The sequence below is a fragment of the Gordonia sp. IITR100 genome (genome assembly GCF_002009645.1).
Taxonomy (GTDB): domain Bacteria; phylum Actinomycetota; class Actinomycetes; order Mycobacteriales; family Mycobacteriaceae; genus Gordonia; species Gordonia hongkongensis.
In genome coordinates this window covers 287,302-344,972 of sequence record NZ_MVKV01000002.1, presented here as the reverse complement: position 1 = coordinate 344,972, position 57,671 = coordinate 287,302, and the positions used below count along the sequence as shown (strand labels likewise).

Sequence of the window (57,671 nt, the reverse complement as noted above, 5' to 3'; positions counted from 1 at the left end):
ACGCGGTGTCGTGGGACGCGACCGCGGTGACGCGGGTCGACGTCGACAGTCCGAGGCGCTCGGCGACGTCGCCGAGCAACGGGCCCTGGTCGGTGCCGGTCTCCACGAGGTCGGGGAACAAGCCGACGGGCAATCCGAGACGCTCCATCATCGCGGTGTCCCACCGCCCGTTGATGCCGAGCAATCCGGTGGTCGAGGCGTTGGTGCGTTCGGTGCCGCGTCGGCCCGTGAGCCAGTACGTGATGAGATCGGGGATCAGCAGGGCGGTGTCGGCCTGATCGAGCAACCCGTCGGCCTTCTCGGCGGCCAACTGGTACACGGTGGTGAACGGCAGGAACTGTAAACCGTTGCGCACGTACAGGTCCGCGGGACCGAGTTCGGCGTGCACGGCGTCGACCCCGACGGCGCTCCGGGTGTCCCGGTAGTGGTGCGGCAACCCGAGCATGCGGCCCTCCCGCAGGAGCGCGTAGTCCACCGCCCAGGAGTCCACCCCGATCCCGACCAGATCGTCGGACTGCCTGCCCGCCTCGGCGAGGCCGGCCGACGCGGCGCGGAACAGTGCCGGGACATCCCAGTGCAGCGCGGACCTGCGCCCGTTCCAGATGTGGACCGGGTCGTTGGTGAACCTGGCGACCTGTTCGAGCTCGAGTCGTCCGCGCGAGACGTCGGCCAGCATGACCCGGCCGCTGGTCGCGCCCAGGTCGATCGCGGCGACCTGGGCGGACCGGGTGGATCGGCTCATCGCAGGAACGCGGCGGCGACGCCCGCGTCCACCGGCACGTGCAGGCCGGTGGTGAGCGAGAAGTCGGACGTGCAGAGTGCGAAGGCGGCGTTGGCGATGTTCTCCGGCAGCACCTCGCGCTTGAGCAGGGTGCGCTGCGCGTAGAACTTGCCGAGATCCTTCTCCTCGACGCCGTAGACGGCGGCGCGCTTGGCGCCCCAGCCGCCGGCGAAGATCCCCGAACCACGCACCACGCCATCGGGATTGATGCCGTTGACCTTGACCCCGTGCTCGCCGAGCTCGGCGGCCAGGAGACGGACCTGATGGGCCTGGTCGGCCTTCGTCGCCGAGTAGGCGATGTTGTTCGGCCCGGCGAAGACCGAGTTCTTCGACGAGATGTACAGGATGTCGCCGCCGAGCTTCTGATCGATGAGAGCGCGTGCGGCGGCCTTGCTCACCAGGAACGAACCACGGGCCATCACGTTGTGCTGGAGGTCCCAGTCGGCGGCGGTGGTGTCCAGCAACGACTTCGACAGCGAGAGGCCGGCGTTGTTCACGACGAGGTCGATGCCGCCGAAGGCGAGCACCGTCGCGTCGATCGCGGACTGGACGGCCGCTTCGTCGGTGACGTCGGCGGCCACCCCGATGGCGACATCGGTGGAACCGATCTCCTCGGCGGCCGCCCGTGCCTTCTCGGCGTCGAGGTCGGCGATCACCACGCACGCACCTTCGGCGGCCAGACGCGTCGCGATGGCCTTGCCGATGCCGGAGGCCGCCCCGGTGACCAGGGCGATGCGGGTGGCGAGCGGCTTGGGCTTCGGCGTGCGGGCGAGCTTCGCCTCCTCCAGCAACCAGTACTCGATCCGGAACTTCTCCGACTCGTCGATCGGTGCGTAGGTCGAGATCGCCTCGGCGCCGCGCATCACATTGATGGCGTTCAGGTAGAACTCGCCGGCGACACGTGCTGTCTGCTTGTCCTTGCCGAAGCTGAACATGCCGACGCCCGGGACCAGCACGATCGCCGGGTCGGCGCCGCGCATCGCGGGGCTGTCCGCGGTGGCGTGCCGGTCGTAGTACGCGCGGTAGTCCTCGCGGTAGGCCTCGTGCAGTGCCGTCAGGCGCTCCTTGCACTCCTCGACGCTCGCGTCGGCCGGGAGGTCGAGGACGAGCGGCTTGACCTTGGTGCGCAGGAAGTGGTCCGGGCAACTCGTGCCGAGTGCGGCCAGGCGCGGATGCTCTTCTGCAGCCAGGAATTCGAGGACCGGGTCGACGTCGGTGAAGTGACCGACCTGCGGCTTGTCCATCGAGGCGAGACCGCGGATGAACGGGGCGAGCGCCGCGGCCTTGGCCCGGCGTTCCTCGGCGGGCAGTGCGCCGAACCCGTCGAGCGGGGCGCCGAAGGGCTGCGGCGAGCCGTTGGCGGCGACGTACTCCTCGGCGGTGTGGATGATCTCCAGCGAATGTGCCTGCGCCTCATCGGAGGTGTCGCCCCAGGCGGTGATCCCGTGGCCGCCGAGGATGCAACCGATGGCCTGCGGGTTGTCCTTCTTGATCGCCGAGATGTCCAGCCCGAGCTGGAAACCCGGACGACGCCACGGCACCCACACGACGCGGTCGCCGAAGATCTTGTGCGTCAACGCCTCGCCGTCGGCCGCGGTGGCGATGGCGATGCCGGAGTCCGGGTGCAGGTGGTCGACGTGCGCGGCGTCGACGAGACCGTGCATCGCGGTGTCGATCGACGGTGCCGCACCGCCCTTTCCGTGCAGGCAGTAGTCGAACGCGGCCACCATCTCGTCCTCACGCTCGAGGCCGGGATAGACGTCGACGAGCGCACGCATGCGATCGAGCCGGAGCACGGCCAGGCCCTTCTCGGTGAGGGTGCCGAGATCGCCGCCGGAGCCCTTCACCCAGAGCAGTTCGACGTCCTCGCCGGTGACCGGGTCGGTGTCGGTGCCCTTGGCGGAGGTGTTGCCGCCGGCGTAGTTGGTGTTCTTCGGATCCGATCCGAGTCGGTTGGACCGCGCGATGAGGGCGGCGACTGCGGGATTGGTCATTGCGGGTGATCTCCTCGGGAGTTCAGGGGAACTGGGGCGGGGGGAGGGCTCAGGCGCCCCAGGACGATTGGGTACCGCCGACACGCTCGGCGACGATGCGCTCGTGGTATCCGGAGTCGGCATATGCGGCCATCGGGTCCGCGGGCAGGCCGCGACGGACACGACGCTCGGCGAGCATCGGACGGACGTCGGTGTAGAACGCGTCCATCACGATCGCGTTCGCGCCCAACACGTCTCCGGCGGCCTGTGCCTCGGTCAGCGCATCGGTGTCGACGAGCAGCGCGCGGGCCGTCATCTCCTCGACGTTCAGCACCGAACGGAGCTGGCCGGGGATCTTCTCCTCGACGTTGTGGCATTGATCGAGCATGAGAGCGACCGGCGACCCGGCGTCGAGCCCGCCGCCGCGGATCACCTCGAACAGGATCCGGAAGAGCTGGAACGGATCCGCGGCACCGACGATGAGGTCGTCGTCGGCGTAGAAGCGCGAGTTGAAGTCGAAGGAACCCAGCTTTCCGAGGCGCAGCAGCTGCGCGACGATGAACTCGATGTTGGTGCCCGGCGCGTGATGGCCGGTGTCGAGGCAGACCATCGCCCGCTCGCCGAGCGCGGTCACGTGGGCGTAGGAGGTGCCCCAGTCGGGGACGTCGGTGACGTAGGTGGCGGGCTCGAAGAACTTGTACTCCAATACGAGTCGCTGGTCGTCGCCGATGTGCTGGTAGATGGTCGCGAGCGACTCGGCGAGCCGGTCCTGGCGTCCGCGGATGTCGCCCTGTCCGGGGTAGTTGGTGCCGTCGGCCAGCCAGATCTTCAGATCGCGCGAACCGGTCGCGTTCATCACCTCGATGCAGGCGAGGTGGTGGTCGATGGCCATCTGCCGCACCGTCTTGTCGGTGTGGGTCAGGCTGCCGAACTTGTAGGCGTCGTCCTGGAAGGTGTTGGAGTTGACGGTGCCCAGGCTGACGCCGAGATCCTTCGCGTAAGCGGCCAGGGCGGTGTAGTCGTCGACGGTGTCCCACGGGATGTGCAGGGCGACGGTGGGTGCCAGCCCGGTCAGCTCGTTGACCTTCGCGGCGTCGGCGATCTTCTCGTGGATGGTGCGGGGGGTGCCCGGGGTGCCGAACACCTTGAACCGGGTGCCGGAGTTGCCGAACGCCCAGGAGGGGAGCTCGATCTCGAGGTTGTCGAGGATCGTCTCGTCAAAGGTGGCCATGAGATTTCTTTCGGTTGGGATTCCCCGCCGCCGGCGTCGGGGTCAGCCGGCGGCGGGGAGGTCTGGGTGGAACATGCGAGCTGGTGGAACGTTTCAATCGCGCACGGCGCGATCAGGCCGTGGTGTCAGGCCGGGGCCCTGTGTCCCGACTCCGCGGCCGGGTTGGTGCCCCGGGTCGGGTGCGCAGCGGATTCCGGTGACTCGATGAGCTCGGGTGACAGCGGGGCGCCGTAGCGCTCGACCTCGATCTGCTGCAGCGTCTTGCCCTGGGTGTCCGGAGCCGCGATGGCGCCGATGATCAGCGCGATGGTGAGCAGTGCGACCAGCAGGATGCCGACCGTGGTGAGTCCGGTGGCCGCGAGCATGGTGGGGAAGAAGTAGCTCAGGAGACCGGTTGCGGTGCGGACGGCGAAGAACATGACGCCCTGGGCGCTGGCCCGATAGGGCGTCGCGAACATCTCGCTGGCCCAGAGGCTGTAGAACGCCTGCGCGCCGATGCCCGAGGAGATACCCCACAGGACCGCGAAGACGAGCATCGTGGCGACACCGCTGTCGGTGAAGGCGACCAGCACGATCCAGGCGACGATGCCCAATGCGGCGCCGAAGACGTACAGGGCGCGCTGGGAGACCCGATCGGCATACCGCATGAAGCCGAAGTAGGTCGCGAGGACGGTGCATCCCCAGACCAGCACCTGCAGCAGGTTCTGCTGGACCGCGCTTTCGACGCCCGCGGTCTCGTAGACACGCGGCATGAAGATGCCGGCCTGTCCGGCCACGGTGTTCCAGAAGAGGTAGATGCCACCGAGCAGGAGCAGTGCGGTGATGTTGACCTTCTAGGAGAACAGGCCCTTGATTCCGCGGGCGCCGACGGAAGCGGTGAGCTCACGGGTCTCGTTGACTGCCTCGTCGGACCAGATCTTGGACTCCGCGAGCCCTTGGCGAATCCACCAGACGACCGCGGCGACGACGAAGAGGTGCAGGAAGATGATCCGCGAACCGAGCAGGCCCATCGGGGCGAGCGCGGCCGCCAGTGCGAAGCCGATCAGGGGTCCGACCGACCAGGCCAGCTGGGCGGTTCCGACGTGTTTGGCGCGTTCGACCGATGGCGCCTCTTCGGCGATGTAGGTCCAGGACGCGGGTACGCCCGCGCCGACCGCGAGGCCCGTGATGATGAACGCCGCCAGCAGTATGGTGAAGTTGAGCGCGAAGGCGGCGAGCAACACGCCGGCCATATAGACCAGCAGGTCGTAGGTGTAGATCGCCTTGCGGCCGTAGCGGTCGCACAGCGGTCCGCCGATGGCGGCGCCGACCGCCGTGCCGAACGCGTTGGCGCTCAGTGCCGCCAGCAGGCCGACGGCGAAGTTGCTGATGCCGAACTCGTCCTGCCAGAAGGTCAGGCTGGTGGCGATCGCGATGATCGAGCCGGCTTCGATGTAGTTCGACATGGCAACCGAGATGATCGCCCGCCAGCCGGTGGTGGAGCGCGCTCCTACTTTCATGGGATTCCTAGCGTCGGAGATCAGTAGAGAGGGTCGGGATCGGAGGGGGCAAGCCGGGTTCGCTGATGTCGGTGTGCCCGTCAGTACGCGTCGTGTGTTCGATGTCGGTCAGTCGAGGTGGAAGTACTCGAGGAGTTCCGTGCGGATGGTGTCGGGATTGGCGCCGCCGGCGCCTCCGCCGGCGGCCGGGAGGAAGTACTCGGACATGTGCGCCTGCCACCGGGCACTGACGTCCGTCGCCTCCATGGCGGCGGTGGTCGTCGCGAAGTCGTCGGTCTCGAGGTAACCCACGACCATGCCGTCGTCCTTGCGGAGGAACAACGAGTAGTTGCGCCACCCGGTCTCGCGCAGGGCGTCGAGCATCTCCGGCCACACCTCCGTGTGGGCCTCGAGGTAGTCCTCGACGCGCTCCGGGCGGAGTTGCAGCACGAAGCAGACGCGCTGGGGGTCGGACATGGCTGCTCCTGACAGACGACGTGATGGGAAACGCAGACCGTCGAGAGAGGATCAACCCGGCGAATTAAAACGTTTCAATTTGTGATGGCAGCAACATTAAGAGCGGCCTGTGAGGATGTCAAGACCCGGTTCGCACAAAGCGCACACCGCCGGGACGGGATCGGTCATGCTCGTCTCGTGCTCGGATTCGGGAAGACGCGCGGAACAGATGTCGAGGGCGGGATCGCGATCGTGACCGGGGGCGGGTCCGGTATCGGGGCCGCACTCACGCGCGCGCTGGTGGCCCGGGGAGCCCGCGTCACCTGCGCGGACATCGACCTACCCGCGGCGCAGCGGGTGACGGCCTCGTTGTCCGGTGGGCCGGGCACCGCACGGGCGGTGCAACTGGATGTGACGGATGCCGCCGCTGTGCGGCGGGTGGTCGACGAGGTCGTCGCCGAGTCGGGGCGCCTGGATCTGATGTTCAACAACGCCGGGATCACCTGGGGTGGTCCGACCGAGATGCTGACGCCGGAGCAATGGGACGCGATCATCGACGTCAACATCCGGGGCGTCGTGCACGGGGTCGCGGCCGCGTACCCGGTGATGATCGAGCAGCGTTCCGGACACATCGTCAACACGGCGTCGATGGCCGGGCTCGTCGCCGCCGGGCTGATCACGAGCTACGTGATGACCAAACATGCGGTCGTGGGGCTGTCGCTCGCGCTACGTACCGAGGCCGCGGGCCGCGGGGTGAACGTGCTGGCGGTGTGCCCCTCGGCGGTGGAGACCCCGATCCTGGACAAAGGGTCGGTCGGCGGATTCGTCGGTCGCTCTTATTATCTGGCGAGCCAGGGTTCGTCGACCGCGTACGACGCCGACCGCCTCGCCCGGGACACGCTCGCCGCCATCGATCGGGATCAGCCACTGCTGGTCGTCCCGCGTCGATCCCGGATCACCTGGCGCGTCCAGCGATTGGCGCCCGGTCTGACGAATCGGCTTGCCGCGCAGTTCATCGATCGGCAACGCGCGGAGTTGCGGCCGGAGGGTTAACCGCCGGCGGTGCTGCTCAGGATGGCGATGATGACACCTGCCACGGTCAGTACACCGACAACCCAGGCCATCGTGATCGCGACCCGTCTGCGTCCGAATCGGGCCGCGTTGATCGCGATACCGAGGCACACCAGGACCGCGATCGAGTACACCGAGATACCGAGGGTGAGCAGGGCGACGGAGGAGTCGGCGAGCAGGACAACCCGAGTGGACATGACACCGAGTACATCATCAGTGGGCTCGGGGGATGCACGCGGATCGAGACAGCCCAGTGGCGTTCCGGCTTTTCGTGACACTTCGTCTCGTGCTTTCGACGCAACGCGTTTGCAACGACACAGGTAGCGGGATCAGGCGCAGAGGTCTGGCGGTGTTCTTGACGTGCTCCCGCGCAATTGGGATGTCGCCGTTGCGCACTGCGGAGTGAGTCGGGATGGGCGATCTGGCTATCGGTTCGGAACAAGCTCCCAACGACCTTGCTCCCAGGTGTAAGAATCCCTGATCCCTGAGTAATCGAAGGGCAGGGTGACAAAATCCTCGCCATTGTCGCGCCTCAGGTCATAGCGCACAGTTTTGCCGTTGACGATGAAGCGCAGCCGCAGGAACCACATGGTGGGTCGACTGGTGGTGTACGCGTGTACTCGGAAGACTTCGGTCGAACCTTGTGGTATTTCGAAGCGAAATGGCACGCGTGGGGCACTTGGGTCGTCACCGCGATGGCATACAAGTGTTTCGTCATCGAGTGACACGAGGAGATAGTTGCCCTCTAATGGCCCGCCCGCGGGCGGAGGGAGGATCGCTATGCCATCGACACTGCCGAAGCCGGGCCGCAAGACGGGTTTACCGCCCGTCAGGGCAACGGTCGCATTTAGAGCTTGTACTTCGAACTCGAACACGGTGTGCCCCAGCCCGATTCCCCTGTTCTCTTTGACCCAATCAAAGGGCTTACTGTAGCTGGTCCGAGAACCTAGATCCCGCAACTCGGTCAACTCGTCCGGCGTCCCTACAGGGAAGAAGAAGCGTTTGACCCTCATGTCACCGAAGGTGTCATAGTCCTCGTCGACGCTAACCGTGACTCGGGATCGGCGCAGATAGGCCTGCGCCGCTTGTCCTGCCAATGCCGCTCCTGCTACCGGGTCCATTCACATATCCTCTCACTCCCGGCGTTTCTGCCGAGCCAAAATGTTGGCGTCCGAGTTCGGGTTGCGCCGACACTCGGCGACTGCGGGCCAGGCGTAGGTGTCGTCCGCCGCACGATTTTCCCTGCGGTAGCGGGCGGCCGCGAAAGGCGAACGGCATCGCTAAGCCTGCGCCACACGTTCGCGGAGATGCAACTTATGGCGGGGAGCACTTCATGTGGTCAGCCGGTGGATGGGTCGCAGCACCTTCACCCCACACACTCGACGCCTACGGCGACTGGATTCCTGAGGAAGGCGGCGGCGCACTGAACGATTTGCCCGATCCCTCCCAGCTGATTCCGTATGAGGCCCCCGAGTCGTCGGATAACGTTCCTCTATTCGGACGGTGAAGGTAAATGGGCGTAGTTGCTCGCGTACGTCAAGACACGTGGCGCGAGTAAAATGTAGGGCGGAACCGGAACCTTCCGCGTGAACCCTAGACCGGACTGCAACGCGCGAAGACCCTCTTTTCCTTCGAAACGGTCGATAAGGTCTTTCACAGTCGCGACATCGTCAGCGATATCGGGATACAGAATCGCATCCAGTTGGTCTTGTAGTTCAGCAATCTGAGGTTGGACGGCCTTGATCATGTCCAAGACGCTAGGATCGTAGTCGATGTCCTCGAGTTCGGTGATCTTGATCCATTTTTCTCGTGCAGCCTTGTTGAATTTGATCATGTAATCACGGTCCATAAACACGTTTGCGGTGCTCTCGCCTTCTAGGCGAGCATTGAGTTCAATCTTGAAAGCATTAATATCGCCATGAAGCAGGGCGTCACGCATTTTGATTAACCATCGGTAATCAAACGATGACACGAGCAGATCATCAAACAGATCGAGAGCTTGTTTCTCCTCTACGGTCTTGCGGCCGAACTGCTCGCGAACTGCGCGGATGGACTGATCTCTATGACTGTGGAGCGCGCTAGTGAAAGATATGAGCGCTGAACGGATTCGCCTTCGGCGCTCGTCGAAAGCATCTTGATCGGACAGTGAAATTCGCCGACTAGTGACATCGGAAATCACTGCAATAAGCAGATCGCAGAATCTCTCATTTTCATCAGAAATGTGCCGGAGGAGTTCGCTGTCAATCATGCGGCGGAGGCGCTCGTGTGCCGTGCGATACTCTGCGTCTTCATCTGCAGTGAATGAGCAGAGCTTTTTGAAGATGATAGCAGCATCGATACCCGGATCGGAATATCCCAACATTGCTCCGTACGGGTCGGAGGCGGCAGCTGCGTCGTCGTCGGCGTCCTGTTCTATCTGTTGCTCTCCCTGTTCCTGTATCTTATTGAACACCGACAGAGAATTGGTGATTATTTCGCGAATCTCATCTTCTGTCGGGAGCTTTGTAGATAGCCAATTGCGAGCGCGCTGAGCGACTTCTTGTAGTGCGGTGCGCATTGAGTTTTGGACGTCGTTTCTCGTCATTCGGTCGCGGGCGTCTGGTGTGTTCGCGTAGTCCATTGCCGCGGAGGCCAAGACCTCCGCTTGAGCCCGCATTGTCTCCAGCACAATGACCATGGCCGCGCTCTGAGGCGGTGGCGCGGTTTCCCTGGAGATTAGATCCCGCCACGCGTCCATGAAGTGTTCGCAGAAGTCAAATGGGCTGTCGCCGTCGAATTCGTCTAACTTGGCGATCGGTCCGTCTAACTTTCGTATCCAGTCTTCCAAACTGGTCCTGGCTTCATCGTCTTCCGGTGGCACACTTCGACTCCTGTCATGCTCGAATTTCGCGGCCTCGTCGTGGACAGCCAGTAAGCATCGCACGTACGCAACTCATTGCGTCTGACATCTGATCCCGCGTGTCGCGCTGATGCGGCAGCTTGGGTAGCGCGGGGGTGGCACTGTCATCGTTCGGATGACGCGAGGGAACGGCAATAGTCAATCTACCTGCGGCGATGCAGTGCCCCCAGTCGGACTCGAACCGACACTGTGCCGATTTTAAGTCGGCTGCCTCTGCCAATTGGGCTATGGGGGCGAAGGGTCCGCTCGACGACGGTGCCCCTGGTGAGCATAGTCAGCCGGCGCTGCGGTGGCCGTCTGGTGGTCCGGCGTCGCCACCGACAGACCTCGACTCGACCGCCAGACTTCGATCGAGCTCTGGCAGTCGAGTCGACGTCTGGGAGTCAGCCGTCCTTGACCGGCCCAGTCGCCGGGGCCATCATGGGGCATGGACGCGGCAGCGGTGACCGGGGCACGCAATTGGGAGGCCGTCCGAGAACGACATCCCGCCATCGTCGAGCGCCTCGAGGCGGGTCTGACGCAGGGCGATCCGCTCGCCGACGCGGTGGTCGTCGAGGCCAGAGAACGCGGAATCTCGTTCTCCACACTGGTCGCACTCTTGGAGGAGCACACCTCCGCCGAGGCGGAGACCGACATCGATCACCTCGAGATGCCCGCCTCGATGACGCATCTGTTGCAGGTCGCGAGCGCCCCACCTCCGTGGTTCGACCCCGCCTGGGCGGAGGCCGGCGCCCGCGCGTGGTGGCGGTTCGGGACGTTGCAGTCGTCGACGCTGTATTAGTCGCTGATCTACGGATTCAAGGCGCAGGGATTCGTCCGTCCGTTGGTGGCCACCGGCCGGCTGGGGTCGGGGACACGCGATCGGGTCGAGTCGACGGCCCGCTGGGTCGCCGAGGCGACCACGCCCGGATCCATGCTCCCGGGTCGTCCCGGTTGGGTTGCGACGCTTCGTATTCGGCTGTTACACGCCTACATCCGCGACGTCCTGCGGCACCCGCACGGCGGCGATCCGACGGACGACGCCGGGGCCTGGGACGAAGGGGAGTGGGGCGCACCCATCAACCAGACGTATGCGGTGATGACCATCTCGTGCGGCTTCCTGGCTCTGCCTCTCGTAGTCGCACGGGATTTCGGGATCCACTACAGCAGTGCGGAACGTGAGGCGATCACACATCTGTGGCGCTGGATCGGCTGGGTCATCGGGGTCGACGACGACCTGCTGCCGCCGAGCCACGAGTCGTCAAGCGAATTATTCCGGATCGCAGGCGAATTCGAGCTGCAGCCCGACGATTCGTCGAAGGTGCTGATCAAGGCGCTGCTTCGCGAAGGGTACGACCTTCCGCGCGTCGTGCACGGGGCCGCTCCGATTCCGGTGCCGGGGTTGCTGGTCTCCGCGGTGGATGCGATCACCAGACCCCTTCTGATGTCGTCGTTCTCGGCCATCAGCACCCGATGGGTCGAGCGCCCGGTCGCCCGGCGGATGGGTCTGCGCCGGACGCCGCTACACCATCTCGTCGACGTCGCGCGGCCCGCCGTCAGGCTGCGCGAGATCGCGCGGGCGACCGGACTGCTCGGGTCGGAGTCGACGGTGATCGAGCGCGAACTGCGAACGGTCCGACGCGGACTCGGCATGCCGCACGTCCCGGAATCGTCCTTGACCGCCTAAATTACTGCTGATAACTTAACGCCGTAAAGTCGACCGACGCGACAGGGGTCCGCATGCTGGTCAGATTGACACGGCTGGTCATTTCCATGCCCAAACGAGTGCTGCTGGGCGCGCTCATCCTGCTGGTGGTGTGCGGCGCGTACGGCGCCACCGCGGCCGAACACCTGCTGGCCGGAGGGTACAGCGATCCGAACTCGGGGTCGGCGCGGGCGGAGAGAACGCTCGACGAGACGTTCAACCGCGGCGGGGTCCAGGTCGTGCTCAAGCTGGACGGTCCCGACGGAGTCGACATCTCCCGCGACCCGACGGCCCGGGCGGTCGGTGAGGACATCGTCGCCGACCTGAATCGCAATCAGTACGTGCAGGACCAGATCCTGTCGGTGTGGGCCAATCCGGCGCTCGACTCCGCGCTCGTCAGTCGCGACCGGACGTCGACGCTGATCATCGCCTCGCTCGACGGTGGTGAGGATTCGGCGCCGGGGCACGCGGAGGAGATCGCCGAGGCGCTGGCCGGTGACCGCGACGGGATCACCGTGCAGGTCGGCGGTCAAGGAATGGTCTTCGCGCAGGTCAACGACCAGACCGCGTCCGATCTCCTCGTCGCCGAGGCCATCGCGATCCCGATCACGTTCATCGTGTTGATCTTCATCTTCGGCGGATTGCTCGCCGCGGCCGTCCCGGTCGGCATCGGCATCGTCTCGATCATCCTCACCTTCGCGCTGCTCCGCGCGATCGGATCGGTCACCGATGTCTCGGTCTTCGCGCTCAACCTCACCACCGCACTGGGTCTCGCGCTCGCGATCGACTACACGCTGCTGATCCTGACGCGCTACCGGGAAGAGGTCGGCCACGGTCTGAGCCGGCCCGACGCGATCGTCCGTACCCTGGCCACGGCCGGGCGGACGGTCGCCTTCTCCGTAGTGACCGTCGCTCTGTCGCTCAGCGCGCTCGTGCTGTTCCCGCAGTACTTCCTGCGCAGCTTCGCCTTCGCGGGTCTCGGCGTCGTGGTCGTGGCCGCGGTGTCGGCGCTCGTCCTGACGCCGGCCGTGCTCATGCTCCTCGGCGACCGCATCGACGCCTTCGACGCCCGGAAGCCACTCCGACGCCTGCTTCGGCTGCCGCCGGCGCGGCCCGTCGAACCGGAGGACACCTGGTGGTACAGGCTGGTCCAGTGGGTGCTGCGCCACGCCTTGCCGGTCGCCGCGGTCGTCACGGTCTTCCTACTGGTACTCGGTGCGCCGTTCCTGTCGATGAAGCTGGGGTTCCCCGACGACCGGGTGTTGCCGGAGTCGGCGAGCGCCCACGCGATCCAGCAGGAGATCCGGGACGACTACGAGGACGACCTGTCCGCAGCGGTCACCGTCGTGGTGCGGGGGCCGGTGGACGATGCGACCCTGGCGGACTACACCCGCGCCCTGTCGTCGGTCGGAGATGTCAACTCCGCGGGGTCGTCGGCCGGGACGTTCGTCCGGGGCGCGCCGGCCGCGCCCGGCAGCCCGGACGACACCCGGGGCGACGTACACGTCCTGCAGGTGTCGACCGACCGCGACCCGATGAGCGAGTCGGGGATCGCCCAGCTCGACGAGCTGCGGGCGGTCCCGCCGCCGGCGGGAACGGAGACCCTGTTCAGCGGGCTCGCCGCCGCCACCGACGACACCGTCGGGTCGATCTACGCGCATCTGCCTTGGGTGCTCGGCCTGATCGCGATCGCTACGTTCGTGCTGCTGTTCCTGTTCACCGGGAGCGTCGTGCTGCCGCTGAAGGCGCTCGTCCTCAACATCCTGTCGCTGTCGGCGACGTTCGGCGCGATGGTCTGGTTCTTCCAGGAGGGGCACCTCGGCGGTCTCGGCACCACCGCCACGGGCACGCTCAGCGCGACCATGCCGGTGCTGCTGTTCTGCGTGGCATTCGGCCTGTCGATGGACTACGAGGTGTTCCTGTTGGGACGGATTCGCGAGGAGTGGTTGCGATCAGACCGGACGCGCGCGGCCAGCGACCATGCCGTGGCCCTGGGCTTGGCCCGGACCGGCCGGGTCATCACGGCGGCAGCCCTGCTGATGAGCATCGTCTTCGCCGCCATCGCGGCGTCGGAGGTCTCGTTCATGCGGATGTTCGGGGTCGGTCTCACCCTGGCGGTCCTCATGGACGCGACGATCATCCGCATGTTCCTCGTTCCCGCCTTCATGCGTCTGGCCGGGCGGGCGAACTGGTGGGCGCCGGGTCCGCTGCGACGGCTACACGATCGGATCGGGTTGTCCGAGGAGGTCCCGGAGGTCGGGCGTCCCGAGAAAGCGGCGCCGGACACCGCGCCGACGAGGGTCTGACACCGAATACGTCATACGACGGACGGACGGCGGCGGGACAGGTGCAGGAGTGCAGTGACGACACGTAGACGAGCGAGATCACCGCGCGGGTCCGGAGAGAACCTCGCGGAGGAGATCATCGAGGCGGCCGGCGAGCTGCTGGTGGAGAACGGTGACGACACCGCGATGTCGATCCGCGCGGTCGCCAACCGGGTCGGTGTCACACCGCCGTCGATCTACCTGCACTTCGCCGACAAGGAAGCCCTGCTCGACGCGGTGTGCGCCCGCTACTTCGAGCGTCTCGACGACGAGATGGCCGCCGCATCGGAAGGCGTCGACGACGCCTTCGAACGAGCGCTGGGCCAGGGGATGGCCTATGTCCGCTTCGCCGTCGCCACGCCCGTGCTCTATCGCGTGGCGTTCGGCAAACCCACTCCCGAAGGGCATCCGTCGAAGGTCGACGAGGTACTCGCCGCCAGTGCGTACTCCCGGTTCGCCGGAACCGTCACCGAGCTGGCCGACGAAGGCGTGTTCGATCACGCCGAGATCGCCGACATTGTTCTCGAGTTCTGGGCCGCCGCCCACGGGATCGCGTCGCTGATGCTCGCCAAACCGGGTCTCGCCTGGGGCGACGACTTCGCGCGTGCGGAAGCCATGCTCACCGCCATGTGCCTGGGCCGGGCCTCGCTCGCGACCGACGGCGGTATCGATCAGACCGCAGTGGGCCGCCGGTTGAGGTCGCTGCGCGACCGGGTGAACTGACCCGGTGGCGGGTGTCTGACGACAGAAGGGTCAAGAGTCGGTAAAGTCGACGTCGACTCGGTCGTTGCGAGCTCTCGTCAGGGAACTCTCAGAAACGGCCAGACGTTGAGACGGCAGACATCCGTACCGATGAAGGAGCGCTTCGTGCGAGAAAGCAGCAATCCGGTGATGCGCGGCGTGGTCCGCGACAATCAATCCGGATACGCGGGTTTCGGGGCCGGCATGGCCGGCGCCGGCGCCGCGGCCAACCAGTTCGGTCAGGCCACTGACCCCTACACCCAGCCGGCACCGCCGGCCACTCGTCAGCTCACGATCGACGACGTCGTCACCAAGACCGCGATCACCCTCGGAGTGCTGACGCTGGCCGCCGCCGCCACGTACTTCGCGATCAGCAGCCGCGCCACCGAGGCCGCCCAGGCGGCTCTCGCCACGCCGCTGATGCTGGTCGGCGCCATCGCCGGTCTCGTGCTCGTCCTCGTGGCGAGCTTCGGGCGCAAGCAGGACAACCCGGCCATCGTGCTGGCGTACGCCGCGTTCGAGGGCCTCTTCGTCGGCGCCATCTCGTTCGTGTTCGCGAACTGGGCGGTCGCCGGCGACACCTCGGCCGGTGCGCTGATCGGACAGGCCGTCCTCGGCACCTTCGGTGTGTTCTTCGGCATGCTGTTCGTGTACAAGGTCGGCGCCATCCGCGTGACGCCGCGCTTCACCCGCATGCTGTTCGCCGGCATGATCGGCGTCCTGGTCCTGATGCTCGGCAACCTGGTCATCGGTCTGTTCACCGGTGAGGCCGGCGTCCTGCGCGACGGTGGCCCGATCGCCATCATCTTCTCGCTGGTCTGCATCGCACTCGCCGCGTTCAGCTTCCTGCTGGACTTCGACGCCGCCGATCGCCTGATCCGCGCCGGCGCACCCGACCGGGCCGCCTGGGGCGTGGCGCTCGGCCTGACCGTCACCCTGGTCTGGCTGTACGTCGAGATCCTGCGTCTGCTGACCTACTTCAACTCCGACTAGTCAGTCATGTGACAGTGGCCCCGCACCTCGGGAGGTGCGGGGCCACTGTCGTGACAGGGTCGGTTGGCGACAAAGTGTGCCACCCGGGTGCGTTTGCGGGATCAACCCAATCACCGCGGTTCTACCGTGCGGACATGGTGTTCTTTCTGATCCAGCTGGCGCTGATGATCATCGGCGCCGTCGTACACATACTGGTGGACCGATCGATGCGACGACGCACCGTCGGCCGCGCAGCCGAACTCGTGCTGCTCTGGATACTCGTCCCCTGCGGCGCATTCGGCATCCTCGCCGGGGTCGGCCACGTCGGCCCGAACGCCCCCGAGATCGCCGAGGGCATCGGGCCGGACTTCATCCCGTCCATGTTCCAGTGGGAGCTGGGGTGGAACGACATCGCCGTGGGCGTGCTCGGCGTGCTCTGCTACCGGGTGCGCAATCGTGGCGGATGGCTCGACGCCGCCGTGTGGGCACTGGCGATCAGCTACGGGGGAGACCTCGCCGGTCACATCTCGCAGTACTACATCCACGACAACACCGCGACGAACAACGTCTGGGCGATCCCCGCCGAGATCTACATCGTCGGTGCCGTCGTCATCGCCTGGTTCGTGTACCGACGAACAACCCCCCGCAGCGTCGCGGTCCTGGGACCGAACGCGGCGAGGGGTGTCGACGAGACGGAGACGGCCTCGCTCAGCTGAGGCGCTCCAGCAGGGATCAGCTGAGGCGCTCGAGGACCATGGCCATGCCCTGACCGCCACCCACGCACATCGACTCGATGCCGAAGGTCTTGTCGCGGGTCTGCAGGTTGTTGAGCAGGGTGGTCGTGATGCGGGCGCCGGTCATCCCGAACGGGTGACCCAGGGCGATCGCGCCGCCGGACACGTTGAGCTTGTCGTGGTCGATGCCGAGATCACGGGCCGAACCGAGGACCTGCACGGCGAAGGCCTCGTTGATCTCGACGAGGTCGATGTCCGACAGCGACATCCCCGAGACCCGCAGCACCTTGCGAATCGCCTCGATCGGACCGAGCCCCATGATCTCCGGCGACAGGCCGGTGGCCGCGGTGGCGACAACGCGCGCCAGCGGGGTGAGGCCCAGCTCCTTCGCCTTGGTGTCGCTCATGATGACCAGCGCCGCGGCGCCGTCGTTGAGCGGGCATGCGTTGCCCGCGGTGATCGTGCCGTCCGGGCGAAAGACCGGCTTCAGCTGCGAGATCTTCTCGTAGGTCGTGCCCGCGCGGGGGCCGTCGTCGGTGGTGACGAGCGAGCCGTCGGGCAGGGTGACCGGGTCGATCTCCCGCTCGAAGAAACCGGACTTGATGGCTTCTTCGGCGCGGTTCTGGCTCAGCACGCCCCACTTGTCCTGGTCCTCGCGGGAGATGCCGGTGAACGAGGCGACGTTCTCGGCGGTCTGGCCCATCGCGATGTACACGTCCGGGATGACCCCGTCCTTGCGCGGATCGTGCCAGATGCCGGCGTCACCGGCGGCCGCCTTCTCCGTGCGGGCCATCGCGTCGTCGAACAGCGGGTTCTTGGAATTCGGTGCGCCGTCGGCGCCGCCGGAGATGCCGAAGCTCGACACGCTCTCGACACCACCGGAGATGAGGACGTCGGCCTCGCCGGCCTTGATGGCATGCAGCGCCATCCGGGTGGTCTGCAACGACGACGAGCAGTAGCGGTTCACCGTGACGCCGGGGATGTGGTCATGACCCAGCTCGACCGCGATGACCCGGGCGATGTTGTAACCGCCCTGTCCGCCGGGCTGGCCGATGCCCCAGTGGATGTCCTCGATCAGTGCCGGGTCGAGCTCTGGCACCTTGGCGAGCGCGGCTTCGACCATCTGGCGCGACAGTTCGTCGGGTCGGATGTCTTTGAGGGATCCCTTGGCGGCGCGGCCGATCGGGGAACGGGCGTGGGCGACGATGACGGCTTCAGGCATACCTCGAAACTACCGCACCAAGCATCTGCTTGGTCGCGAGGTCGGTCAGCCTGGGTCGTGGCTGGTCACCGACGTGTCAGACGTCTCCTGAGACGTGTGACGAACCGTGTTTCTTCGACGGCCTCGGACACCTTCGGCGGTTCGGGCAGCGGCGTCGGACCCCACTCGCCGATCGAGGCGAGCACCTCGGGCACCAGGATGTCGGCGGCGAGCTCATACCCCGCGGCCGACGGGTGGAATCGATCGGGCGACAGCATGTGCTCGGGGCGCGCGAGGAACTCCTCGGTCAGCAGGTCGGCCAGTGGGACCGGCCGCCCCCCGGCGGCCCGGACCGCCGATCGCTGCGCGGCGGCCAGCGTGAGTCCCCAGCGTCGCAACACCATTCGCAGGGGCTGGGGGATCGCGGTCACCACGCCGAAATCCGGGCAGGTGCCGACGACGACCTTCGCACCTTCGTCGACGAGTGCGTGGACGGCATCCCCGAGCCGGCGCGCCGACGGGAGCGGACTATTGCGGGCGGTGACGTCGTTGGCGCCGACGAGGATGACGGCCACGTCGGGTCGCTCGTGATGGACGAACATGGCCTCGATCTGGGCCGCGAGCCCCTTCGACGTCGCGCCGACGATGGCCTTGTTGGCGTAGCGGACCACCCGATCGGTCTCCGCGGCCACGCGGCGGGCGATCTGGACTCCCGGCGTCTCGTCCGCGGTCTCGGCACCCAGTCCGGCCGCCGTCGAGTCCCCGAACACCACGAGATACAGGTCGTACACGGTGTCCCGGGTGAAACGTGCACTGGTGCCGTCGGGGCGGTACACGCCGTCGCCGTCCGGGGCGTTGTCGGTACGGTGCGGGATCACCACGCGGGCCTCGGCGGCCTGACTGTTCAACAGGTTGTAGGCGGCCCAGCCGGCGCCGGCCGCGCCCGCGGTCGCGGCCGCTGTCGCGCCGACGTCGCGCACGATCCTGGCGGGGACGATTCCTCGACGACTCGAACCGGACACGAGTGCCAGTTTAGGCGTTCAGCGGGATCAGCTGACTGGGGCAGCGGCCGGGTGTCGCTGTTCGCGGTGGCTCTGGGACCATGGACGCATGCGCATCGCCAATCACGTCGTCGACCTGGTGGGCAACACCCCGCTGGTCAAGCTGAACTCGGTGACCTCACCCGGATCGGGCCTGGTCGCCGCCAAGGTCGAGTACCTCAATCCCGGTGGCAGCAGCAAGGACCGCATCGCCGTGCGGATGATCGACGCGGCGGAGGCCTCGGGTGAACTGAAGCCGGGCGGCACCATCGTGGAACCGACGTCGGGAAACACCGGCGTCGGCCTGGCGCTCGTCGCCCAGCAGCGCGGCTACAAGTGCGTGTTCGTGTGCCCGGACAAGGTCGGTGAGGACAAGCGCAACGTCCTGCGCGCCTACGGTGCCGAGGTCGTCGTCTGCCCGACCGCGGTGGAGCCGTCCCACCCGGACAGCTACTACAGCGTCTCCGACCGCCTGGTCACCGAGATCGACGGTGCGTGGAAGCCCAACCAGTACGCGAACCCGGCCGGTCCGCAGAGTCACTACGAGACCACCGGTCCCGAGATCTGGGCCGACACCGACGGCAAGGTGACGCACTTCGTGGCCGGCGTCGGCACCGGCGGCACCATCACCGGCACCGGCCGGTACCTCAAGGAGGTGTCCGGCGGCTCGGTGAAGATCGTCGGCGTCGACCCTGAGGGGTCGGTGTACTCCGGCGGGACCGGGCGCCCCTACCTCGTCGAGGGTGTCGGGGAGGACTTCTGGCCGTCGGCCTACGACCCGGACATCCCCGACGAGATCATCGCGGTCTCCGACGCCGACTCGTTCGACATGACCCGGCGTCTCGCCCGCGAGGAAGGGCTGCTCGTCGGCGGCTCGTGCGGGATGGCGGTGGTCGCGGCCCTGCAGGTCGCCGAACGCGAGGGACCCGACGCCGTCGTCGTCGTACTGCTGCCCGACGGTGGCCGCGGCTACATGGCCAAGATCTTCAACGACCAGTGGATGAGCAGCTACGGCTTCCTGCGGACGCCGCTGGACGCCACCACCAAGGAATCCCTCGTCGGAGATGTGTTGCGCGGCAAGACCGGCGCCCTGCCCGACCTCGTGCACACCCACCCGCAGGAGACCCTGCGCGACGCGATCGAGATCCTGCGCGAGTACGGCGTCTCGCAGATGCCGGTCGTCGGCGCCGAGCCACCGGTGATGGCCGGCGAGGTCGCGGGTGCGGTCACCGAGCGCGACCTGCTCAGCGCGGTCTTCGAAGGTCGTGCCAGCCTCGCCGACCCGGTGTCGGCGCACATGGGAGAGCCGTTCCCGCTCATCGGTTCCGGCGAACCGGTGTCGGCGGCCACCAAGGCGCTCGGCGACTGCGACGCGCTGATGGTCGTCGAGGACGGCAAGCCCATCGGCGTGATCACGCGCCACGACCTGCTCGCCTTCGTGTCGAGCCACCCGATCGTCGGATAGGAGCATCACCGTGAGTGAACGACGCAGTGCCGCGGATTCGGTTCGCTGGCAAGGCTTCTCGACCCGCGCCATCCACGCCGGCTACGATCCGGATCCGCAGACCGGGGCGGTGAACGTCCCGATCTACGCCAGTTCGACCTTCGCCCAGGACGGCGTCGGCGGACTGCGCGACGGCTTCGAGTACGCGCGCACCGGCAACCCGACCCGACGCGCCCTCGAAGCCAATCTCGCTGCGCTCGAGAGCGGCACCTACGGACGGGCTTTCGCTTCCGGTATGGCCGCCACCGACTGCGTTCTGCGTTCGACGCTGCGGCCGGGCGATCATCTGGTGATCCCCAACGACGCCTACGGCGGCACCTTCCGGCTCATCGACAAGGTGTTCAGCCAGTGGGGCATCACCTACTCGGTGGCCCCGGTGTCCGACGTCGCCGCGGTGCGCGACGCCATCCGGCCGGAGACCAAGCTGGTCTGGACCGAGACGCCGACCAACCCGCTGCTCAACGTCGGCGACATCGAGACCCTCGCCGCCGTCGCGCACGAGGCCGGCGCGAAGCTCGTGGTCGACAACACCTTCGCCTCGCCGTACCTGCAGCAGCCGCTCGTCCTGGGCGCCGACGTGGTGCTCCACTCCACGACCAAATACCTGGGCGGGCACTCGGATGTCGTCGGCGGCGCACTGGTCACCGACAGCGAGGAGCTCGACGAGGCGTTCGCGTTCCTGCAGAACGGCGCCGGGGCGGTCCCCGGACCGTTCGACGGGTTCCTCACCCTGCGCGGCATCAAGACCCTCGGCATCCGGATGGACCGGCACTGCGACAACGCGGAGAAGGTCGTCGACTATCTGAGCGGCCACGACAAGATCGACGCCGTCCTGTACCCGGGCTTGGAGAACCATCCGGGCCACGAGGTCGCGGGCAAACAGATGAAGCGCTACGGCGGCATGGTGTCGGTGCTGGTCAAGGGCGGGCTCGACGCCGCCAAGGAGTTCTGCGCCCGCACCGAGGTGTTCACGCTCGCCGAATCGCTCGGCGGCATCGAGTCGCTGATCGAACACCCCGGTGCGATGACGCACGCCTCGACGGCCGGATCGCTCCTCGAGGTCCCCGCCAACCTCGTCCGGCTCTCGGTCGGTATCGAGGACATCGACGACCTCCTCGGGGACCTGGAGAACGCGCTGCGCTGAGGAGTCGGGTGGGCGTCAGACCCGCGCCTCGAGGAGCAGGTTCGACGCAGTGGTCGCCGCGACACGCGCCGAGGTCAGACCGGCCGCCCGGAAGGTGTCGAGCAGTCGAGTGGGGCCGGCCTGGGCGCCCAGCGAGGTCGTGCCGTCGGCGATGCTGTGCGGTACGCAGAGGTATGAGCTACCCGAATAGAACAGCAGTGCAACGGGATTGGTCAGATTCTCGGCCAGTGTGTCGTGCGCCAGCGGTTCGACGGCGATCACCTGACCGCCGGGACGCAGTGACGACCGTGCGTGTGCGAGCGCACCCACCGGATCGCCGAAGTCGTGCAGGGCGTCGAAGATCATGATCGCGTCGTGGTCGCCGGCGTACGACTGGGCCGTGGCCACCTCGAAGCGGACCCGGTCGTCGACCCCGGCCGCATGGGCGGCTGCGGTGGCGCGCCGGACGGACTCCTCGTGGCTGTCTACGCCGACGAACGTGGAGTTCGGGAAGGCCTCGGCGAGCAGGATCGTGGGGACCCCGTACCCGCACCCGACGTCGAGAACGCGGATGCCGTCGGTGAGGCGCTGTCCGAGGCCGTCGATCGCCGGAACCCACTCGCTGAGCAACGACGCGCGGTAGATCGTGCCGTAGAACCGTTCGACGCCGGAGAACAGCCGGGAATCGTGGGCGTGCCAGGGCACGCCGTCGCCGGTCGCGTACGCATGCGCGAGCTGGTCGACCGAGGACCACACCGCGGCAGCGACCTCGAAGCCGGCCACGATCGCCGCCGGACTGTTGTCCTCGGCGAGCACCATCGCGTGCTCGGCGGGGAACACGAACACCTCTGGGCCATTCGCGGCGTCATCGCCGGCGTCGTGGAGCAGGACGTATCCGGCCGCGGCCTGCACGCACAACCATTCGTGCACATACCGTTCGGCGAGTCCCGAGCGTTCGGCGAGCTCGGCGCTCGTCGCCGAACCGAGTTGCGCCAGAGCCCGCCACAGTCCCAGGCGGTCGCCGAGGTAGGTGCTGATCGAGTGATAGGCATGGGTGAGATCGGCGCTCACCTGGCCGGCGAAGGCCTCGACCCGAGCGAAGTCGGTCGCGGTGCCGGAACCGGCGGCGTGTGTGGTGGTCATGGGATGAACCTCTCGTGTGCGATGTCGTAACCACGCCGGGCGGCGTGTGCACCGAGCGTGCGCCGGCGTCCTGTCGCGGCGCTGTCATGACCGGACCGTGACCCGCTGGGCGGTGAGCCGATGGTGACAGCCCCGTGACAGCGGGCTCGGAGACCGTCGACGCATGAGAACAACACAGATCAGCGACCTGGGCACCGTGATGTCCATCTGGGCTCACCCCGATGACGAGACCTACCTCGCCGGCGGCGTGATGGCCGCCGTCCGCGACGCGGGTGGGCGCGTGGTGTGCGTGACCGCGACCCGCGGCGAAGCGGCCGACGAGAATGCCACCGCCGCAGAGCGTTCGGAGCTCGCCCTGGTCCGGACCGGCGAGCTTGAGAAGGCTTTTATCGAGCTCGGCATCCAGGAGCACCACTGGTTGGACCTACCCGACGGTTCACTGGCGGCGATCGACGAGAGCGGCCCGGTCGGACGCATCACCGCCCTCCTCGACGACGTGTCACCCGACACCGTCCTGACCTTCGGTCCCGACGGCGTGACCGGGCACCCCGACCACCGCACCGTCAACCGGTGGGTCCGCCTCGCCGTCGACCGTTCGTCGACCTGCCCGCGAATCCTTCACCCGGTGGGCACCGGGCGGGGGATCGAGTTCGACCTCGCCCGTGAGTTCGACATGTGGGCGCTGGGCGGGCCGCGCCAGTGTCCGAAGGAGATGGTCGCGTTGCGAATCGATCTCGACGGGGCCGAACTGGACCGTAAGGTGCGAGCCCTGCTGGCTCAGCGCTCGCAGACCGCGGACCTGGCCGCGGCGATCGGCCTCGAGCGATATCGAACATGGGTGTCGGTGGAGACCTACGCTCATCCTGCATAGGCCGTCGGAGAACAGAGAGCGACGATCGGGATGGTGGTGCGCGAAACCGAAGACGGGCACGTGTCGCCCGCGGTCGAGGTCGGCCTGCTGGGTGCACTGAGGTTGCGGGTCGACGGTGCCGAGGTCGCGGTCCCCGGGGAACGACGACGCGCCCTGCTCGCGCTGTTGACCGTCGCCGGCCGGCACGGCATGGGTATCGGGCGGCTCGTCGACGCGCTGTGGGGCGACGATCTGCCGCGGGAACCGATTGCCGCACTGCACAATCTGGTGTCCCGGCTGCGACGCCATCTCGGCCGACACGCCGATCTGTTGGAACGACGCCCCGACGGCTACCGGCTCCGGGTGTCCGTCGTCGATGTGACGATCGTGCGCGACCTGCTCGCATCCGCCGCCGACACGCCCGATCCCGCCGAGCGTCTCCGTCTGACCGTCCGTGCCCGCGAACTCTGGCGCGGCGAGCCGCTCGGCGAGTTCGCCGGCATCCCGGACCTGGACACCGAACGCGTTGCGTTGGAGGACCTCCACAATCGGCTCGCCGACACCCACGTCGAAGCGCTGGTGGAGTGCCGCGACCCGAGCGCGACCGCGACAGCGAGGGCCGGTGTCGCGTCCGCGCCGCTCCGCGAGAGTTCGGCACGACTGCTCATCCGCGCACTCGCCGCCGACGGGCGTGTCGGCGACGCGATGGCGGTCGCGATGGAGTTCCGCGACCGGTTGCGCGAGCGGACGGGTCTCGATCCGAGCCCGGCCCTCGCGTCGCTCGAGCAGCGGGTGGCGGCGGGCTCCGAATACGGGCAGGCCGAGACGAATCCGGGGCCCGGCGTGACGTCGCGGCGTCGACCTGCTGCGCCGGCCGGGCCTCTGGTGGGGAGGGAGCGAGAACGCGCCGAGATCATCCGGCTGTTGTCGGCGCATCGGGTCGTGACCCTGACCGGTACGGGCGGCGTCGGCAAGACCAGTCTCGCGCTCGACGTCGCCGCCGACCCCGCGGTGTTCCCCGGGTACGGCGTTGCCGTCGTCAACCTCGCCGCGGTCGCGCGAGCCGACCGCGTCCTCCCGTCGGTGGTGTCCACCCTGGGTCTCGAGGTCGGGGTGGGTGCTTCCGTGGACGCGATCGCGCGCGCCGTCGACGGGTCGCTCCTGCTCGTCCTCGACAACTGCGAACATGTGTTGTCGTCCTGCCGCGAATTGGTCGCGGCGATCGTCGAACTGGCTCCTGCAGTGCGGATCCTGGCCACCTCCCGAGTCGTGCTCTCACTCTCCGCCGAGTACGTCCTGCGTCTGCAGCCCCTGACCTTTCCCACCCGCGTCGACGACGTCGACGCGGTCGTTCGGCAGCCTGCAGTGCGCGCGTTCGTCGAGCACGCGCTGCGACGCAATCCGACCTTCGCGGTGTCGAGTCGTGAGCTCACGGACCTCGTCGACGTCGTGCGCCGTGTCGACGGGCTCCCGCTCGGCATCGAGCTGGCGGCGCGTCAGGCCGCCGTGATGCCGATGTCGGCCGTGGCCCGAATGCTCGATGGTGCACTCGATCTCGCGACGGGAACCGGAGCCGACGACCAGCGGCGGCTGACGCTCCGCAGCAGCATCGACATGTCATTCCGACGGCTGAGCGTGGTCGATCAAGCCGTACTCGCCGCCCTCGCACCGTTTCCCGGCGGTGTGTCGCTGCGCACGTTCGAATCCGTCGCACTGAGCGTCGAAGCGGAGGTCGTCGGCGCAGCGGGCATCGGCACGCGAGGTGACGGCGGGCTCGACCCGGTGGAGACCCTGCACCGTCTGATCGACAGCTCGTTGCTCGTCGCCGACGCGTCGGGCGGCAGATACCGTCTCGTGCATCTCATCCGCACCCATCTGCTTGATCACCTCGACCGTGCGGGCGTGCTCGCCGCGGCCGAGGACCGGTTCCTCGACGAATGTGTCGCAACGGTGCGGGACATCGGCGACGAGTGGCTCGGCGTCGCGGAGTTCGAGGCGAATGAGCGTCTCCATGCCGAGATGGACAACCTGCGGTCGGCGCGGGACCTGGCACTGGCGCGCGGACGCGTCGACGTACTCGTGGCGATCACGACATCGCTGTCGCTGATCAGCACATGGCGCAACCTCAACGAATTGTGGACGTGGGCCGTCGAATCGGCGCGTTCGGCGTGGCTCGATGGTCATCCCGATCGCGCCGAGATGCTGTCCGCGGCGGCCGAGGCCGCGCGGCTCGTCGGCGAGTTCGACCTCGCCGTCGACTTCGCGACCTCCGCCCTACGTCCCGATGCCTCCGGGGCACCACCGGATCCGGATGCGCCCGCGTTGGTCGGCGCGCGGGCGGCCAGGGCGGCGGTCGCGCACTTCCGTGGCGACTTCGCGGTGGCGGTACGGGAATGGACCCGCTGCGGCACACACCCGTCCCTGGGGTCGGCGTTCCTCGCGTCTGCGGCGCTCGCCGCGTCGTACTCCGGTGACTCGAGCGGGGCTGCCCGGCTGTTGGCCGAGGCCCGGTCGACGCTGGACCCGTCGGCGGGGCCGTCGCAGCACGCCTTCCTCGACTACGTCCACGGCGAGCTGCTGTCCGCGCACGACCCGTCCAGCGCGCTCGCCCTCTACGAACGCGCCCACGAACGGGCCGCCGGCGTCGGGGCGACGTTCATCGTCGGGGTCGCTCGTGTCGGCGCGGCGGCGTGTCTCGTCCGCGTCGGCGATGTAGCGCGTGCCGCGGAGGCCTACGTCGTCCTGCTCGGGGCATGGCGCGACAGCGGTCAGCCGACGCAGCTGTGGACCACGGCGCGCGACGCCGCCGCACTGCTGCGCGTCCGGGGCCGGATCGACGTGGCCGACCTGCTCGTCGAGTGTGCCGATCTCGACCCCGCCGCGGCCTTCGACACACGCAGAGGTGCCGCGGACCGTGCTTTCGGGGACCTGGTGCACGCCGACAACACGGTCCACGCCGACACCGAAGTCGTGCTCGACCGGGCGATGCGCGAACTCCGAGAGATCAGGGAGTCGACGTCATCGGACGACCGCGGGAGCTCGGCGGCGCGATGACGTCTCCTCGGGTGGCTCCTGCAGGGCGGAGATGGCCGATACTGGTCGCATGCTGCTGACTGCCGACGACGTCGACCGCGCGACCGACGAGCTTGCGTCCGTGATCCGGCGGACCCCGACGATCGCGTCGCGGGTGGTGTCCGAGCGGAGCGGTGCGCAGGTGTGGCTCAAGTGCGAGAACCTGCAACGCACCGGATCTTTCAAGCCACGCGGCGCGTACCTGCGTATCTCGCGGTTGTCGGCGGGGGAACGTGCCCGTGGGGTCGTCGCGGCCAGTGCGGGCAATCATGCGCAGGGAGTCGCCTGGGCGGCATCGGAACTGGGGATCGCCTCACGGGTCTACATGCCGGTCGGAGCCGCGCTGCCGAAGATCGCCGCGACGAAAGCCTATGGCGCAGAGGTGGTGCTCGCCGGATCGACCGTCGACGAGGCGCTCGTCGAGGCGCAGCGTCACGCCGATACGACGGGCGCGGCTCTGATCCACCCGTTCGATCATCTCGACATCGTTGCCGGACAGTCGACGGTCGGCGTCGAGATCCTGGAGCAGATCCCGGACGTGTCAACGATTCTCGTGCCACTCGGCGGCGGTGGGCTGCTCGCCGGCGTCGCCGCGGCGGCGCGTCTGCGACGACCGGAGGTCGAGGTGATCGGCGTGCAGGCGGCGCAGGCCGCGGCCTGGCCGACATCACTCGCCGAGGAGCGACCGACGCCGGTCGCGGCGATGAACACCATGGCCGACGGCATCGCCGTCGCGACACCCGGGAAGGTCCCGTTCGCGCACGTCTCCGAGTTCGTCGACCGGATCGTCACGGTCAGCGAGGAAGAGTTGAGCACCGCGCTGCTGCTCATGCTGGAGCGGGCGAAGCTGGTGGTCGAGCCTGCCGGGGCCGCGGCGGTGGCGGCGGCGGTGAGCGGTCGGCTCGCGCTGTCCGGGACCGTGTGCGTCGTGTTGTCCGGCGGCAACATCGACCCGCTGCTGCTGCGCCATGTGACGACCCACGGCCTGACCGCCGCCGGACGATTCCTGACCGTGACCGCGACCGTCTCCGACCGGCCCGGTGGACTGGTCGCACTGCTGGAACTGCTCCGCGACCTCGGCGCGAGTGTGCTCGACGTCGTCCATTCCCGCGTCGCCGACGATTTGTATCTCGGCGAGGTGCAGGTGACCGTCAGTGTCGAGACCCGCGGACACGACCACCAGCACGACGTCCGGCGGGCCCTCGCCGACGCGGGGTTCCTGCGGGACTGAGGGCGAACGTCGGCGCTAACCTGTCTGGGTGGCTGCCGACGGACCCGCCCTGATCGGTGTGCTGGGCCCGATCGCGGTCGGCGCGTGCCCGGTGGGCGCCGAGAGCCCCGATCGGCTCGTCGCGGTGCCGGGGCTGCGGGCCCGACGCCTGCTCGTGTCGCTCGCCCTCGCCGACGGGCGCGTGATCTCGGCGGACCGCCTCATCGACCACGTCTGGGCTGACGATCCGCCGCGTTCGCCGCACAGTGCGTTGCACACCCAGGTGTCCCGGCTGCGCAAGCTCCTGCCCGAGGGGGTTCTGGAGGGCACCGAGAACGGTTATCGACTGCGCAACAGCCGCACCGACCTCGACGTGGTCGACACGCTGCTCGCCGAAGGCGGCCGGGATGCCCACGACCGGGCCCGGCAGTGGTGGCGCGGCGTGCCCGGAGACGATCTCGGGGACGGGTCCCCGGTGACGGTGACACTGTCCGCACGCATTCGACGTACCCAGGACGCGCTCGACGGTGCGCAGCTGACGGCCTCGCTCGCCGAGGGTGACTTCGCGACCGCGCGATCCATCGCCGAACAACGCTGCGCGCGAGACCCGTTCGACGAGCCGGCACACACCGCCCTGATGCGGGCGCTCGCCGGGGAAGGCCGCGCCGCCGACGCGCTCGTGGTGTTCGACCGGCTCCGACGGCGGTTGTCGACCGAGCTGGGGACGGACCCGGGTACCGAGATGGCGCGGGTCCACGCCGAGATCCTCACCGCGACATCACCACCTGAGATCAGCGCGCCACGGCCGGTGCGTGCCGTCGGATTGCGCTCGCCCACCACCGAACTCATCGGACGCGGTGCCGACCTCGACGCCGTGGCGAGCATGCTCGACACCGGGCGCGTGGTGACCGTGCTCGGTCCCGGCGGCGTCGGCAAGACGCGGATCGCGACCGAGATCGGCCATCGGCTGCATGCGGCGGGCGCCCCGGTCTACTTCGTGTCGCTCGCCTCGGTGCGGTCCGGCGAGGACGTGATCCCGGCGATCGCCGCGACGCTCGGGGTCGGCGAATCCGATCTCTCCGCAACCGGCCGTCCCCGCATGACCCCCGGAGACCTGACCGCACGTCTCGAGGACGCGCTGCGCGAGCGGGCGTCGGTGGTGATCCTCGACAACTGCGAGCAGATCATCGGCGCGTGCGCCCGGATCGTCGCCGAACTCACCGCGGCCGTGCCCGGCGTCCGCGTCCTGTCCACCAGCCGAACGCCGCTGGCCATCGTCGGCGAGCAGGTGCATCAGCTACCCGTACTTGCGGCGGTGGACGTGAATTCATCTGCGGTGCAATTGTTCCGGACCCGCGCTCGGGCTGTGCGTCCCGACGCGGAGCTGCCCGCGGGGCGCGTCGTCGAGCTGTGCCGCCACCTCGACGGACTGCCGCTGGCCATCGAGCTGGCGGCGGCCCGGATCCGGACGATGACGGTCGAGGAGATCGCCGACCGCCTGGGGGAGAAGTTCGCGCTCCTGCGGTCCGCCGACCGCACGACGCCGGATCGCCATCGCACCCTCTACGCGGTGATCGAGTGGAGCTGGGAACTGCTCGACGACGCCGGCCGGGCAGCGCTGGTGCAGCTGTGCCGCTTTCCCGGTGGGTTCAGCCGATCGGCTGCCCGGGCGGTGACCGGGGCCTCCGGGACGGTTCTCGACGACACCCTCGAGAGTCTGACCAACCAGTCGCTGCTGTCGGTCGTGGAGACCGACGGTTCGGTCCGTTTCCGCATGCTGGAGATGGTTCGTGAGTTCGGCGAGACCCGGATGGCCGCCGACCTGGCGGCCCGGGTCGAGTCGCAAATGCGTGGCTGGGCCATCGAATTCGTTTCCCGTATGCGCGACCTGGCCGAGAACGGCGACCACCCCGCCGGTGCCGGCGGTTTGGCCCGGGAGGCCGACAACCTGACCTGGATTCTCCGGTCGGCCTGCGAGTCCGCGGTCGTGGCGCCCACCGACGACATCGTCGCGGTACTCACGACGCTGTACCCGGCACTGGCGTATCACTGGACGGTTCGTGGTCTGCACGGGGAGACGCGCGCGTGGGGCGCGCGGGTCCTGATGGCGTTACCGCGCCCACCCGCGGCACCCGACGACGCCCTGCGCGAGAACTGGCAGGTGACCGCCATCGTCGGTGCGGTGCACGGCATGATGACGGGCGAACTCCGAGTGCAGGCCACCGCCCGGTTCCTCTTGCGCTCGCTCCATCGTGCCCACCTCACATTCCACCGGGCGAGCGAGTTCCTGTCGGCCGTGGCGCTGGCCTCGACGTCGACGGGCGCGTACCGGATCATCTGCGAGGCGGCCGAGACCGCGGTCGACGACGAGGTCCGGGCACTGGCCCTGACGCTACGGTCACATCTCCGAGAGAATCGCGGGCTGGTCGGTCCGGCACTCCGGGACTCGACGGCTTCCGGCCGATGGCTCGCGGGCAGCCGCTACGCCTCGTGGTTCCAGGGCATGCGGCAGTCGAGCACGGGCGGTCTGTACGGACAGCAGGGCAGGTATTCCGAAGCCGCGGCGACCTATCGAGCCGGAATCGACTTGCTGGCACCACTGGGCGCCGTCGAAGACGTCCGCCAGATCAGGACCATGCTGGTCCTCACCTTGCTCGCCGGCGACTTCCCGGACGACGCGCGTCGCGAACTCCACGTGATCACCGACGACTGGGACCTCGAGGCCGAGGACCCACAGGGCAATCCGGAGGTGATCGGGCCCGCTCTGCTGGGTGTTGCCGAACTCGCCTTCGCAGACGGCGCGTCGAATCCGGAGGTGGCCGCGGGTTTTCTGCGCGCCGCACGGGTCATGCTGCGGGAACACCCCTTCGGCGTCGCCGACCCCGCGGTGCTCATGGTGGTGTCCGCCGCCGTCGCGGGCCTCGTCCGCAGCGGAGATGTCGACGCCGCGTGGGAGCTGGTTCCGGAAATGGTGAAGGGACTCGACGACATGACGTTCGGTCCGGGGTGGCAGGACCTGCCGCAGGCGGGCACGGTGGCATCGGCCTTCACCGTGCTGTGGAACGCCGGCCGCCCCACGGATTCCGTCGGCCGACGCCTCGTCGAGTTGGCGGTGAGTCTGCCCGGACGACGAGACTGCCCGTCGCTGGACTGGGCATGGCACTGGACACAGGAGCAGGCCGGAAAGGACGGGGTGGCGCGACACCCTGCGGTGCCGCGCCACGTGGCCGTCGAGGAGCTGCAGCGACTACTGCACGATCAGGCGTTTCGCATATAGGCCCGCACGGCGAGTGGTGCGAACACCGCGGTGATCACCGCGGCGCCGATCAGGGCCCACACGACGTGGATTCCGGCGTGACCGGAGTTCGTCAGTTCGCGGACCGCCGTGACCAGATGGCTGACCGGGTTGACGTTCACGAAGCCCTGCAGCCAACCGGGCATGCTGTCGACCGGGACGAAGGCATTCGACATGAAGGTCAGGGGGAACATGATCATCATCGAGATGCCCTGCACGGCTGATGCTTTGCTCATGAGGCAGCCCATGAGTGCGAAGATCCACGAGACCGCGAAGCTGCACACGATGATGAGTGCGGCCGAGGCGATGACACCGAGAACATCGGGGCGCCAGCCCATCAGCACGCCCATCACGACGGTCAGTACGGTGGCGATGGAGTAGCGGATGACGTCGGCGAGCAGGGCGCCGGCGAGTGGGCTGATCCGGGCGATCGGTAGCGAACGGAACCGGTCGAAGACGCCCTTGTCCATGTCCTCCCGCAACTGGGTGCCGGTGACGATGGAGGTCATGATCACGGTCTGCACGAGGATGCCCGGAATGATCACCGGGAGATAGGCTTCCACGTTGCCGCTGATCGCGCCGCCGAAGATGTAGGTGAACATCAGCGTGAAGATGATCGGCTGGAAGGTGACGTCGAAGAGCTGTTCGGGGTTGTGCCGGATCTTGAGCACACCGCGGTAGGCCATGCTGAAGGACTGCCGGAACGACTCGGCAAGGCTGATGGAGGTCTTGACCTGCGCGCGTGCGGCGCGGGTTGTGATCGAGGTCGACGGGGGATTGTCGAGGGTCGTGGTCATGAACGGGCCTCCTGGGTGGTGTCGGAAGAATCTGTGTCGGATGGCCGGTGCCCGGGTGCGCCGGTGTCGGCGTCGGATTCCGCGGGCCTACCGGTGATGGTGAGGAACACCTCGTCGAGGCTCGGCTTCTGCACGGTGATCTCTTCGACGCCGATCCCGTTCTCGCGCAGTGCGATCAGGACGTCGGGCACAAGCTCGGCCGAACTCAGCGGCACGGTCGTCCGCGCGGCCTCCGGACTCAACGTGGCCTTCTGCCCGAGGATCGACTCGGCGATCTCGCACACGCGGGGTGCGTCGGCACGGTCGGCCGCGACGAGCTGGAGTGTGCTGGCGCCGATCGAGTGCTTGAGTTCGTCAGCCGTGCCATCGGCGATGACGCGGCCGTGATCGATGACGGCGATCCGGTCGGCCAGCTGATCGGCCTCGTCGAGGTACTGGGTGGTGAGCAGGACTGTCGATCCGCCGGCGACGAGCCGGCGGATCGTGTCCCACATCTGGGCGCGGGTTCGCGGGTCGAGGCCGGTCGTCGGTTCGTCGAGGAACAGCAGCGGCGGGGTGTCGATCAGGCTGGCCGCGAGGTCGAGGCGCCGTCGCATACCGCCGGAGAAGTTCTTCAGCGGTCGAGCCGCGGCGTCGGTGAGGGCGAATGCTTCCAGCAACTCGTCTGCGCGCGAGCGGGCCGCGGTCCGTGAGAAGCCGAGCAGGCGGGCGAAGAGCACCAGGTTCTGGGTGGCGGTGAGGTCCTCGTCGACGGAGGCGTATTGACCGGTGACGCCGACGAGCGAGCGCACGGCGACCGCGTCGTCGACGACGTCGTAGCCGAACACGCGCGCCTCTCCGGCGTCCGGCCGCAGCAGGGTCGCCAGCATGCTGACGGTGGTCGTCTTTCCCGCACCGTTGGGGCCGAGGACGCCGTACACCGATCCGGTCGGCACGGCGAGGTCGACGCCGTTGACCGCGCGGGTCGAACCGAAGTGTTTGACGAGGCCGCGAGCGTCGATCGCGAGGTCGGTGCGGAGGGACCGGGCCGACCCGACGTCGGGCCGGGGAGTGGTTGTCGTTGTCATGCCGACAACTGTGGCGCCGTCGCCTGTCGTCGGGCTTGCGTCGGCTTACGTGGTGCTGTCGCGCGGGGCGAAGTGTTCCGCGGAACGCTCCGGAGGGACGTCGCCGCCGACGGGAGACCGGCGTGGATTCGACGCGGCGGACACGAGGAGTTCTGTGGATGGGCTTTCTGCTGTGGATTCCCGCCCGGCTGCGATAGCGGGACAGATTACGTTGCCCGCCATGGGACGACGTACACACTCCGCTGAGGCGGCCTGGACACCGCGGATTGCTCACCGCGTCCGTCACGAGCTCATGGATGACGTTCACGAGCAACGACGGAAGGCCTACCGGCGGCTGGACGAACTCGAGGCCGAAGCGAGTCTGCTGGCCGAAGATCTCAACGATGCGGACGATGGCTCGCTGCATCTCGATCCGGACGAGTACACCGACAGGGAGGCCGCACTCGAGGAGGCGGACCGACTCCTCGGCCTCATCAACTGGTGGTCTTCGTCGCTCGCGGTGACGGTGTTGAATCTCGCCGACGCGCCGGTGCACTGGGTCACTGCCCCGGCAGTAGAGCTGATCACAGGCGTGCGGAACGAGGAAGCCACCGCCGGGGGTGGCGGTGTGGACACCCGCGTCCTACCAACATTGGGTAGCGCCGGTCTCGCCTTGTTCGAGAGGTCCGCCGGACGCCATCGACCATCGAAGAGATGTCCGGGTCTCGACAATCGCGACGTCGGGATCGACGGCTTGTGCTGGTGGCGAGCAACACTCGGTGGGGAGAACTCGCCGCCGCCCGTCGTGGACATGATCACGCTGCACGTGCTGACCCGCGACCGGAAGCTCTGCCGCTCCGCAGTGGTCGACGGGCGACGCCCGGCGGTCGTCGACGTGGATGCGTTCACCGTGGCGGTCGAGCCTGCGTGGACGGGGAGCGCACAAGCGTCTCCATCGGTTCGCGTGCTGATGCGTCTCGCCGATGACCTGGTCCGGGGCACGCTGACTGCCTCGCCTGTGCCGACGACGGGTCGAACTTCGGCGGCCGTCGCGGTGGTGGCCTGACAACCGGCCGGCGGCTCACTTCGCAGGTTCGAGGTTCGCGAAGTGCTTGAGGGTGTCGGCCTCGATGGTTTTGTAGACCGTCGACGACGCGGGACCGGAGAACGCGGTGACCACACGGGACGAGGTGGGCAACTCGAGCGCGAAGGTCCAGCTGAGTCGGCAGCCCACGTCGGCGGGCAGGATCTCGGTCGCCTCACCAAAGCGTCGGATGCCGGGTACGTTCGCCCTCAGGACCCGGAAACCGTTGCGGTAGTGACCGTTCGCCGGGTCCTCGGTCCAGTCGAAGAAGTCCTCGTCGAGGGTCACGTAGCCGGGACCGAGGACCGCGCGGCGTTGCGTTCCCACACCGTACGGCGGCGGTGAGACGAACTCGATCTTCTTGATCGCGCGGCACCAGTCCAGCGTGTGCTGACGGGTGAACTCGGCCCACGCGCGTTCCGGCGTGACCGGCAGGCGCACGTCGATGACGTGCCGCACCGGCGCATCGTCGAAGAAGTCGAGATCGAAGGACTCCAGCTCATGGGAACGTGCCATGGGTCACATTGAAGCACGGTCTTCCGGGTCGAGCCTCGGGCGAGCGTGGTCGAAACAGGGTCGGCCTCCTGTTCAGGTCTACCGGTGCACTTCAACTCGACTCCTGGACTTCGATCGAAGTCCAGGAGTCGAGTCGAGGTTCGCCGGTCGTGGGGTGCACGACCCTCGCAAAATGGATCCGCCAGCGGCCCTGGTGCGTCCTAGTGTCATGACCTCTTTCCCCACCGACAGGTACGGGCTGATTCGCCGCACGGCAACGCTGCGACTCGGCATCAACGACGACGCTGTGACAGCCGCCGTACGGCGCGGCGAACTGATTCGTCTTGCCCCGGGGGTCTGCGCACTGGCGGCCGACGAGGCGTCCGCCGAGGACCCGGGTGACCGTCTGTACCGACTCAGATCGATCGCGGTCGCGACGTCTGTTCGAGACTGTGACGCGTCGATCCTGAGTCACGACTCGGCGGCAGCCGTTCACCAGCTGCCGCTGCTGCACCCGGAACGCGAGGTCGTGCATCTGACGAAGAAGTCGAAGGTGGGCGGGTTCGGGCACGGGTTACGGATCGTCCATGCCGGGCCGGTGGCGCCCGACGAGGTGGTCGACATCGGCGGAATCAGGGTCACGTCTCGTGAGCGAACCGCTGTAGATGTTGCGATGTCCGGTGACTTCGCCCAAGCGCTGGTCGTGTTCGATCGCGCGCTGGCGTCCGGCGCCGACATCGCCACGGTGACCCGTATCCTCGCGTCGCGGAACCGTTGGCGCGGTGCGGGGACCGCGCGTCGTGCCCTTGCGCATGCGGACGGTGCGTCGGAGAGTGTCGGGGAGTCGTGGAGCCGGGCGCAGATGATCGAGGCCGGGTTGCCGACTCCGCGACTGCAGCACACGTTTGAGACGGGCGCCGGAGACGCGCGGACCGACTTCGACTGGGACGGAACACTTGTCGGTGAGTTCGACGGACTACAGAAGTACGGCCGACTGTTGCGCCAGGTTGAGAGCCCGCGCGATGCACTCATCCGGGAGAAGCGTCGGGAGGATGCGCTGCGCGCACAGGGGATCATGGTGATCCGGTGGACGTGGGGAACGCTCCAACGCGGCGAGCTCGCCGATATGCTCCGGCCGTGGTTGGACAAGCTGACCGCGGCTTGACCGATGAACCCCAACTCGACTCCTGGACTTCGATCGAAGTCCAGGAGTCGAGTCGAGGTTCGCCGGTCGCGCGACCGGCGGTAGTTCACGGGCACCCTGAAAACACGAAACCCGGGACGGTCATGCCGTCCCGGGTTGTGTTCGTCGTCCGATCAGCCGTGGTAGGGCTCCGCGCTGACCAGGGTCACCTTGATGGTGGCACCGCTGGGCACGGAGTACTCGCGGGTCTCGCCGACCTTGGCGTCGATGAGGGCGGCACCGAGCGGGGAGCTCGGGGAGTAGGTCTCCAGGCCGCCCTGGCCGCTCTCCTCGCGGGTGGCGATGAGGAACGTCTCGGTGTCCTTCTCGTCACCGTCGTAGTAGACGGTCACGACGGAACCGGGCAGTGCGACGCCGGACTGGGTCGGCGCCTCGCCGACCTTCGCGTTGTTCAGCAGTTCCTGCAGCTGGCGGATACGCGCTTCCTGCTGGCCCTGCTCCTCGCGAGCGGCGTGGTAGCCACCGTTCTCCTTGAGGTCGCCTTCTTCGCGACGCTCGTTGATCTCGGCGGCGATGACCGGACGGTTGGCGATCAACGAATCGAGCTCGCTCTTGAGGCGGTCATGCGACTCTTGGGTCAGCCAGGTCACCTGGGTGTCGGTCATCGGTCACTCCTTTGTGTTGTCCGCGCCCCGGGCGACCGTTTACACCAGGGGCATATGGACTGCTGAAAATGCAGCAACACGACCCCTCGCGGAGCCGTGTATCCGTTCAGGGTACCAGGTGGTGAGACCTATGGCACATCGGTACTGCCGCGCGACAGCGCGCCGAGAGCGTCCTGATACGTCGGTTCCATCCGTTTCAGCCATCCCACAACGAAATACGTCACAGGCATGAGGATGACCTCAACAAGTGTTTTCCAGACGAATCCGACGATCGTGTAATTGACGAAATCTCCCCAGGTCGAGATACCCAGGGCGGTGGCGGCGATCGAACAGAAGACGATGGTGTCGGCCAACTGGCCGACAATCGTCGAACCCAGCAGGCGCGCCCAGAGACGATTTTCCCCGGCGCGTTCCTTCATTTTGACCAGGACGAAGGAATTGAGGAATTCGCCCACGACATAACCGGCCAATCCGGCTAGCAGGAATTGTGGGACGACTCCGGCAACCGTCTCGAAAGCCGCCTGGCCTTCATAGAATTCAGCGGCCGGGAGGTGAATGGTCAACCAGAAACACAACGACGCGAGAATCAGGACCGCGAACCCGGCGAGGATCGTCCGGCGCATGGCACGGAACCCGTAGACCTCGCTGATCACGTCGCCCAGCACGTACGCGAGCGGGAACAGGAAGAAGGCGCCGTCGGTCACCAGGCCGTCCATCTGGATCGGCCCGAGATCGACCTGCAGCCATTCGTCGAACAGGACGACGCCCTTGGTGCCGGTGACGTTGCTGATGAGCATGACGCCGACGAAGACGGCGACCAGAAGGGGGAAGTAGCGGCTGCCGATGGAGGCGAAGGCGGCGCGCGGCGACGGCAACTCACTGCCGGTGGACGCGGCGGTCACGAGGCCGACGGCTTCAGGTAGGCCGGCACGTCAAGGGTGCACCCGAAGACCTCGCCGATGACCGGTGGTTTCGACGTCGTGACCTCGGTGCGGACGCCGATCCGTTCTGCGGAGTCCGCGGGGATCAGGATCTCGCGACGCCCGGTCTCGCCGCCGTCGCGGGAGCGGCCGCGCACCACACAGGCAGCCGCCCGGCTCGGATCGGAACGCTCGACGGTGAACTGCACCGCGACGGTCGAGCCGTCGATGATCTCGTAGCCGGTGGCCTCACCGGTCACGTCCGCCGACGAGAACTTGCTGTAGCCGATGACGGCGAGGGTCACGCCGGCCGCGACGACCAGGATCGACAGGGCGATGAACCAGCGACGACGCCCAGAGGCGGTCTCCGAACGCTCCGGATAGGTGGCGCGCGGACCGCTGTGCGGTCGCAAGGTGTCGGGTGTCGCGCGCGGCGCGTCACCGGCGTCTGCGGCGCCCCCGTCCGAACTGTTCACGCGTCAATACCTACCATGGGAGGAGTAGCGATCCGAAGGTGAGGAACTGTGACCGAATCCCACGTCGGCGACCCCAAGTCGGGTGTGTTCCGGCTGATGGCGGTGCACGCGCACCCAGACGACGAGTCGAGCAAGGGTGCCGCCACGACCGCGAAGTATGCGGCCGAGGGCAACGAAGTGCTCGTCGTCACACTCACCGGCGGTGAGCGTGGCGACATCCTGAATCCGGCGATGGACCGCCCGGGCATCAAAGAGCGGATGACCGAGGTCCGTCGCGAGGAGATGGCCAAGGCCGCCGAGGCGCTCGGCGTCCGACAGACATGGCTCGGCTTCGTCGACTCGGGCCTCCCCGAGGGCGACCCGCTCCCGCCTGTTCCGGAGGGTTCCTTCGCCTCGGTGCCGCTCGACGAGGCCACCGAGGCCTTGGTGCGCGTGGTCCGCGAGTTCCGCCCGCACGTGATCGTCACCTACGACGAGCACGGCGGATATCCGCATCCCGATCACATCCGCTGCCATGAGGTGTCGGTCGCGGCGTACGAGCAGTCCGGCGATCCGGACGCGTTCCCGGACGCCGGCGAACCGTGGACGGTGTCGAAGCTCTACTACACCCACGGGTTCATCCGGGACCGGATGGTCCTGTTCTCCGACGAGTTCGCGCGGCACGGCCAGGAGAGTCCGTTCGCCGAGTGGCTCAGCAAGTGGGACCCGAGCCGTGGCGATCTGATGGGACGTGTGACGACCCAGGTCGAGTGCTCCAAGTACTTCCCGCAGCGTGACGACGCGCTGCGCGCCCACGCCACGCAGATCGATCCGAACGGGGTGTTCTTCGCGGTGCCGCTGGAGTGGCAACAACGCCTGTGGCCGACGGAGGAGTTCGAGCTCGCCCGGACCCGGGTCAAGACCGCGTTGCCGGAGACCGATCTCTTCGCCGGGATCGAGGCGTGATGGGCACCAGCACAGTCGTGAACGACACCCTGATGGTCCTGGCGCAGGAACCCCAGGGGCCGGAGTTCGGCAAGGCCTCACCGCTGGGCCTGCTCGTGATCCTGTTGCTGCTCGTCGGGACCGCGTTCCTCATCTGGTCGATGAACCGGCAGCTGAAGAAGCTGCCCGCGTCCTTCGACGCCGAACACCCGGAGGCCGACCAGGCCTTCGACGAGGGAACCGATTCGCCGGGCCCGGCCGGTTCGGACGCGGTCGCACCGAACCCGCCCGGGACCCCGGGTGCCACCAGTGCCGCGGGCACCGACGACCGGCGGCCCGCCGACACCTGAGTCGAGGCGTAGAAGTGGAGTCATGCGCATCTCCACTCTGATCGGGACGTCACTCGCGACCGCTGCGGCGGCAGCCATCGGCAGTGTGGTCACCAAGCCGGCGGTCGAGACCTGGTATCCGAAGCTGGCGAAACCGTCCTTCGTACCACCGAACTGGGCGTTCCCGCTCGCCTGGACCTCGCTCTACGCCGACCTCGCGGTGACCTCGGCAGTCACCCTCGACGACCTGGCCGACGACGGCGACCACGAACAACGTCAGCGGTATCTCGCGGCGCTCGGCGCCAACCTCGTGCTCAACGGCGGGTGGAGCTGGATCTACTTCGGCCGGGGCGCCCTCGGAACCGCGTCGGTCGCGGCGGCGGCGCTCACCGTGAGCAGCGCCGACCTCGCCCGGCGCACCGCACGGACGAACCGGACGGCAGGTGCCGCGCTCGCCGCCTACCCGGCGTGGTGCGCGTTCGCCACCGTGCTCTCGACGAGCGCCTGGTGGCTCAATCGTGGTCGGCGGTCACCGGCGCCTGCCTGAGCGTCGCGGCGAATCGGTCCATCGCCCAGTCGATCTCGGATTCCGTGACCACGAGCGGTGGTGCGAGTCGCAGCGTCGAGCCGTGGGTGTCCTTGGCGAGGACATTGCGTTCGGACAGCCGCAGACAGAAGTCCTTGCCGGTGCCGAGCGCGGGGTCGAGATCGATCCCTGCCCACAGGCCGAGGCCGCGCACCGCCACCACCCCGTTCCCGACGAAGTCGCGCAGTCGGGCGTGCAGATGATCGCCCAGTTCCGCCGCCCGTCGTTGCCAGGTCCCGTCGGCGAGCATGTCGACGACGGTGTGACCGACGGCTGCGGCGAGCGGGTTACCGCCGAAGGTCGATCCGTGCTGACCGGGATGCAGCACGCCGAGGACGTCGTGGTCGGCAACCACCGCCGACACCGGTAGGAGCCCGCCGCCGAGTGCCTTCCCCAGCAGGTAGACGTCGGGTTCGACGCCCCAGTGCTCTACTGCGAAGGTCCTACCGGTGCGGCCCAGACCGGACTGGATCTCGTCGGCGATGAACAGCACGCCGCGTTCGGAGCAGAGGGCCCGCGTGCCGGGCAGGTAATCGTCGGGAGGCACGACGACGCCGGCTTCGCCTTGGACGGGTTCGAGCAGGACGGCCACCGTGTTCTCGTCGATCGCGGCATCGAGGGCAGCCAGGTCGCCGAACGGGACACGAACGAATCCCGGTGTGTAGGGGCCGAATCCGGCGCGCGCCTCGGGGTCGTCGCTGAACGAGACGATCGTCGTCGTGCGGCCGTGGAAGTTCCCGGAGGCCACCACGATCGTGGCGCGGCCGTCGGGTACGCCTTTGACGTCGTAACCCCACTTGCGGGCGACCTTGATCCCGGATTCGACCGCCTCCGCACCTGTGTTCATCGGCAGGACCATGTCCTTGCCGCACAGGGAAGCCAGTGCGGCGCAGAACGGTTCGAGTCGATCGGACCGAAATGCGCGGCTGGTGAGGGTGACCCGCGCCAGCTGATCGAGTGCGGCGGCGACGATGCGTGGATGGCGGTGGCCGAAATTGACCGCGGAATAGGCCCCGAGACAGTCGAGGTGTCGACGGCCGTCGATGTCGGTGATCCAGGCCCCCTCGGCGGTGGCCGCGGTCACCGGGATCGGCGAATAGTTGTGCGCCACATGAGGTTCGACGACGCCGAGCGGTGCGCCCGCGCTGGTGTGGGTGCCGGTGCCGGGGCTCGTCATCGTCATGAATCGAGGGTATCGTCGAGGTCTGGTGCAAACAATCGACGTCGATTGCGTCTGAACGCAACGGATCGCCGGTATGGAAGCAAAGGGGAGCGGTCTGTTGCGGACACTGGACGACCTCGACGAGAGGGTGCTCGCGCACCTCACCCGGGACGCCCGGGCGACCTACCAGCAGATCGGGCAGCAGGTGGGGTTGTCGGCCCCCGCGGTGAAACGACGCGTCGACCGCCTGGTCGCCGACGGCGTCATCCGGGGTTTCACCGCGGTCGTCGACCCGCACGCGATGCAGTGGACCACCGAGGCATACGTGTTGGTGTACTGCCGGGGCAACATCTCGCCCGACGAGTTGAAGGCGGCGTGGGAGCCCATACCGGAGGTGGTGGGTGCGGCGACGGTCACAGGTCAGGCCGACGCCGTCCTGCGCGTGATGGCCCGCGACGTACGGCACCTCGAGCAGGCGCTCGAACGCATCCGGCGGGCCGGCCCGGTGGATCGATCAGAGTCGATCCTCGTGCTCAGCGAGCTGATCGACCGGGGGCACCCGTGAGAATCGGGGTGTCGAAACCGTTGTGCTAGTGTGGTCGCCGTGATCAGCACCGTGCGCGCGTATTGGCGCTTTATCGAGGCTCCGGGTGGGGCCACGATGATGCGTTGACCTGACGCGCGCACGACACACCCGGAGCCCGAGCAGCGACCCCACGGTCGCTGCTCTTGTCATTTGAGCGGGGCTCCGACCACACCCAGGGCATGCCTCGTCACCACAACGACACGGGCATGACCTCGAAAGGCACACAACGTGACCACCTTGCCGGACCTCCCGATCCGATCCGACGACAACGCCGAATCGACCTCCGACCGCCGCATCCGGGCGTTCCGTCCGATCCCGTCGCCCGACACCGTGCGCAGCGAATTGCCCCTCTCGGCACGACGAGCCGTCGCCGTCCAGCGCGACCGGGACGAGATCGCCGACATCCTCGCCGGCCGCGATGACCGGCTGCTCGTCATCGTCGGGCCCTGTTCGGTCCACGATCCGATCGCCGCCATCGACTACGCCCGGCGCCTCGCGCCGCTGGCCGATGCCTACTCCGAGCGACTCAAGATCGTGATGCGCGTCTACTTCGAGAAGCCGCGCACCACCGTGGGGTGGAAGGGCCTGATCAACGACCCCGGGATGGACAACACCTTCGATGTCGAGCGTGGCCTGCGCACCGCCCGGTCGTTGCTGCTCGACATCATCGACCTCGGTCTGCCCGTCGGATGTGAGTTCCTCGAACCGACCAGCCCGCAGTACATCGCCGACGCGGTCGCGTGGGGTGCCATCGGCGCCCGCACCACCGAGTCCCAGGTCCACCGGCAGCTGGCGTCGGGCCTGTCGATGCCGATCGGCTTCAAGAACGGCACCGACGGCAACGTCCAGGTCGCCATCGACGGCGTGAAAGCCGCTGCGGCCGAACACGTCTTCTTCGGAGTCGACGACTTCGGCAACGGTGCCGTGGTGGAGACCGCGGGCAACGAGGACTGCCACATCATCCTGCGCGGCGGCACGCGCGGCCCGAACTTCGACGCGGAGTCGGTGTCGGCGGCCGCCGAGGCGCTCGCCGCGGCCGGCCTGCCCGCCCGGGTCATGATCGACTGTTCGCACGCCAATTCGGGCAAGGATCATGTCCGTCAGGCGGAGGTCGCCACCGAGATCGCGACGCGACTCCGGGCGGCGCGCGAGGCCGGTGAGCCCTCGAACGTCAGCGGCGTGATGCTGGAGAGCTTCCTCGAGCCCGGCGCGCAGTCGACCGAGGCCACCCCGCTGGTGTACGGCAAGTCCGTCACCGACAAGTGCATGGGCTGGGAGGCCAGCGCCCAGGTCCTGGCGGCGCTCGCGCGGGGCTGACCCTTCCCTCGCCTCAGTATCTGCGGCTCGGCGGCCGTCGTGGACCATGAAAGAACACTCGTGAGCGTCCGAATCTCATGCTCCCTGAGGTGCGAGCGAAGCGAGCCACGAAGGGTGTAGCAACGTGTCTCACCAGGCCCTTCGTGGCTCGTCGCTTGCGCTCCTCGCACCTCAGGGATCAGTGGGTTGTGTGCTTCTTTCGGACCGGGGAACGATGGGAGACGCTTCGCTCGGGTCAGACGACGTCGACCTCAGACGTCGAGTCCGGGATCGTGATCAGTGCTCGACGACGCAGTGTTCCGCGGGGCGACCGTACCGACGGCGCCACGCGGAACTCGGCCTCCCACCGATCGGAGTGGATCCGGTTGAGCAGGTAGCCGCGTTGCGAGTTGCCGAACCGGACGTGGGGTGACGCTTCCTTGAGGCGGCGGTCGCCGTCGTCGCTGTCCTCCCCGTCCCCGCCGGAGGTGATCGACGTCGCGGCCAATTCGACGCCGCGCGTGAGCGATTCATCGGTGTAGGAGGTCCGGAGGTCGGCGACCACGCTGCGATGGATGTCGCCGGCGAGGGACACCAGATTGCGCACGCCCCGGTCGGCGGCGCCGCCGAGGATGCGGGAGCGCGAGGCCTCGTAGCCGCTCCACCCGTCCATGCTGACCGCCCGGGTCGAGCCGACGGTTCGGGCGAGGTCGGCCATCGGTACCTGCTGGGCGAGGACGTTCCACCGGTGCCGGGACGAGGCGAAACCGTCGAGCACCCATCGTTCCTGTTCGGCGCCGAGGATGGTGCGGGAGACGTCCGCGGTGCGCGCGTTCTGCCCGGTGTCGTTGTCCCCGTTGGCCTGATCGCTGCGGTGACTGCGGGTGTCGAGGAGGGTGAGGTCGACGAGATCGCCGAAACCGAGCCGCCGATGCGCGCGGATGACGGTTCCGTTCGGTCGGGCCGCCACCCGCACCGGCGTGTTCTCCCACCAGGCGCGCAGCGCGCGGGCGCGACGCAGCGCGAACGCGGTGAGTGGGGTGTGGTCCTCGGGAATCGCTGCGGCCCAGTTGTTGTCGACCTCATGATCGTCGAAGGTGATCACGAACGGTGCCATCGCGTGGGCGAGTTGGAGGTCGGGGTCGGACTTGTACAGCGCGTAGCGCTCGCGGTAGTCGTCGAGGTCGACTGCTTCCCGTGTTGCCGAGAGAGGAAGCACCGCATCGGGTCTCGCACCACCATGAACCGGGATCGGCTTCTCGTAGATGTAGTCACCGAGGTGGAGCACCACGTCGGGTGCATGCGCCGCCAGGTCGGCGTACGCATGGTAGTAGCCGTCGGACCAGTTCTGGCAGGACGCGACGGCGACCGTCATCTTCTCGACGCGTGCGAAAGGTGCTGGTGCCGTTCGGGTCCGGCCGACCGTCGAGACCTCGCCGAGTGCCCGGAACCGATAGAAGTAGTCGGCGGCGGGCGCGAGACCGCGGACATCGACGTGCACGCTGTGCCCCCATTCCGCGGTGGCGTGGACCGTACCCCGACGCACGATGCGGGTCATGGATTCGTTGGCGGCGATCTCCCAGTCGACTCGCACCGGGCGTGGTCCCATGCCGCCACCGGGCGCGAACGGGTTGCGCGACAATCGCGTCCACAGCACAACGCCGTCGGGGAGGGGGTCACCGGACGCCACCCCGAGTCCGAACACGCCGGCGGGGTGAGCCGGTGTGGGTAGGGCCGGCGAGGTGCCGCCGAGGAGGCCGGGCGTGAACGCGAGACCGGCGACGAGTGCCGACCAGGTGAGGAAGCGGCGTCGGGAAGTGCCGCCGCGGAGCGTGAGGTCGGGATGACAACGGATGGTCGACGGTGTGAGAAGGGCCGGTGATGCGTCGGCCGGGTTTCCCCGCATGGCCTCAGCCGACCAGGATCACCTGACCTGGGCTCCACCTGCAGACGGCGGGGACATGATGCGGAGGTGAAGTCTCCGACCTCCACGCGTACGTCCCCGCCGCCTGCCCGACGGGCTACCGCGAGTCGATCAACCCGCTCGACTCGCTCTCGGCGTCGGTCACGACGCCGACTCGCTTGCGACGGGCGCGGATTCCGAGTGCGGCGTCGACCACGAGGAACCCGAGCAGGCTGAGTCCGAGCAACGGCACGAACCAGCCCACCACCGCGGCCACCACCACGATCGCGACCGCGCCGGCCACCGGCACCCGACGCAGTGCACCCCGTGCCGGCGGGCGACCCACCGCGACCGCGCCGCCACGCTTCGGCCGCCGTTGCCACCACATCTGATAGCCGCGGACGATCAACACCACGAGCGCGATCGCCAGGAGCAGGAGAACCAGCTGGCTCACCCAGCCGAACAGGATGCCCATGTGCAGTGCGATGCCCCAGGTCGTGAGTTTCGCGGCGAGCGGCCAGTCGGCGAACCGCAGTTCGTCGACAACGGCACCGGTCGCGCCGTTCACGGTGACGGTGTCCTGGGCGAACTGCCAGGGCTGCCTGGTCTCGGCGATGGTGAAGGCGGTGTCCGCATCGGTCGGGATCGAGACCTCCACCTGGCCGTCCACACCGGCGGCCCGAGCGGTGCCCAGCACCCGGTCGAGCTGCGCGATCGTCTGCCCGGACGCTTCCGGAACGTGCTGCTCGTGACCCGCGCCGCCGTGATCGCCGTGCCCGCTGTGATCACCCAGCCCGTCCGATCCGGACGTCGATCCGGACAGCGAGGTGTCGACCGTCGGGGTCGTCCAGCTCAGCGCCGTGCGCACATCGGAGACGTGCTCACCGGCGTACTTCGACCAAGTCAGACCGGTGGCCGACAAGAACACCAACCCCACCGCGATCCAGACGCCGATCACGCCGTGCCGGTTGCGGGTGCGGTTGCGTCCGGTCGCCGATCGGTCGAAGGCGACCAGGTCGGCGGCGCGTCGTTTTCGGCGCGCGCGATACGCGGAGATCCACAGCGTGAGGCCGGCCACGGCGATGACCCACAGCCAGGAGGCGGCGAGCTCGCTGTAGATCCGGCCGGGCTCGCCGAGATGGAGGTGACGGTGCAGTTCGCTGATCCAGGTGCGCATCGGCAACGCCGCGCTGCTGCCGTAGGACACCAGCTCTCCGGTCGATTCCAGGGTCACCGGATCGATGAACACGGCCTGGCGCTTCGACGCCCCGAGGGAGGGATCGTCGAACAGGACGCGGGTCGTGTCGCCGGCCTCGGCGGCCGGGCGCACCGCGGACAGGGTGAGGTCCGGGCGGAGCCGGGCCGCCGCCTCGACCTGTTCGGAGATCGGACGTGCGTCGCCGGTGCTGTCGGTGGAGAGTTGATCGCGGTAGACGACCTGTTCCAGCGACGGGGAGATCGCGTAGAGCCCGCCACTGACCGCCGCAACGATCAGGAACGGCGCGATGAAGATGCCTGCGTAGAAGTGCAAGCGGCGCAGCAGAGGTTGCCAGCTGTTCGGGGTCACCCGCCGGTCTGGTGCGGCGGCTGGTGGAGTGGGGTTGTCGTCGGATGTTTTGGGACGGGGGTCGGGCGGCCCGGTGGGTTCACCGGGGCGGGACAGGTTCGACAGGGACACGGTGGGCCTCTCATGCGGAAGACGGCGCGCGGCATCGACCGCGGTCAGGCGGGATGGCAGACGCGCACCGACCGGCCCGTCGGGTGACGGGTCGGCGGAGTAGGGAATCAGCGCGTGAGGGCCGGGGGTCCGCGGGTGTCGAGAGCGGCGATGGCGCGCAGGCGGGGCCGCGCGTCGTCGTGGGTCGCCCGCGGGGCGCGCAGGATCGCGTCGTCAGCGGGCGGGTCGAGGACGGCCCGGATGAGAGCGACGACCGCGGTCAGGACGCTGAGCAGGGCGGGTTCGACGACGTGGATGGCGGCGGCGGTGAGCAGAGTCGCCACCGCGTGGACGAACAGCATGGTCCCGCTCGGCGCGTGTGCAAGCGCACTCACACCGGCGTGGTGCGCCGACGAGGCATCGAGCGCGGTGAGGGACACGTGTGCGAGCACCTGTCCGGCCGCGAGGAGCCCGATCGTGCCGAGCCACCCGGGACGACGACGGGCCGTCGCGCCGATCGTCCAGCCGAGTACGGTGCACGCCGCGATCATGAACACCAGAGATGAGGTGGCGGGGAGAGAACCGGCCGCGAGCCCGTGCGCGGCCACCGCGGTGCTCGCCGACAGCGCGCCGACGACCCCACCGCGAAGGCGGTGGAGGGCGCGCACGTCCGGGTTCACGGAAGGAGCATAGCGACGGCGGTCATGCCCGAACCGCGCGCGGTCAGCGAACGGGCAGGTCAGCCCAACACCAGGAGCCAGGCGGCGACGTAGTGCAGCAGGGCCGCGACTGCGGTGCATGCATGGAACACCTCGTGATGACCGAAGGTCTCCGGCCAGGGGTCGGGCCAGCGTGCCGCATAGAGGACGCCACCGACGCTGTAGAAGACACCGCCGAGCGCGAGCAGGATCAGAACGGGCAGACCGGTCTCGCCGACGAGCGCCGGGGCGACGGCCACGATCACCCAGCCCAGCACGATGTAGAGGGTGACCCCGAGCCAGCGGGGTGCGCCGGGCCACGCGATCTTGAGGGTCGCACCGGCGGCTGCGCCGGCCCAGACGATGCCGAGGACCCACCAACTGGTCGGCGAGGGAAGCCCGAGGGCGCAGAACGGCGTGTAGGTGACGGCGATGAACAGGAAGATCATCGCGTGGTCGGCACGTTTCATCCGGGTCCGCGCGCGGGCGGTCTTCCACGGAATCCGGTGGTAGCCGGCGCTGATCGCGAAGAGTCCGAGCACGGTGACCGCGTAGACGGCACACGGGACGACGGCGACGGGGTCGCCGACCGTGGCCGCGCCGATCACCAGGGCCAGCCCCGCGACCGCGGCCACATAGGCGGAGTAGTGGTGGATGACCCCGCGCAGTCGTGGGCGGACGTCAGCCGGCGGGTTCAGCAACGTGCTCACCGAACCTACGGTACCGTAACTTCGCGCGTCCACAGCGTCACCGGCAAGGCGCGATGCGACGCGTAAGGTGTCCTGCGTGACACGAGGCCGACACGACGCGGGAACGACGCGAGGATGAAGCTCCTGCCGGACCGGCTTCGACGACCCGTTCTCTCCGTCTACGAACGGCGGCTCATCCAGCTCCTCGACACCGAGCGCCTGCCGCGTCACGTGGCGATCATCTGCGACGGCAACCGGCGGTGGGCGCGTGAGGCTGGTTTCGAGGACGTCAGCCACGGACATCGCGTGGGTGCCCAGCGCATCGCGGACATGCTCGGCTGGTGCGCCGGCCTGGGCATCGAAGCCGTCACGATCTACCTGTTGTCGGCCGAGAACCTCAACCGGTCGTCGGACGAGCTCGACGCACTCCTCGAGATCGTGCCGGACATCGTCGACGAGATCTCCGCGTCCGAGGGCGAGTGGCGGATCCGCATCGTCGGCACCCTCGACGCACTGCCCGAGCCGGTGGCCGGACGTCTGCGGGCGGCCGCCGACCGCACCGCCGAACGGCAGGGGATGAACGTCAACGTCGCCGTCGGATACGGCGGGCGCCAGGAGATCGTGGACGCGGTTCGCGCACTCCTGGAGGAGAAGGTGACCGCCGGGGCGACTGCGGCCGAGATGGTGGATGCGGTCACCGTGGAGGCGATCGACGCCAATCTCTACACCAAGGGTCAGCCCGACCCGGATCTCGTGATCCGGACCTCCGGAGAGCAGCGGCTGTCGGGATTCCTGTTGTGGCAGAGCGCCTATTCGGAGATCTGGTTCACCGACGCCTACTGGCCGGAGTTCCGTCGGGTGGACTTCCTGCGCGCCTTGCGCGACTACTCCGCGCGGAGCCGGCGGTTCGGCAAGTGACTCCGCCGGTGTCGATCCGCGCCGGGTTCAGCGTGCGGCGGAGTCGGCCAGGAGCCCGGTCAATGCGGTGAGATCGGCGCCGAAGGTCGACGCCGCGGGAGTGCCGAAGCCGACGCCGATCCCGCCGGAGGGCAGCGGGTCGGCGTCGGGATGCCGGAACAGGGACTGTCCGGTCACCGCGATTCCGCGTTCGTAGGCCCGGTGGACGATGGTTCCCTCGTCGGCATGGTCGACGGGGATCAACGCGTGCAGTCCGGCGGCGATGCCGGGGAGTTCGAGTCCGATTCCGGCCAGGGCCGACACCAGCGCATCGCGCCGGGTCCGGTAGGCCTGACGGCTGCGCCGGATGTGCCGGTCGTAGGCTCCGGAACCGATCAGTTCGGCCAGCGTGAGCTGATCGACGATGCTCGCGTCGGCCTCACGGAAGCCCTTGCCGCGCAACACCGGTTCGACCAGGTGGGCGGGAGTGGCCAGCCAGCCCGCGCGTACCGCCGGCGACAGGCTCTTGCTCAGCGAGCCGGTGTGGACGACGACGTCGGGGCCGAGCGCCTGCAACGCACCGACCGGTTCGCGGTCGTAGCGGAACTCGCCGTCGTAGTCGTCCTCCACGATGACCGCGCCGGTCCGCCGCGCCCAGTCGACGACCTGCATCCGGCGCGCCGGCGAAAGAGCGACACCGGTGGGGAACTGGTGGCTGGGGGTCAGCACGACCGCGGCCGCCCCGGTGCGTTCGAGCTCGTCGATCACCATGCCGTCGGCGTCGATGCGCACCGGTACGACCCGCGCGCCGCCGCGCTCGAGGGCGTGCCGATGAAAGGGCAGACCGTGGCTCTCGACCGCGACGACACCACCGATCACCGTGCGCGCCAACAACTCCAGTGCCGACAGCACCGACGTCCCGAGAACGATCAGGTCCGGTGCGGTGCGGACACCCCGCGTGCGGGCCAGGTAACCGGTGAGGGCGTTCCGCAGCTCGAGGCGCCCGCGGGGGTGAGCCGGTCCGAAGGCGTCGTCGGGGGTCTCGGTCAGGGCGCGTCGGGTGGCGCGGATCCAGTCGTTGCGCGGGAACATCCCGGCGCAGGGTCGTCCCAGCGAGAAGTCGTGACGCAGGGCCGGCAAGGCGGTGGACGCACCGGGATCGTCGATGGCCGGTGGCCGTGCCGCACCGTCGGCGACCCGGGTGGCCGAGCCCTGGCGCGCGGTCAGCCACCCTTCCGCGATCAGTTCGGAGTAGACCGCCGACACGGTGCCGCGAGCGAGACCGAGGTCCGCGGCGAGGGATCGGTACGGCGGCAATGCGGTGCCCGCGGGCAGCCGGTTGTCGAGGATGGCCGAGCGCAGCGCCTCGGTGAGGGCCCGGCGCAGGGTGGCACCGCGCCCGCGTGCACCCGCGCCCGGATCGGGCTGCAGATCGAGGAAAAGGTCCGCGCCCAGCCGCTCGGCTACTTCGGCCCAGGGATCCGCCATCGAATTGACCCGCTTTTCTGCCATCGGATTGGACCACTTTCTTGAGCTAATTGCGGCATAGCCTAAACCCACAACACAGAGCTGTCCGTCCTTGAGGAGGAACGAGATGAAGATCGTGGTCGTGGGTGCCAGCGGTGCGCTGGGAAGTCGGGTCGCCGACCTGCTCGTCGAGCGGGGCCACGAGGTGGTGCGCGCCAGCCGGGCGACCGGCGTCGACGCCTACACCGGAACGGGTCTGGCGGCGGCGTTCGACGGTGCCGACGCCGTCGTCGACTGCCTCAGTCTCCAGACGCTGAAGGCGAAGGAGGCGATCGACTTCTTCGAGACCACGGCGACCAAGATCGGCCGCGCCGCGACGACGGCCGGCGTCGCGCACGTCGTCGTGGTGTCGATCGTCAACGCCGGCGATCCGGCGGTCAACGCCAAATTCGGTTACTACCAGGGCAAAGCGGCACAGGAGGCCGCCTACGGCGAGGTCGTCGACCCCGCGGCACTCAGCATCCTTGCGTCGGTGCAGTGGTTCGAGCTCGCCGAGCAGATGATGTCGTCGATGGGGTTCGGTCCGATCGCCGCGGTGCCCAGGATGCGGTGCGCCCCGGCCGCGGTCGCCGACGTGGCCGTGGCGGTCGCCGACGTGGTGACCGCGGGTCCGACCGGGAAGCGGACGATCGAGGTGAGCGGACCGGTGGAGATGGACCTGGTCGATGTGGCGAAAGCGGTTGCTGCGCAGACCGGCTCACCGCGATGGATATTCGGCGTCCGGTTCGGGGGGCCGGCGATCCGCGGGGGCGGACTCGTGCCCGCCGATCCCGACGTCGTCACGTCGACGACGCTCGACGGGTGGCTGGCCGGTCGCGAGAGTGCGAATGCCGGGGAACGGCGATGAGCGCCGCCGCCCGGCCGGCGACGAGAATGTGGATACCGCAGGACAATCCGTCCGTGTACAAGGCCCTCGTGGCTCTGCAGCGGGCATCGTCGGCCGGCGTTGACCCAGAACTCGCCGAACTGATCGTCATCCGGGCCTCGCAACTCAACGGGTGCGCCTACTGCCTGCACATGCACACCTCCGATGCCCTCGCCAAGGACATCGACCCGCACAAACTGATGATGATCGCCGCGTGGCGGGAGGCCGGATCGGCGTTCACCCCGGCCGAACGGGCGGCGCTGGCTCTCACCGAGAGCGTCACGCTGATCGGCGAGAACGGTGTCCCCGACGACGTGTTCGATTCCGCACGAGCCTATTTCGACGCCGCCGCGATGGGTCAGCTGGTCGCGTCGATCGTGATGATCAACGCGTGGAACCGCATCGCGCTGGCCGGCGGGTACCCGGCCGGACTCGACGAACGCCGGGCCGCGTCGTCGGTCAGAGCTTCCGCAGGCGCACCCGGTTGATGGAGTGGTCGTAGTCCTTGCGCAGCACCAGTGACGCCCGCGGCCGGGTGGGCAGGATGTTCTCGATCAGATTCGGACGGTTGATCGAGGTCCACAGATCCCGGGCCGCGGCGGTCGCCTGATCGTCGGTCAGCGACGCGTACGCGTGGAAGTGCGAGTCCGGGTTGGCGAACGAGGTGGTCCGCATCTGCAGGAAGCGCGAGATGTACCAGGATTCGATGTCGTCGATCTTGGCGTCGACGTAGATGGAGAAGTCGAACAGGTCCGAGACCATCAGCGTCGCTCCGGTCTGGAGCACGTTGAGGCCCTCGAGGATCAGGATGTCGGGCTGGCGCACATAGTGATAGACGTCGGGCACGATGTCGTAGGCGAGGTGCGAGTAGACCGGCGCGGCGACCTCGCGCGCACCCGACTTCACCTCGGTGACGAAGCGCAGAAGGGCCCGGCGATCGTAGGACTCGGGAAATCCCTTGCGGTGCAGAATGCCCCGACGCTGCATCTCCGCGGTGCGCAGCAGAAAACCGTCGGTGGTGATCAGGTCCACCTTCGGGTGGGACTCCCAGCGGGCGAGCAGGGCGGCGAGCACGCGTGCCGTCGTCGACTTCCCGACCGCCACACTGCCGGCGATCCCGATGACGAAGGGCACCTGCCGATTGGTCTGTCGCTCACCGAGGAAGGTGGAGGTCGCGGCGAACAACCGTTGCCGCGCAGCGACTTGCAGGTGGATCAGACGAGAGAGCGGCAGATACACGTCGGCGACCTCGTCGAGGTCGATCTGCTCACCGAGGCCGACGAGCTCGGCCAGTTCGTCCTCGTTGAGGACCAGGGGCATCGACTCGCGGAGTTCGCGCCACTGCCTCCGGTCGAGTTCCAGGTACAGACTGGGATCCCGATCGGTGGCGTTGCGGGCCATCAGGGCAGCTCCGCCGATGTCGGTTCCGCCGCTCCCGGAGTGATCATGCGTACAGCTTAGGGCGACGTGTGACAGCGTCGATCGGTAGCCTGCCGGTATGCCGTCCCCGACCGTCGCCGACACCGACCACGCCTCGGACCCGCTGGTGGCCGAGTACCTCCGCCTCGGCCTCGCTTTCGACCGCCTCGAACGGGGCTTCGTCGACGCCTACACCGGCGATCCCGCGCTGAAGGCGGAGGTCGAGAACGCGTCCGCACCCGATCCCGCCCGGCTCGCCGACCGCGCGCGCGGGCTGCTCGCCGACCTGCCCGGTGCTCTCGACGCGGCGCGCGCCGAGTTCATCGGCGCCCACCTGCGCGCGCTGGAGTGCTCGGCGCGCAAATTCGCCGGCGACGACGTCGGATTCGTCGACGAGGTCCGCGCCTACTTCGACGTCGACATCGCGATGGCCGATCCGGACCGGTATCGGCAGGCGCACGCCGACCTGGCGGAGGCCCTCGGCGTCCCGGGCGCCACCGGCGACGAGCTCCGCGACATCTACGCCGCGCACCGGCGTGCCGACGAGATCCCGCCCGAGCGGGTCGACGAGTGTGTCCGCGCGTTCAGCGGCGCGCTCCGCGAACGAGTTCGGTCCGCATATCCGTTGCCGGACAACGAGATCGTCGAGTTCGAGGTCGTCACCGACAAGCCGTGGTCGGGATTCAACTACTACCTCGGCAACTATCGCTCACGCGTCGCCATCAACGCCGATCTCACGCAGTACATGTCCTCCCTGCCCGCGCTCATCGCGCACGAGGCCTACCCCGGTCACCACACCGAGCACTGCCGTAAAGAGCAGTTGCTCGTCGGCGCGGGGCACGACGAGCAGTCGATCTTCCTGGTCAACACCCCGCAGTGCCTGATGGCCGAGGGCCTCGCCGACCACGCGCTGGCCGCGATCGTCGGTCCCGAGTGGGAAACGTGGGCACAGGAGATCTACGCCGACCTCGGACTCCGCTTCGACGCCGGCCGGGCGATGGGCGTCGGACGCGCCACCGCCGGGCTCCTCGGCGTTCGTCAGGACGCCGCGCTGCTGCTGCACGACCGCCACGCCGACGCCGACACCGTCGCCGAACATCTCCGGCGCTGGCTTCTCGCACCCGAGGAACGGGCCCGGCAGATGCTGCGATTCCTCACCTCGCCGCTCTGGCGCGCGTACATCAGCACCTACGTCGAGGGATACCGATTGGTCGAGGCGTGGCTCGAGCAGGCCGACGACCGCGCGGCCGCCTTCGGTCGCCTACTCGACGAACCACTCATCCCGGCGAGTCTGCGGCGCGAACTGCTGTAGACACTCGGCCCGCTCGCTTCGCTCCCGGCGCCTGGTACCTAGAATCGGGGCATGACCGCGAATCCGTCATCCTTGAACTCGATGTCCCTGGCCGAGCTCGACCCCGACGTCGCAGCCGCCATGAACGGTGAACTCAGCCGCCAGCGGGACACCCTCGAGATGATCGCCTCGGAGAACTTCGTGCCGCGTGCGGTGCTGCAGGCCCAGGGCAGCGTGTTGACCAACAAATACGCCGAGGGATATCCGGGACGTCGCTACTACGGCGGGTGCGAGTACGTCGACGTCGTCGAGGACATCGCCCGCAACCGGGCGAAGGAACTGTTCGGCGCCGACTTCGCGAACGTGCAACCGCACTCGGGTGCCCAGGCCAACGCCGCGGTGCTGCAGGCCCTGATGGAGCCGGGGGAGACCATGCTCGGTCTCGACCTCGCGCACGGCGGTCACCTCACCCACGGCATGCGCCTGAACTTCTCCGGCAAGCTCTACGAGAACGCCTTCTACGGCGTGAGCAAAGAGGACTTCCGCATCGACATGGACGAGGTGCGCAAGATCGCCCTCGACGTCAAACCGAAGGTCATCGTCGCCGGGTGGTCGGCCTACCCGCGCACGCTCGACTTTGAGGCGTTTCGCTCCGTCGCCGACGAGGTCGGTGCATACCTCTGGGTCGACATGGCCCACTTCGCCGGTCTCGTCGCCGCCGGCCTGCATCCGTCGCCGGTCCCGCATGCCGACGTCGTGTCCTCGACCGTGCACAAGACCCTCGGCGGCCCGCGTTCGGGGATCATCCTGGCCAAGCAGGAGTGGGCCAAGAAGCTGAACTCGGCGGTGTTCCCCGGTCAGCAGGGCGGGCCGCTCATGCACGCGATCGCCGGTAAGGCGGTGGCCCTGAAGATCGCCGCCACCGACGAATTCGCCGAGCGCCAGCGGCGCACCCTGTCCGGGGCGCGGATTCTCGCCGAACGCCTCAACGGCACGGATGTGGCCGGCGCCGGCGTCTCGGTCCTGACCGGCGGTACCGACGTCCACCTCGTGCTCGTCGATCTGCGCAACAGCGCACTCGACGGCCAGCAGGCCGAGGACCTGCTGCATCAGGTCGGCATCACCGTCAACCGCAATGCGGTGCCGTTCGATCCGCGGCCGCCGATGGTCACCTCGGGCCTGCGCATCGGCACCCCGGCGCTGGCCACCCGCGGCTTCGACGACGAACAGTTCACCGAGGTCGCCGACATCATCGCCACCGCGCTCGCGGCCGGCGACGCCGCCGACGTCTCGGCGCTGCGTGGTCGCGTGTCCAAGCTCGCGCTCGACTTCCCGCTCTACGACGGTCTCGAGGAGTGGGGCCTGATGAGCCGGATCTGACCTGGATTGCCTGTCCCGGCGGCGCGTCCGTATCCTTTCAGCGATGAACGCCCTCACTGAAGACGACCTGATCATCGCGCTCGAGAAGGCTCTTCCCGAGATCGCCGAAGACCACCAGTCGGCCGCGGCTCCGTGGAATCCGCACGACTGGGTGCCGTGGGACGACGGACGCAACTTCGGGTTCCTCGGCGGAGCGGATTTCGATCCGTCGGAGGCCTTCCTGTCCGATGAGGCACGTGCGGGACTGCTCGCCCTCCTGCTGACCAAGGACAACCTGCCGTCGTACCACCGGGTGCTGGCCAAGCACTTCCCGGCCTTCTCGGACTGGCGGCAGCTCGTGGGCGTGTGGACCGCCGAGGACAACCGCCACGCGATCGTCCTGCGCGACTACCTCGTCGTGCGGCGCGCGATCGATCCGGTGGACGCCGAGGAGCGTCGTCGCATCCACGTCACGCAGGGGTATCGGCAGACGCCGGAGCAGGTCGAGCCGCTCGGCCCGCTCGACGTGCTCGCGCTGATGGCGGTACACGAGAACCAGTGCGTGCACTTCATCAAGCGCCTGTCGGCGGTTGCCGGCGACGAGGCGCTCGTGGAGATCCTGACGAAGATCTCCAACGACGACCAGGGCCAGGCCACCACCTTCGGCGCGTCCCTCAACGCCGGTGTCGTCGCCGACCAGGACACCACGGTCCTCGCCATCGACCGGGCGCTGGCCCTCGACGAGCCGATCGGCCACGACATCGCCGACTTCGACGCCGAGCGCGCACTCCTCGCCGACTACGAGAACGCCGAGGTGAAGGCGGCCATCGCGGCGGCCCTGGCCGACGCGGTCAAGCTCGACACCGTCTCCGGTCTCGGTGAGGAGGCGGAGGCCGCGCGCACCCGCATCCTCGCCCGCACCGGCCGCTGACGACTCGCGCCCAGTACGAACACGGCGCCACCGGGACGACGAAAGTCCTGGTGGCGCCGTGTTGCGTCTCCGGTGGAAACGATACGGCGGTTTACCCACAATTCACGCCGACACACCGGATTCCGGCGCGCCGCCAACGATTTCCGCGCGTACGTTGGCGAGTGACGGACCGCGGGGAAGCGGTTCGTTCGGGAGGTTCAATTCGTGGTTTGTGCGAGCAACGCGAGGGGACCGGCCCCGGTCCTCGTCCCCCTCGGCTGACGCCGGGACAACGGACAACTGGACCGGCCGGTCGACCAACACTGGTTTGTGCGGGAGCCGCACGAACGTAGGAGCCCCACGTGACCACACGCACCTACGTCCTCGATACCTCCGTGCTGCTGTCCGATCCCTGGGCGGTCATGCGTTTCGCCGAACACCACGTCGTGCTGCCACTGGTGGTCATCAGCGAACTCGAGGGCAAACGTCACCACCACGAACTCGGCTGGTTCGCGCGTGAGGCGTTGCGCATGCTCGACGACATGCGACTCGAACACGGCCGGCTGGACCTGCCGCTCGAGATCGGCGACGAGGGCGGCACCCTCCAGGTGGAGCTCAACCACACCGACCCCGCGGTGCTGCCCGCCGGCTTCCGCACCGATTCGAACGACTCCCGGATCCTCGCCTGCGCACTGAACCTGCGCGCCGAGGGCAAGGACGTGACCCTGGTCTCGAAGGACACACCGCTGCGGGTGAAGGCCGGCGCGGTGGGCCTGGCCGCCGACGAGTACCACGCGCAGGATGTCGTGGTCTCGGGGTGGTCGGGCATGACCGAACTCGATGTCGCCACCGCCACGGTCGACACGCTGTTCGCCGAGGGCGTCGTCGACCTCGACGAGGCACGCGAACTGCCGTGTCACACCGGTGTTCGACTGCTCAGCGCCACGTCGAGTGCCCTGGGCCGGGTGAACGCGGACAAGCGGGTGCAACTGGTCCGCGGCGACCGCGAGGCCTTCGGACTGCACGGACGGTCGGCCGAGCAGCGGGTCGCCCTCGACCTGCTCCTCGACGAGAGCGTGGGGATCGTCTCGCTCGGCGGCAAGGCCGGTACCGGAAAATCGGCGCTCGCGCTCTGTGCGGGACTGGAAGCGGTCCTGGAACGGCGTACCCAGCGGAAGGTCGTCGTGTTCCGGCCGCTGTACGCCGTCGGCGGACAACAGCTCGGCTATCTGCCCGGTAGTGAGTCCGACAAGATGGGTCCGTGGGCGCAGGCGGTCTTCGACACGCTGGAGGGGCTCGCGTCGCCGGAGGTCATCGACGAGGTCTTGAGCCGCGGCATGCTGGAGGTGCTGCCTCTGACGCACATCCGCGGGCGGTCGCTGCACGATTCGTTCGTCATCGTCGACGAGGCGCAGTCGCTGGAACGCAACGTGTTGCTCACCGTCCTGTCCCGCCTGGGGTCGGGATCTCGCGTGGTGCTGACCCACGATGTCGCGCAACGTGACAATCTTCGCGTGGGCCGCCATGACGGCGTCGCCGCGGTCATCGAGAAGCTGAAGGGACACCCGCTCTTCGCGCACATCACGCTCACCCGCAGCGAGCGGTCGCCGATCGCCGCACTCGTGACCGAGATGCTCGAGGAGTTCGCGCCGTAGGGTCGGCGCCGACCTCTGGGTTCCAATTGCTCGGTGGCCGTAAGGATTTCGCCGCCGGAAACTCGAAGGCCGCGTCGACTCCGGAAGGGAGTCGACGCGGCCCTCGTGTGTCAGATCAGGCGGTCGGCGGTTCGATCGGGGTGAAGTCGCGGAGCGAATTCAAGAGGTCGACGATGGCGGTGAGCAGTTCGACGTTCTCCAAGGATGTCATTGTTCTCCCTTAATCGAATGGCTATCCGTTTCGACGGCCGCCTCTATTCGACGCCGTCGTTCGCAACAGTAATGATCTGATAACAAACGCGCAAACAAAGTCCAAGAGAATTCGACCCCTTTCTCAGATTAATTCGTCGAATGCGTTTTTGTACTGCCTCTCGAATCATGGCAATTCTGTGTTTTCGAATCGAGAAATCGACCTCGACCGAGTGAATCCGGCTTCTGTCCATACGCTGACCGACTCGTCGCCGACACCCGATCCGAACCGCACCGTGACCAGGACGTGACTCATGGTC

The 57,671-nt window shown here is 68.1% G+C and carries 48 protein-coding genes, 1 tRNA gene and 2 pseudogenes (1 of these 51 running past the window's edge); 26 read left to right on the top strand and 25 right to left on the bottom strand.

Annotated features, from left to right (window positions below; genetic code table 11):
* From B1818_RS05395 to B1818_RS05375, 5 genes and pseudogenes are all read right to left on the bottom strand, one after another.
* Positions 1 to 742, bottom strand: the start of a protein-coding gene (locus tag B1818_RS05395; protein ID WP_078112099.1) for a rhamnulokinase family protein. It extends 746 nt beyond the left edge of the window; 742 of the gene's 1,488 nt are visible here — the first part of the coding sequence; its start codon is at positions 740 to 742; its stop codon lies beyond the left edge, outside the window.
* Positions 739 to 2,775: a bifunctional rhamnulose-1-phosphate aldolase/short-chain dehydrogenase gene (locus tag B1818_RS05390; protein ID WP_078112098.1), complete on the bottom strand. Its 2,037-nt coding sequence runs from the start codon at positions 2,773 to 2,775 to the stop codon at positions 739 to 741. Before B1818_RS05390 ends, B1818_RS05395 begins: the two co-directional genes overlap by 4 nt.
* A gap of 49 nt (positions 2,776 to 2,824) precedes the next feature.
* Positions 2,825 to 3,985 carry an L-rhamnose isomerase gene (rhaI, locus tag B1818_RS05385; RefSeq protein WP_078112097.1) on the bottom strand — a complete coding sequence of 387 codons (1,161 nt, stop codon included), beginning with the start codon at positions 3,983 to 3,985 and terminating at the stop codon, positions 2,825 to 2,827.
* 125 nt (positions 3,986 to 4,110) lie between these two features.
* Positions 4,111 to 5,484, bottom strand: a pseudogene (locus B1818_RS05380) (MFS transporter).
* A 108-nt stretch (positions 5,485 to 5,592) separates the two neighbouring features.
* Complete coding sequence (locus B1818_RS05375; RefSeq protein WP_078112096.1) at positions 5,593 to 5,940, bottom strand: L-rhamnose mutarotase; 348 nt, start codon at positions 5,938 to 5,940, stop codon at positions 5,593 to 5,595.
* Positions 5,941 to 6,117: 177 nt separating this feature from the next.
* Between B1818_RS05375 and B1818_RS05370 the strand changes: the two genes are divergently transcribed.
* Complete coding sequence (locus B1818_RS05370; protein ID WP_078112095.1) at positions 6,118 to 6,972, top strand: SDR family oxidoreductase; 855 nt, start codon at positions 6,118 to 6,120, stop codon at positions 6,970 to 6,972.
* Here B1818_RS05370 and B1818_RS05365 read toward each other — a convergent pair.
* From B1818_RS05365 to B1818_RS05355, 4 genes are all read right to left on the bottom strand, one after another.
* Complete coding sequence (locus B1818_RS05365) at positions 6,969 to 7,187, bottom strand: hypothetical protein (protein WP_004020299.1); 219 nt, start codon at positions 7,185 to 7,187, stop codon at positions 6,969 to 6,971. The genes B1818_RS05370 and B1818_RS05365 overlap by 4 nt on opposite strands.
* Positions 7,188 to 7,415: 228 nt before the next feature.
* The gene (locus tag B1818_RS23925; RefSeq protein ID WP_139362989.1) at positions 7,416 to 8,111 is read right to left on the bottom strand and encodes a hypothetical protein; all 696 of its coding nucleotides are present in this window, start codon (positions 8,109 to 8,111) and stop codon (positions 7,416 to 7,418) included.
* A 371-nt stretch (positions 8,112 to 8,482) separates the two neighbouring features.
* Positions 8,483 to 9,850 (bottom strand): hypothetical protein, encoded by a 1,368-nt coding sequence (locus tag B1818_RS05360; RefSeq protein ID WP_078112094.1) that lies wholly within the window; start codon positions 9,848 to 9,850, stop codon positions 8,483 to 8,485.
* A gap of 200 nt (positions 9,851 to 10,050) precedes the next feature.
* Positions 10,051 to 10,124: transfer RNA gene (locus B1818_RS05355), tRNA-Leu, on the bottom strand.
* Between the two features lie 192 nt (positions 10,125 to 10,316).
* Between B1818_RS05355 and B1818_RS05350 the strand changes: the two are divergent.
* The 5 genes and pseudogenes from B1818_RS05350 (at position 10,317) to B1818_RS05330 (ending at position 16,326) form a co-directional block, all read left to right on the top strand.
* A pseudogene (locus tag B1818_RS05350) lies at positions 10,317 to 11,555 on the top strand (oxygenase MpaB family protein).
* A gap of 53 nt (positions 11,556 to 11,608) precedes the next feature.
* The gene (locus B1818_RS05345) at positions 11,609 to 13,879 is read left to right on the top strand and encodes an MMPL family transporter (protein WP_078112093.1); all 2,271 of its coding nucleotides are present in this window, start codon (positions 11,609 to 11,611) and stop codon (positions 13,877 to 13,879) included.
* A 54-nt stretch (positions 13,880 to 13,933) separates the two neighbouring features.
* The gene (locus B1818_RS05340) at positions 13,934 to 14,620 is read left to right on the top strand and encodes a TetR/AcrR family transcriptional regulator (RefSeq protein WP_078112092.1); all 687 of its coding nucleotides are present in this window, start codon (positions 13,934 to 13,936) and stop codon (positions 14,618 to 14,620) included.
* A gap of 144 nt (positions 14,621 to 14,764) precedes the next feature.
* Entirely contained in the window at positions 14,765 to 15,631 is an 867-nt protein-coding gene (locus B1818_RS05335) for a Bax inhibitor-1/YccA family protein (protein WP_055474978.1), read from the top strand.
* Between the two features lie 134 nt (positions 15,632 to 15,765).
* Positions 15,766 to 16,326 (top strand): DUF6790 family protein, encoded by a 561-nt coding sequence (locus tag B1818_RS05330; protein WP_078112091.1) that lies wholly within the window; start codon positions 15,766 to 15,768, stop codon positions 16,324 to 16,326.
* A 16-nt stretch (positions 16,327 to 16,342) separates the two neighbouring features.
* On the opposite strand, the gene B1818_RS05325 is transcribed toward B1818_RS05330, so the two are convergent.
* Together B1818_RS05325 and B1818_RS05320 are read right to left on the bottom strand one after the other, a co-directional pair.
* Entirely contained in the window at positions 16,343 to 17,566 is a 1,224-nt protein-coding gene (locus B1818_RS05325; RefSeq protein WP_055474902.1) for an acetyl-CoA C-acetyltransferase, read from the bottom strand.
* A 65-nt stretch (positions 17,567 to 17,631) separates the two neighbouring features.
* Complete coding sequence (locus B1818_RS05320) at positions 17,632 to 18,543, bottom strand: SGNH/GDSL hydrolase family protein (protein WP_175401091.1); 912 nt, start codon at positions 18,541 to 18,543, stop codon at positions 17,632 to 17,634.
* A 112-nt stretch (positions 18,544 to 18,655) separates the two neighbouring features.
* On the opposite strand from B1818_RS05320, the gene B1818_RS05315 reads away from it, so the two are divergent.
* Together B1818_RS05315 and B1818_RS05310 are read left to right on the top strand one after the other, a co-directional pair.
* On the top strand, positions 18,656 to 20,050 hold the full coding sequence (locus B1818_RS05315; RefSeq protein ID WP_078112090.1) for a cystathionine beta-synthase: 1,395 nt from the start codon (positions 18,656 to 18,658) through the stop codon (positions 20,048 to 20,050).
* Between the two features lie 10 nt (positions 20,051 to 20,060).
* Positions 20,061 to 21,233 (top strand): cystathionine gamma-synthase, encoded by a 1,173-nt coding sequence (locus tag B1818_RS05310; protein WP_078112089.1) that lies wholly within the window; start codon positions 20,061 to 20,063, stop codon positions 21,231 to 21,233.
* A gap of 15 nt (positions 21,234 to 21,248) precedes the next feature.
* Here B1818_RS05310 and B1818_RS05305 read toward each other — a convergent pair whose 3' ends face one another.
* Complete coding sequence (locus B1818_RS05305) at positions 21,249 to 22,355, bottom strand: class I SAM-dependent methyltransferase (protein ID WP_058250751.1); 1,107 nt, start codon at positions 22,353 to 22,355, stop codon at positions 21,249 to 21,251.
* 163 nt (positions 22,356 to 22,518) lie between these two features.
* On the opposite strand from B1818_RS05305, the gene B1818_RS05300 reads away from it, so the two are divergent.
* Genes B1818_RS05300 through B1818_RS05285 form a run of 4 tightly spaced genes read left to right on the top strand, consistent with a single transcriptional unit; the run spans position 22,519 to position 30,764 of the window.
* Complete coding sequence (locus B1818_RS05300) at positions 22,519 to 23,226, top strand: PIG-L deacetylase family protein (RefSeq protein WP_058250750.1); 708 nt, start codon at positions 22,519 to 22,521, stop codon at positions 23,224 to 23,226.
* A 30-nt stretch (positions 23,227 to 23,256) separates the two neighbouring features.
* Positions 23,257 to 26,259, top strand: a complete 3,003-nt coding sequence (locus tag B1818_RS05295; protein ID WP_058250749.1) for a BTAD domain-containing putative transcriptional regulator — start codon at positions 23,257 to 23,259, stop codon at positions 26,257 to 26,259.
* A 49-nt stretch (positions 26,260 to 26,308) separates the two neighbouring features.
* Positions 26,309 to 27,508: a threonine ammonia-lyase gene (gene ilvA, locus B1818_RS05290; protein WP_065629946.1), complete on the top strand. Its 1,200-nt coding sequence runs from the start codon at positions 26,309 to 26,311 to the stop codon at positions 27,506 to 27,508.
* Positions 27,509 to 27,536: 28 nt separating this feature from the next.
* Complete coding sequence (locus tag B1818_RS05285) at positions 27,537 to 30,764, top strand: BTAD domain-containing putative transcriptional regulator (protein ID WP_078112088.1); 3,228 nt, start codon at positions 27,537 to 27,539, stop codon at positions 30,762 to 30,764.
* Here the strand turns inward: B1818_RS05285 and B1818_RS05280 are convergent.
* Together B1818_RS05280 and B1818_RS05275 are read right to left on the bottom strand one after the other, a co-directional pair.
* On the bottom strand, positions 30,746 to 31,579 hold the full coding sequence (locus tag B1818_RS05280; protein ID WP_058250746.1) for an ABC transporter permease: 834 nt from the start codon (positions 31,577 to 31,579) through the stop codon (positions 30,746 to 30,748). The two genes, B1818_RS05285 and B1818_RS05280, sit on opposite strands and share 19 nt — an antisense overlap.
* The gene (locus tag B1818_RS05275; protein WP_058250745.1) at positions 31,576 to 32,646 is read right to left on the bottom strand and encodes an ATP-binding cassette domain-containing protein; all 1,071 of its coding nucleotides are present in this window, start codon (positions 32,644 to 32,646) and stop codon (positions 31,576 to 31,578) included. Before B1818_RS05275 ends, B1818_RS05280 begins: the two co-directional genes overlap by 4 nt.
* A 292-nt stretch (positions 32,647 to 32,938) precedes the next feature.
* Here B1818_RS05275 and B1818_RS05270 point away from each other — a divergent pair, with 292 nt between their 5' ends.
* Positions 32,939 to 33,691 carry a hypothetical protein gene (locus B1818_RS05270; protein WP_058250744.1) on the top strand — a complete coding sequence of 251 codons (753 nt, stop codon included), beginning with the start codon at positions 32,939 to 32,941 and terminating at the stop codon, positions 33,689 to 33,691.
* 15 nt (positions 33,692 to 33,706) lie between these two features.
* Here B1818_RS05270 and B1818_RS05265 read toward each other — a convergent pair whose 3' ends face one another.
* Positions 33,707 to 34,225, bottom strand: a complete 519-nt coding sequence (locus tag B1818_RS05265) for a hypothetical protein (protein WP_058250743.1) — start codon at positions 34,223 to 34,225, stop codon at positions 33,707 to 33,709.
* 208 nt (positions 34,226 to 34,433) lie between these two features.
* Between B1818_RS05265 and B1818_RS05260 the strand changes: the two genes are divergently transcribed.
* Positions 34,434 to 35,369 (top strand): hypothetical protein, encoded by a 936-nt coding sequence (locus tag B1818_RS05260; RefSeq protein ID WP_078112087.1) that lies wholly within the window; start codon positions 34,434 to 34,436, stop codon positions 35,367 to 35,369.
* Positions 35,370 to 35,521: 152 nt separating this feature from the next.
* On the opposite strand, the gene greA is transcribed toward B1818_RS05260, so the two are convergent.
* The 3 genes from greA to B1818_RS05245 form a co-directional block, all read right to left on the bottom strand.
* Positions 35,522 to 36,013, bottom strand: coding sequence for a transcription elongation factor GreA (gene greA / locus B1818_RS05255; RefSeq protein WP_004020945.1), 492 nt, complete (start codon positions 36,011 to 36,013; stop codon positions 35,522 to 35,524).
* A gap of 128 nt (positions 36,014 to 36,141) precedes the next feature.
* Positions 36,142 to 36,915, bottom strand: a complete 774-nt coding sequence (locus B1818_RS05250; RefSeq protein ID WP_058250740.1) for a queuosine precursor transporter — start codon at positions 36,913 to 36,915, stop codon at positions 36,142 to 36,144.
* Positions 36,912 to 37,346 carry a DUF4307 domain-containing protein gene (locus B1818_RS05245; protein ID WP_091344282.1) on the bottom strand — a complete coding sequence of 145 codons (435 nt, stop codon included), beginning with the start codon at positions 37,344 to 37,346 and terminating at the stop codon, positions 36,912 to 36,914. The genes B1818_RS05250 and B1818_RS05245 overlap by 4 nt, the downstream gene beginning before the upstream one ends.
* A gap of 111 nt (positions 37,347 to 37,457) precedes the next feature.
* Here B1818_RS05245 and mca point away from each other — a divergent pair, with 111 nt between their 5' ends.
* Genes mca through B1818_RS05230 form a run of 3 tightly spaced genes read left to right on the top strand, consistent with a single transcriptional unit; the run spans position 37,458 to position 39,209 of the window.
* Positions 37,458 to 38,354, top strand: a complete 897-nt coding sequence (gene mca / locus B1818_RS05240) for a mycothiol conjugate amidase Mca (RefSeq protein WP_055474886.1) — start codon at positions 37,458 to 37,460, stop codon at positions 38,352 to 38,354.
* On the top strand, positions 38,354 to 38,683 hold the full coding sequence (locus B1818_RS05235; protein WP_058250739.1) for a hypothetical protein: 330 nt from the start codon (positions 38,354 to 38,356) through the stop codon (positions 38,681 to 38,683). Before mca ends, B1818_RS05235 begins: the two co-directional genes overlap by 1 nt.
* Before the next feature lie 22 nt (positions 38,684 to 38,705).
* Positions 38,706 to 39,209 carry a TspO/MBR family protein gene (locus tag B1818_RS05230; protein ID WP_058250738.1) on the top strand — a complete coding sequence of 168 codons (504 nt, stop codon included), beginning with the start codon at positions 38,706 to 38,708 and terminating at the stop codon, positions 39,207 to 39,209.
* On the opposite strand, the gene rocD is transcribed toward B1818_RS05230, so the two are convergent.
* On the bottom strand, positions 39,175 to 40,431 hold the full coding sequence (gene rocD / locus B1818_RS05225) for an ornithine--oxo-acid transaminase (RefSeq protein ID WP_058250737.1): 1,257 nt from the start codon (positions 40,429 to 40,431) through the stop codon (positions 39,175 to 39,177). The genes B1818_RS05230 and rocD overlap by 35 nt on opposite strands.
* 97 nt (positions 40,432 to 40,528) lie before the next feature.
* On the opposite strand from rocD, the gene B1818_RS05220 reads away from it, so the two are divergent.
* Together B1818_RS05220 and B1818_RS05215 are read left to right on the top strand one after the other, a co-directional pair.
* Entirely contained in the window at positions 40,529 to 40,975 is a 447-nt protein-coding gene (locus B1818_RS05220; RefSeq protein ID WP_058250893.1) for an Lrp/AsnC family transcriptional regulator, read from the top strand.
* A gap of 249 nt (positions 40,976 to 41,224) precedes the next feature.
* Positions 41,225 to 42,313, top strand: coding sequence for a 3-deoxy-7-phosphoheptulonate synthase (locus tag B1818_RS05215; RefSeq protein ID WP_058250736.1), 1,089 nt, complete (start codon positions 41,225 to 41,227; stop codon positions 42,311 to 42,313).
* A 235-nt stretch (positions 42,314 to 42,548) separates the two neighbouring features.
* On the opposite strand, the gene B1818_RS05210 is transcribed toward B1818_RS05215, so the two are convergent.
* From B1818_RS05210 to B1818_RS05195, 4 genes are all read right to left on the bottom strand, one after another.
* The gene (locus B1818_RS05210; RefSeq protein WP_058250735.1) at positions 42,549 to 44,198 is read right to left on the bottom strand and encodes an alkaline phosphatase; all 1,650 of its coding nucleotides are present in this window, start codon (positions 44,196 to 44,198) and stop codon (positions 42,549 to 42,551) included.
* A gap of 115 nt (positions 44,199 to 44,313) precedes the next feature.
* Positions 44,314 to 45,762, bottom strand: coding sequence for a PepSY domain-containing protein (locus tag B1818_RS05205; protein ID WP_231742325.1), 1,449 nt, complete (start codon positions 45,760 to 45,762; stop codon positions 44,314 to 44,316).
* A gap of 218 nt (positions 45,763 to 45,980) precedes the next feature.
* Positions 45,981 to 46,532, bottom strand: coding sequence for a hypothetical protein (locus B1818_RS05200; protein ID WP_231742312.1), 552 nt, complete (start codon positions 46,530 to 46,532; stop codon positions 45,981 to 45,983).
* Between the two features lie 59 nt (positions 46,533 to 46,591).
* Positions 46,592 to 47,260 (bottom strand): hemolysin III family protein, encoded by a 669-nt coding sequence (locus B1818_RS05195; protein ID WP_058250734.1) that lies wholly within the window; start codon positions 47,258 to 47,260, stop codon positions 46,592 to 46,594.
* A 114-nt stretch (positions 47,261 to 47,374) separates the two neighbouring features.
* Here B1818_RS05195 and B1818_RS05190 point away from each other — a divergent pair, with 114 nt between their 5' ends.
* A complete protein-coding gene (locus B1818_RS05190) occupies positions 47,375 to 48,157 on the top strand; it encodes an isoprenyl transferase (protein WP_058250733.1) in 783 nt (260 codons plus the stop codon).
* A 27-nt stretch (positions 48,158 to 48,184) separates the two neighbouring features.
* Here B1818_RS05190 and B1818_RS05185 read toward each other — a convergent pair whose 3' ends face one another.
* Positions 48,185 to 49,648: a PLP-dependent aminotransferase family protein gene (locus B1818_RS05185; protein ID WP_058250732.1), complete on the bottom strand. Its 1,464-nt coding sequence runs from the start codon at positions 49,646 to 49,648 to the stop codon at positions 48,185 to 48,187.
* Positions 49,649 to 49,730: 82 nt separating this feature from the next.
* Here B1818_RS05185 and B1818_RS05180 point away from each other — a divergent pair, with 82 nt between their 5' ends.
* A complete protein-coding gene (locus B1818_RS05180; RefSeq protein WP_058250731.1) occupies positions 49,731 to 50,510 on the top strand; it encodes an SDR family oxidoreductase in 780 nt (259 codons plus the stop codon).
* Positions 50,507 to 51,016 carry a carboxymuconolactone decarboxylase family protein gene (locus B1818_RS05175; protein ID WP_058250730.1) on the top strand — a complete coding sequence of 170 codons (510 nt, stop codon included), beginning with the start codon at positions 50,507 to 50,509 and terminating at the stop codon, positions 51,014 to 51,016. Before B1818_RS05180 ends, B1818_RS05175 begins: the two co-directional genes overlap by 4 nt.
* Here B1818_RS05175 and coaA read toward each other — a convergent pair.
* The gene (gene coaA / locus B1818_RS05170) at positions 50,988 to 51,929 is read right to left on the bottom strand and encodes a type I pantothenate kinase (protein WP_058250729.1); all 942 of its coding nucleotides are present in this window, start codon (positions 51,927 to 51,929) and stop codon (positions 50,988 to 50,990) included. The two genes, B1818_RS05175 and coaA, sit on opposite strands and share 29 nt — an antisense overlap.
* A gap of 97 nt (positions 51,930 to 52,026) precedes the next feature.
* Between coaA and B1818_RS05165 the strand changes: the two genes are divergently transcribed.
* The 4 genes from B1818_RS05165 (at position 52,027) to B1818_RS05150 (ending at position 57,162) form a co-directional block, all read left to right on the top strand.
* A complete protein-coding gene (locus B1818_RS05165) occupies positions 52,027 to 53,259 on the top strand; it encodes a hypothetical protein (protein ID WP_058250728.1) in 1,233 nt (410 codons plus the stop codon).
* A 51-nt stretch (positions 53,260 to 53,310) separates the two neighbouring features.
* Positions 53,311 to 54,618, top strand: a complete 1,308-nt coding sequence (gene glyA, locus B1818_RS05160) for a serine hydroxymethyltransferase (RefSeq protein ID WP_058250727.1) — start codon at positions 53,311 to 53,313, stop codon at positions 54,616 to 54,618.
* Between the two features lie 43 nt (positions 54,619 to 54,661).
* Positions 54,662 to 55,528: an acyl-ACP desaturase gene (locus tag B1818_RS05155; RefSeq protein ID WP_058250726.1), complete on the top strand. Its 867-nt coding sequence runs from the start codon at positions 54,662 to 54,664 to the stop codon at positions 55,526 to 55,528.
* A 341-nt stretch (positions 55,529 to 55,869) separates the two neighbouring features.
* Complete coding sequence (locus B1818_RS05150) at positions 55,870 to 57,162, top strand: PhoH family protein (protein WP_058250725.1); 1,293 nt, start codon at positions 55,870 to 55,872, stop codon at positions 57,160 to 57,162.
* Positions 57,163 to 57,671: the final 509 nt, after the last annotated feature.

Coding starts and splice junctions, on each gene's coding strand:
- B1818_RS05390 (WP_078112098.1), bottom strand. CDS start 2,775: ATGACCAATCCCGCAGTCGCCGCCCTCATCGCGCGGTCCAACCGACTC.
- B1818_RS05165 (WP_058250728.1), top strand. CDS start 52,027: ATGCCGTCCCCGACCGTCGCCGACACCGACCACGCCTCGGACCCGCTG.
- B1818_RS05315 (WP_078112090.1), top strand. CDS start 18,656: ATGCGCATCGCCAATCACGTCGTCGACCTGGTGGGCAACACCCCGCTG.
- B1818_RS05330 (WP_078112091.1), top strand. CDS start 15,766: ATGGTGTTCTTTCTGATCCAGCTGGCGCTGATGATCATCGGCGCCGTC.
- B1818_RS05185 (WP_058250732.1), bottom strand. CDS start 49,648: ATGGCAGAAAAGCGGGTCAATTCGATGGCGGATCCCTGGGCCGAAGTA.
- B1818_RS05300 (WP_058250750.1), top strand. CDS start 22,519: ATGAGAACAACACAGATCAGCGACCTGGGCACCGTGATGTCCATCTGG.
- B1818_RS05190 (WP_058250733.1), top strand. CDS start 47,375: ATGAAGCTCCTGCCGGACCGGCTTCGACGACCCGTTCTCTCCGTCTAC.
- B1818_RS05295 (WP_058250749.1), top strand. CDS start 23,257: ATGGTGGTGCGCGAAACCGAAGACGGGCACGTGTCGCCCGCGGTCGAG.
- B1818_RS05260 (WP_078112087.1), top strand. CDS start 34,434: ATGACCTCTTTCCCCACCGACAGGTACGGGCTGATTCGCCGCACGGCA.
- B1818_RS05235 (WP_058250739.1), top strand. CDS start 38,354: ATGGGCACCAGCACAGTCGTGAACGACACCCTGATGGTCCTGGCGCAG.
- rocD (WP_058250737.1), bottom strand. CDS start 40,431: ATGACGATGACGAGCCCCGGCACCGGCACCCACACCAGCGCGGGCGCA.
- B1818_RS05325 (WP_055474902.1), bottom strand. CDS start 17,566: ATGCCTGAAGCCGTCATCGTCGCCCACGCCCGTTCCCCGATCGGCCGC.
- B1818_RS05375 (WP_078112096.1), bottom strand. CDS start 5,940: ATGTCCGACCCCCAGCGCGTCTGCTTCGTGCTGCAACTCCGCCCGGAG.
- B1818_RS05280 (WP_058250746.1), bottom strand. CDS start 31,579: ATGACCACGACCCTCGACAATCCCCCGTCGACCTCGATCACAACCCGC.
- coaA (WP_058250729.1), bottom strand. CDS start 51,929: ATGGCCCGCAACGCCACCGATCGGGATCCCAGTCTGTACCTGGAACTC.
- B1818_RS23925 (WP_139362989.1), bottom strand. CDS start 8,111: ATGGACCCGGTAGCAGGAGCGGCATTGGCAGGACAAGCGGCGCAGGCC.
- B1818_RS05265 (WP_058250743.1), bottom strand. CDS start 34,225: ATGGCACGTTCCCATGAGCTGGAGTCCTTCGATCTCGACTTCTTCGAC.
- B1818_RS05305 (WP_058250751.1), bottom strand. CDS start 22,355: ATGACCACCACACACGCCGCCGGTTCCGGCACCGCGACCGACTTCGCT.
- B1818_RS05345 (WP_078112093.1), top strand. CDS start 11,609: ATGCTGGTCAGATTGACACGGCTGGTCATTTCCATGCCCAAACGAGTG.
- rhaI (WP_078112097.1), bottom strand. CDS start 3,985: ATGGCCACCTTTGACGAGACGATCCTCGACAACCTCGAGATCGAGCTC.
- B1818_RS05270 (WP_058250744.1), top strand. CDS start 32,939: ATGGATGACGTTCACGAGCAACGACGGAAGGCCTACCGGCGGCTGGAC.
- ilvA (WP_065629946.1), top strand. CDS start 26,309: ATGCTGCTGACTGCCGACGACGTCGACCGCGCGACCGACGAGCTTGCG.
- greA (WP_004020945.1), bottom strand. CDS start 36,013: ATGACCGACACCCAGGTGACCTGGCTGACCCAAGAGTCGCATGACCGC.
- B1818_RS05180 (WP_058250731.1), top strand. CDS start 49,731: ATGAAGATCGTGGTCGTGGGTGCCAGCGGTGCGCTGGGAAGTCGGGTC.
- B1818_RS05210 (WP_058250735.1), bottom strand. CDS start 44,198: ATGCGGGGAAACCCGGCCGACGCATCACCGGCCCTTCTCACACCGTCG.
- B1818_RS05275 (WP_058250745.1), bottom strand. CDS start 32,646: ATGACAACGACAACCACTCCCCGGCCCGACGTCGGGTCGGCCCGGTCC.
- B1818_RS05230 (WP_058250738.1), top strand. CDS start 38,706: ATGCGCATCTCCACTCTGATCGGGACGTCACTCGCGACCGCTGCGGCG.
- glyA (WP_058250727.1), top strand. CDS start 53,311: ATGACCGCGAATCCGTCATCCTTGAACTCGATGTCCCTGGCCGAGCTC.
- B1818_RS05175 (WP_058250730.1), top strand. CDS start 50,507: ATGAGCGCCGCCGCCCGGCCGGCGACGAGAATGTGGATACCGCAGGAC.
- B1818_RS05365 (WP_004020299.1), bottom strand. CDS start 7,187: ATGTCCACTCGGGTTGTCCTGCTCGCCGACTCCTCCGTCGCCCTGCTC.
- B1818_RS05155 (WP_058250726.1), top strand. CDS start 54,662: ATGAACGCCCTCACTGAAGACGACCTGATCATCGCGCTCGAGAAGGCT.